Annotated in this window: 63 protein-coding genes and 1 tRNA gene (1 of these 64 only partly in view); 17 read left to right on the plus strand and 47 right to left on the minus strand. The window is 60.1% G+C overall.

Translation table 11 applies throughout. The features are described 5' to 3' along the window. From HXS65_RS04785 to HXS65_RS04805, 5 genes are all read right to left on the minus strand, one after another. The coding region (locus tag HXS65_RS04785; RefSeq protein ID WP_176493331.1) for a phosphoadenosine phosphosulfate reductase family protein at positions 1 to 287 on the minus strand (287 nt) is incomplete at its 3' end. Positions 288 to 565: 278 nt separating this feature from the next. After that, positions 566 to 1,300, minus strand: a complete 735-nt coding sequence (locus tag HXS65_RS04790; protein WP_176493332.1) for a metallophosphoesterase — start codon at positions 1,298 to 1,300, stop codon at positions 566 to 568. Between the two features lie 221 nt (positions 1,301 to 1,521). Beyond that, positions 1,522 to 1,968, minus strand: a complete 447-nt coding sequence (locus HXS65_RS04795; RefSeq protein ID WP_077374279.1) for a DUF1249 domain-containing protein — start codon at positions 1,966 to 1,968, stop codon at positions 1,522 to 1,524. Between the two features lie 268 nt (positions 1,969 to 2,236). Beyond that, on the minus strand, positions 2,237 to 2,875 hold the full coding sequence (locus HXS65_RS04800) for an NUDIX domain-containing protein (RefSeq protein WP_077374282.1): 639 nt from the start codon (positions 2,873 to 2,875) through the stop codon (positions 2,237 to 2,239). 152 nt (positions 2,876 to 3,027) lie between these two features. Beyond that, positions 3,028 to 3,717 carry a hypothetical protein gene (locus HXS65_RS04805; RefSeq protein ID WP_176493333.1) on the minus strand — a complete coding sequence of 230 codons (690 nt, stop codon included), beginning with the start codon at positions 3,715 to 3,717 and terminating at the stop codon, positions 3,028 to 3,030. A 243-nt stretch (positions 3,718 to 3,960) separates the two neighbouring features. On the opposite strand from HXS65_RS04805, the gene HXS65_RS04810 reads away from it, so the two are divergent. Further along, a complete protein-coding gene (locus HXS65_RS04810) occupies positions 3,961 to 4,500 on the plus strand; it encodes a GreA/GreB family elongation factor (RefSeq protein WP_077374288.1) in 540 nt (179 codons plus the stop codon). Between the two features lie 45 nt (positions 4,501 to 4,545). Here HXS65_RS04810 and HXS65_RS04815 read toward each other — a convergent pair whose 3' ends face one another. Then, positions 4,546 to 5,601 carry a methyltransferase gene (locus tag HXS65_RS04815; protein WP_176493334.1) on the minus strand — a complete coding sequence of 352 codons (1,056 nt, stop codon included), beginning with the start codon at positions 5,599 to 5,601 and terminating at the stop codon, positions 4,546 to 4,548. Between the two features lie 72 nt (positions 5,602 to 5,673). Further along, positions 5,674 to 6,531 (minus strand): methyltransferase domain-containing protein, encoded by an 858-nt coding sequence (locus HXS65_RS04820; RefSeq protein WP_176493335.1) that lies wholly within the window; start codon positions 6,529 to 6,531, stop codon positions 5,674 to 5,676. Positions 6,532 to 6,857: 326 nt separating this feature from the next. Here HXS65_RS04820 and HXS65_RS04825 point away from each other — a divergent pair, with 326 nt between their 5' ends. The 4 genes from HXS65_RS04825 to HXS65_RS04840 all read left to right on the plus strand — a co-directional run bounded on the left by HXS65_RS04825 (position 6,858) and on the right by HXS65_RS04840 (position 10,728). Then, positions 6,858 to 8,027, plus strand: coding sequence for a glycosyltransferase (locus HXS65_RS04825; RefSeq protein WP_164850279.1), 1,170 nt, complete (start codon positions 6,858 to 6,860; stop codon positions 8,025 to 8,027). A gap of 659 nt (positions 8,028 to 8,686) precedes the next feature. Continuing rightward, positions 8,687 to 9,082 (plus strand): TIR domain-containing protein, encoded by a 396-nt coding sequence (locus HXS65_RS04830; RefSeq protein WP_176493336.1) that lies wholly within the window; start codon positions 8,687 to 8,689, stop codon positions 9,080 to 9,082. Continuing rightward, positions 9,079 to 9,954 carry a DUF4231 domain-containing protein gene (locus HXS65_RS04835; RefSeq protein WP_176493337.1) on the plus strand — a complete coding sequence of 292 codons (876 nt, stop codon included), beginning with the start codon at positions 9,079 to 9,081 and terminating at the stop codon, positions 9,952 to 9,954. The genes HXS65_RS04830 and HXS65_RS04835 overlap by 4 nt, the downstream gene beginning before the upstream one ends. A 24-nt stretch (positions 9,955 to 9,978) precedes the next feature. Then, entirely contained in the window at positions 9,979 to 10,728 is a 750-nt protein-coding gene (locus tag HXS65_RS04840; RefSeq protein ID WP_176493338.1) for a hypothetical protein, read from the plus strand. A gap of 4 nt (positions 10,729 to 10,732) precedes the next feature. Here HXS65_RS04840 and HXS65_RS04845 read toward each other — a convergent pair whose 3' ends face one another. From HXS65_RS04845 to HXS65_RS04940, 20 genes are all read right to left on the minus strand, one after another. Next, positions 10,733 to 10,954 carry a hypothetical protein gene (locus HXS65_RS04845; RefSeq protein ID WP_176493339.1) on the minus strand — a complete coding sequence of 74 codons (222 nt, stop codon included), beginning with the start codon at positions 10,952 to 10,954 and terminating at the stop codon, positions 10,733 to 10,735. 42 nt (positions 10,955 to 10,996) lie between these two features. Further along, positions 10,997 to 12,994, minus strand: a complete 1,998-nt coding sequence (locus tag HXS65_RS04850) for a hypothetical protein (RefSeq protein WP_176493340.1) — start codon at positions 12,992 to 12,994, stop codon at positions 10,997 to 10,999. A 95-nt stretch (positions 12,995 to 13,089) separates the two neighbouring features. Next, positions 13,090 to 13,491 (minus strand): hypothetical protein, encoded by a 402-nt coding sequence (locus tag HXS65_RS04855; RefSeq protein WP_176493341.1) that lies wholly within the window; start codon positions 13,489 to 13,491, stop codon positions 13,090 to 13,092. Continuing rightward, complete coding sequence (locus HXS65_RS04860) at positions 13,488 to 13,952, minus strand: carboxypeptidase-like regulatory domain-containing protein (RefSeq protein WP_176493342.1); 465 nt, start codon at positions 13,950 to 13,952, stop codon at positions 13,488 to 13,490. The genes HXS65_RS04855 and HXS65_RS04860 overlap by 4 nt, the downstream gene beginning before the upstream one ends. A gap of 3 nt (positions 13,953 to 13,955) precedes the next feature. After that, complete coding sequence (locus tag HXS65_RS04865) at positions 13,956 to 15,161, minus strand: hypothetical protein (RefSeq protein ID WP_176493343.1); 1,206 nt, start codon at positions 15,159 to 15,161, stop codon at positions 13,956 to 13,958. 92 nt (positions 15,162 to 15,253) lie between these two features. Beyond that, entirely contained in the window at positions 15,254 to 18,631 is a 3,378-nt protein-coding gene (locus HXS65_RS04870) for a hypothetical protein (RefSeq protein ID WP_176493344.1), read from the minus strand. Between the two features lie 29 nt (positions 18,632 to 18,660). Next, a complete protein-coding gene (locus tag HXS65_RS04875; RefSeq protein WP_176493345.1) occupies positions 18,661 to 19,059 on the minus strand; it encodes a hypothetical protein in 399 nt (132 codons plus the stop codon). A gap of 33 nt (positions 19,060 to 19,092) precedes the next feature. Further along, a complete protein-coding gene (locus HXS65_RS04880; RefSeq protein WP_176493346.1) occupies positions 19,093 to 22,575 on the minus strand; it encodes a hypothetical protein in 3,483 nt (1,160 codons plus the stop codon). Between the two features lie 53 nt (positions 22,576 to 22,628). Next, on the minus strand, positions 22,629 to 23,327 hold the full coding sequence (locus HXS65_RS04885; protein WP_176493347.1) for a hypothetical protein: 699 nt from the start codon (positions 23,325 to 23,327) through the stop codon (positions 22,629 to 22,631). A 62-nt stretch (positions 23,328 to 23,389) separates the two neighbouring features. Continuing rightward, entirely contained in the window at positions 23,390 to 24,142 is a 753-nt protein-coding gene (locus tag HXS65_RS04890) for a hypothetical protein (RefSeq protein ID WP_176493348.1), read from the minus strand. A 52-nt stretch (positions 24,143 to 24,194) separates the two neighbouring features. Further along, a complete protein-coding gene (locus tag HXS65_RS04895; RefSeq protein ID WP_176493349.1) occupies positions 24,195 to 24,689 on the minus strand; it encodes a hypothetical protein in 495 nt (164 codons plus the stop codon). Between the two features lie 21 nt (positions 24,690 to 24,710). Then, entirely contained in the window at positions 24,711 to 25,319 is a 609-nt protein-coding gene (locus HXS65_RS04900) for a phage tail protein (protein WP_176493350.1), read from the minus strand. A gap of 2 nt (positions 25,320 to 25,321) precedes the next feature. After that, on the minus strand, positions 25,322 to 25,639 hold the full coding sequence (locus HXS65_RS04905; RefSeq protein ID WP_176493351.1) for a hypothetical protein: 318 nt from the start codon (positions 25,637 to 25,639) through the stop codon (positions 25,322 to 25,324). A gap of 4 nt (positions 25,640 to 25,643) precedes the next feature. Beyond that, positions 25,644 to 26,639, minus strand: a complete 996-nt coding sequence (locus tag HXS65_RS04910; protein WP_176493352.1) for a major capsid protein — start codon at positions 26,637 to 26,639, stop codon at positions 25,644 to 25,646. 99 nt (positions 26,640 to 26,738) lie between these two features. Then, positions 26,739 to 27,155, minus strand: a complete 417-nt coding sequence (locus tag HXS65_RS04915; protein ID WP_176493353.1) for a head decoration protein — start codon at positions 27,153 to 27,155, stop codon at positions 26,739 to 26,741. Positions 27,156 to 27,176: 21 nt separating this feature from the next. After that, on the minus strand, positions 27,177 to 28,235 hold the full coding sequence (locus HXS65_RS04920) for a head maturation protease, ClpP-related (protein ID WP_176493354.1): 1,059 nt from the start codon (positions 28,233 to 28,235) through the stop codon (positions 27,177 to 27,179). A 9-nt stretch (positions 28,236 to 28,244) separates the two neighbouring features. After that, on the minus strand, positions 28,245 to 29,741 hold the full coding sequence (locus tag HXS65_RS04925; RefSeq protein WP_176493355.1) for a phage portal protein: 1,497 nt from the start codon (positions 29,739 to 29,741) through the stop codon (positions 28,245 to 28,247). A gap of 1 nt (position 29,742) precedes the next feature. Beyond that, a complete protein-coding gene (locus HXS65_RS04930; protein WP_043336586.1) occupies positions 29,743 to 29,982 on the minus strand; it encodes a head-tail joining protein in 240 nt (79 codons plus the stop codon). Between the two features lie 32 nt (positions 29,983 to 30,014). Next, a complete protein-coding gene (locus HXS65_RS04935) occupies positions 30,015 to 32,078 on the minus strand; it encodes a phage terminase large subunit family protein (RefSeq protein ID WP_176493356.1) in 2,064 nt (687 codons plus the stop codon). Next, positions 32,071 to 32,571 carry a DUF1441 family protein gene (locus HXS65_RS04940; RefSeq protein WP_176493357.1) on the minus strand — a complete coding sequence of 167 codons (501 nt, stop codon included), beginning with the start codon at positions 32,569 to 32,571 and terminating at the stop codon, positions 32,071 to 32,073. Before HXS65_RS04940 ends, HXS65_RS04935 begins: the two co-directional genes overlap by 8 nt. Before the next feature lie 250 nt (positions 32,572 to 32,821). On the opposite strand from HXS65_RS04940, the gene HXS65_RS04945 reads away from it, so the two are divergent. Next, positions 32,822 to 33,043, plus strand: coding sequence for a DUF2188 domain-containing protein (locus HXS65_RS04945; protein ID WP_176493358.1), 222 nt, complete (start codon positions 32,822 to 32,824; stop codon positions 33,041 to 33,043). A 152-nt stretch (positions 33,044 to 33,195) separates the two neighbouring features. On the opposite strand, the gene HXS65_RS17680 is transcribed toward HXS65_RS04945, so the two are convergent. Beyond that, on the minus strand, positions 33,196 to 33,558 hold the full coding sequence (locus HXS65_RS17680) for an HNH endonuclease signature motif containing protein (RefSeq protein ID WP_176493359.1): 363 nt from the start codon (positions 33,556 to 33,558) through the stop codon (positions 33,196 to 33,198). Positions 33,559 to 33,673: 115 nt separating this feature from the next. On the opposite strand from HXS65_RS17680, the gene HXS65_RS04955 reads away from it, so the two are divergent. Then, entirely contained in the window at positions 33,674 to 34,351 is a 678-nt protein-coding gene (locus HXS65_RS04955; RefSeq protein ID WP_176493360.1) for a hypothetical protein, read from the plus strand. 172 nt (positions 34,352 to 34,523) lie between these two features. On the opposite strand, the gene HXS65_RS04960 is transcribed toward HXS65_RS04955, so the two are convergent. The 10 genes from HXS65_RS04960 to HXS65_RS05005 form a co-directional block, all read right to left on the minus strand. Next, entirely contained in the window at positions 34,524 to 34,949 is a 426-nt protein-coding gene (locus HXS65_RS04960; protein WP_176493361.1) for a hypothetical protein, read from the minus strand. After that, entirely contained in the window at positions 34,937 to 35,290 is a 354-nt protein-coding gene (locus HXS65_RS04965) for a phage holin, lambda family (protein WP_131431534.1), read from the minus strand. Before HXS65_RS04965 ends, HXS65_RS04960 begins: the two co-directional genes overlap by 13 nt. 44 nt (positions 35,291 to 35,334) lie before the next feature. After that, complete coding sequence (locus tag HXS65_RS04970; RefSeq protein WP_176493362.1) at positions 35,335 to 35,865, minus strand: glycoside hydrolase family protein; 531 nt, start codon at positions 35,863 to 35,865, stop codon at positions 35,335 to 35,337. A gap of 63 nt (positions 35,866 to 35,928) precedes the next feature. After that, the gene (locus HXS65_RS04975) at positions 35,929 to 36,201 is read right to left on the minus strand and encodes a hypothetical protein (RefSeq protein ID WP_176493363.1); all 273 of its coding nucleotides are present in this window, start codon (positions 36,199 to 36,201) and stop codon (positions 35,929 to 35,931) included. A 127-nt stretch (positions 36,202 to 36,328) separates the two neighbouring features. After that, positions 36,329 to 36,886 (minus strand): hypothetical protein, encoded by a 558-nt coding sequence (locus HXS65_RS04980; protein ID WP_176493364.1) that lies wholly within the window; start codon positions 36,884 to 36,886, stop codon positions 36,329 to 36,331. A gap of 35 nt (positions 36,887 to 36,921) precedes the next feature. Further along, complete coding sequence (locus tag HXS65_RS04985; protein ID WP_176493365.1) at positions 36,922 to 37,458, minus strand: VRR-NUC domain-containing protein; 537 nt, start codon at positions 37,456 to 37,458, stop codon at positions 36,922 to 36,924. Then, positions 37,455 to 37,757, minus strand: a complete 303-nt coding sequence (locus HXS65_RS04990; protein WP_255304427.1) for a hypothetical protein — start codon at positions 37,755 to 37,757, stop codon at positions 37,455 to 37,457. Before HXS65_RS04990 ends, HXS65_RS04985 begins: the two co-directional genes overlap by 4 nt. 178 nt (positions 37,758 to 37,935) lie before the next feature. After that, positions 37,936 to 38,292, minus strand: coding sequence for a hypothetical protein (locus HXS65_RS04995; RefSeq protein ID WP_176493366.1), 357 nt, complete (start codon positions 38,290 to 38,292; stop codon positions 37,936 to 37,938). Continuing rightward, positions 38,285 to 39,028 (minus strand): replication protein P, encoded by a 744-nt coding sequence (locus tag HXS65_RS05000; protein WP_176493367.1) that lies wholly within the window; start codon positions 39,026 to 39,028, stop codon positions 38,285 to 38,287. Before HXS65_RS05000 ends, HXS65_RS04995 begins: the two co-directional genes overlap by 8 nt. Beyond that, positions 38,970 to 39,977 (minus strand): DnaT-like ssDNA-binding domain-containing protein, encoded by a 1,008-nt coding sequence (locus tag HXS65_RS05005; RefSeq protein ID WP_176493368.1) that lies wholly within the window; start codon positions 39,975 to 39,977, stop codon positions 38,970 to 38,972. Before HXS65_RS05005 ends, HXS65_RS05000 begins: the two co-directional genes overlap by 59 nt. A 68-nt stretch (positions 39,978 to 40,045) precedes the next feature. Here HXS65_RS05005 and HXS65_RS05010 point away from each other — a divergent pair, with 68 nt between their 5' ends. Further along, a complete protein-coding gene (locus HXS65_RS05010; protein WP_176493369.1) occupies positions 40,046 to 40,231 on the plus strand; it encodes a hypothetical protein in 186 nt (61 codons plus the stop codon). Between the two features lie 20 nt (positions 40,232 to 40,251). On the opposite strand, the gene HXS65_RS05015 is transcribed toward HXS65_RS05010, so the two are convergent. From HXS65_RS05015 to HXS65_RS05025, 3 genes are all read right to left on the minus strand, one after another. Next, a complete protein-coding gene (locus HXS65_RS05015) occupies positions 40,252 to 40,572 on the minus strand; it encodes a hypothetical protein (protein WP_176493370.1) in 321 nt (106 codons plus the stop codon). 81 nt (positions 40,573 to 40,653) lie between these two features. Continuing rightward, positions 40,654 to 41,148: a phage regulatory CII family protein gene (locus HXS65_RS05020; RefSeq protein WP_176493371.1), complete on the minus strand. Its 495-nt coding sequence runs from the start codon at positions 41,146 to 41,148 to the stop codon at positions 40,654 to 40,656. 62 nt (positions 41,149 to 41,210) lie between these two features. Beyond that, a complete protein-coding gene (locus HXS65_RS05025; protein ID WP_176493372.1) occupies positions 41,211 to 41,441 on the minus strand; it encodes a DNA-binding protein in 231 nt (76 codons plus the stop codon). 81 nt (positions 41,442 to 41,522) lie between these two features. Here HXS65_RS05025 and HXS65_RS05030 point away from each other — a divergent pair, with 81 nt between their 5' ends. The 8 genes from HXS65_RS05030 to HXS65_RS05065 all read left to right on the plus strand — a co-directional run bounded on the left by HXS65_RS05030 (position 41,523) and on the right by HXS65_RS05065 (position 47,132). Next, on the plus strand, positions 41,523 to 42,254 hold the full coding sequence (locus HXS65_RS05030; protein WP_176493373.1) for a S24 family peptidase: 732 nt from the start codon (positions 41,523 to 41,525) through the stop codon (positions 42,252 to 42,254). Positions 42,255 to 42,459: 205 nt separating this feature from the next. Beyond that, the gene (locus HXS65_RS05035) at positions 42,460 to 43,443 is read left to right on the plus strand and encodes a hypothetical protein (RefSeq protein ID WP_176493374.1); all 984 of its coding nucleotides are present in this window, start codon (positions 42,460 to 42,462) and stop codon (positions 43,441 to 43,443) included. Then, positions 43,440 to 44,006: a hypothetical protein gene (locus HXS65_RS05040; protein ID WP_176493375.1), complete on the plus strand. Its 567-nt coding sequence runs from the start codon at positions 43,440 to 43,442 to the stop codon at positions 44,004 to 44,006. The genes HXS65_RS05035 and HXS65_RS05040 overlap by 4 nt, the downstream gene beginning before the upstream one ends. Positions 44,007 to 44,273: 267 nt before the next feature. Continuing rightward, positions 44,274 to 44,549: a hypothetical protein gene (locus HXS65_RS05045; protein WP_176493376.1), complete on the plus strand. Its 276-nt coding sequence runs from the start codon at positions 44,274 to 44,276 to the stop codon at positions 44,547 to 44,549. Positions 44,550 to 45,114: 565 nt separating this feature from the next. Continuing rightward, positions 45,115 to 45,660, plus strand: coding sequence for a single-stranded DNA-binding protein (ssb, locus tag HXS65_RS05050; RefSeq protein WP_176493377.1), 546 nt, complete (start codon positions 45,115 to 45,117; stop codon positions 45,658 to 45,660). A 109-nt stretch (positions 45,661 to 45,769) separates the two neighbouring features. Next, complete coding sequence (locus HXS65_RS05055; RefSeq protein WP_176493378.1) at positions 45,770 to 46,432, plus strand: hypothetical protein; 663 nt, start codon at positions 45,770 to 45,772, stop codon at positions 46,430 to 46,432. Continuing rightward, positions 46,429 to 46,551, plus strand: coding sequence for a hypothetical protein (locus tag HXS65_RS17550; protein WP_255304428.1), 123 nt, complete (start codon positions 46,429 to 46,431; stop codon positions 46,549 to 46,551). Before HXS65_RS05055 ends, HXS65_RS17550 begins: the two co-directional genes overlap by 4 nt. Positions 46,552 to 46,898: 347 nt before the next feature. Beyond that, positions 46,899 to 47,132: an AlpA family transcriptional regulator gene (locus HXS65_RS05065; protein ID WP_176493379.1), complete on the plus strand. Its 234-nt coding sequence runs from the start codon at positions 46,899 to 46,901 to the stop codon at positions 47,130 to 47,132. On the opposite strand, the gene HXS65_RS05070 is transcribed toward HXS65_RS05065, so the two are convergent. The 5 genes from HXS65_RS05070 to trpB form a co-directional block, all read right to left on the minus strand. Continuing rightward, positions 47,101 to 48,345 (minus strand): tyrosine-type recombinase/integrase, encoded by a 1,245-nt coding sequence (locus HXS65_RS05070; RefSeq protein WP_176493380.1) that lies wholly within the window; start codon positions 48,343 to 48,345, stop codon positions 47,101 to 47,103. The genes HXS65_RS05065 and HXS65_RS05070 overlap by 32 nt on opposite strands. A gap of 161 nt (positions 48,346 to 48,506) precedes the next feature. Further along, a tRNA-Arg gene (locus HXS65_RS05075) sits at positions 48,507 to 48,583 on the minus strand. 96 nt (positions 48,584 to 48,679) lie between these two features. After that, positions 48,680 to 51,055, minus strand: a complete 2,376-nt coding sequence (locus tag HXS65_RS05080) for an EAL domain-containing protein (protein WP_176493381.1) — start codon at positions 51,053 to 51,055, stop codon at positions 48,680 to 48,682. Positions 51,056 to 51,566: 511 nt separating this feature from the next. Further along, positions 51,567 to 52,406 (minus strand): tryptophan synthase subunit alpha, encoded by an 840-nt coding sequence (trpA, locus tag HXS65_RS05085; protein WP_084208158.1) that lies wholly within the window; start codon positions 52,404 to 52,406, stop codon positions 51,567 to 51,569. A gap of 125 nt (positions 52,407 to 52,531) precedes the next feature. Continuing rightward, positions 52,532 to 53,767, minus strand: coding sequence for a tryptophan synthase subunit beta (gene trpB, locus HXS65_RS05090; protein WP_176493382.1), 1,236 nt, complete (start codon positions 53,765 to 53,767; stop codon positions 52,532 to 52,534). A 181-nt stretch (positions 53,768 to 53,948) separates the two neighbouring features. Between trpB and HXS65_RS05095 the strand changes: the two genes are divergently transcribed. Continuing rightward, on the plus strand, positions 53,949 to 54,917 hold the full coding sequence (locus HXS65_RS05095; RefSeq protein WP_176493383.1) for a LysR family transcriptional regulator: 969 nt from the start codon (positions 53,949 to 53,951) through the stop codon (positions 54,915 to 54,917). Between the two features lie 117 nt (positions 54,918 to 55,034). On the opposite strand, the gene purU is transcribed toward HXS65_RS05095, so the two are convergent. Then, on the minus strand, positions 55,035 to 55,143 hold the final stretch of the coding sequence (purU, locus tag HXS65_RS05100; protein WP_077374535.1) for a formyltetrahydrofolate deformylase. The gene runs 746 nt beyond the window's last position; only the last 109 of its 855 coding nucleotides appear in the window; its start codon lies beyond the right edge, outside the window; it ends in the stop codon at positions 55,035 to 55,037.

Here is a 55,143-nt window from a genome sequence, read left to right on the forward strand (position 1 = left end):
CCTTCCTGATTGATGTGCTCGATCAGTTCCATGCCGACTTCCGCGGCCATCTCATCGCGGAACTTGATCATCTCCTGGAATTTCCAGGTGGTGTTGACGTGCATCAGGGGGAACGGCGGCACGCCCGGCGCGAAGGCCTTGCGCGCCAGATGCAGCATCACGGCGGAGTCCTTGCCGATGGAGTAGAGCATGACCGGATTGGAGAACTCGGCCGCCACTTCACGAATGATGTGGATGGACTCGGCCTCGAGCTGCTTGAGGTGGGTCTGACGTTCGGGGGTAAGCATCGCGTGCGGCAACCTCGTGAGCGCTGGGAGTCGCCCTGGAAGGCGGCCCGTGACAATCAGTGGGCGTGCCCGCGGGTCGTGTCGATCGAGATGACTCTCACTCTCTCACCCCCCACGGAGCATGCTGGATACCGATACGGTACCCGCGCCGCCTTGATAACGTCAAAGAATCAGAAAATATCTTTTAAGATCAAAAATGAATACCTGACTCCCGCAGCCCCGGGACACGTCAGCCCCACGCCGATGGCGAAACGCCGCGAGCGGGAGCGCGAAGGCGCTCACAGGCTGACACGCTCCACCCAGGTCTCGAGGCGCTCTCCGTCGAGATCCACGACCCTGAAGCCTGGCCGCGCCGCTTCATCGACGGCGAAATCATGGCTGAGCGGCGCGAACTGGTCTGACGTGGAGGGCACGCCATAGACGGCGACACTGCCCTGCCCGCTCGGGCGCCGGGTGGCGAAAGCCTGATGGATATGGCCGCACAGGATGGCCCGCACCTGCGAGTGATGACTCAGGGTGTCCCACAGGGCATCACGGTCGGCCAGGCCCAGCTGATCCATCCAGTCCGAGTCGATCGGCACTGGATGATGATGCATCGCCAGCAGCGTCGGCCTCGTATCCTCCTGGAGCGACAGCGACAGCGCCGCCAGCTGCTCGCGGCCAAGCTCGCCTCCCGCCTGTCCAGAGATGCGCGAGTCCAGACACAGCAGACGCCAGTCACCAAGATCAAGCTCTTGATGGAAAGGACGCAGCTCCTGCATGAAATCCGGGTGGTCATGATTGCCGGCGAACCAGAACCACGGACACCCCAGGGCATCGAACAGCTCCCCCGCCAGACGGTAGGAGGCAGGGCTCTCATCCTGGCTGACATCCCCGGTCACCAGCAGGATGTCGGGACGCAGGCTTGAGGCGTGCGCCATCACGGCCTCCAGCTGACGCAAGGGGAAGCCCAGTCGTGAGCGCGCGTCAGGGTCGGCACGCAGATGACAGTCACTTATCTGGATCAGTCGCATGGGTCTCTCGAACAGCGGAAAAAAGAACAGAACCGCGATGGCCGGGCCATCGCGGTTCTTTCAGGCAGTCAAGCGGACAGCCGGTCAGGCGTGGAATCCGCAACGCGAATTCTCTTTCTGATCATGACGCTGGTGCCGCCCTCACTCCCCCCATCCCGGCGGGCCTCACGACAGCCTCGTCACGGCAGCCTCGTCACGGCAGCCTCGTCATGGCAGCCTCGTCATGGCAACTCAGGCACATCGGCTTGCCCGAAAGCCTGAGCATGGCTCAACCACTCGCCGAGGAAACGATTGAGCTGAAGCTTTTCATCCGGCTGGTGCATGCGAGGGTTCGGATAGCGGTTGCGCCCCGAGAAATGCCGTTGACGCTGGAAGTCGGTGACTTCGGCCATGCGTACATCGTGATAGAGATGCACGCTCATCCGCGGGGAATCGATGATGTGATCCAGCACGCCAGTCTGGGCAACCGTGACCATGGTGGTATAGGGCGCGCACTCGACCACCTCGAGCAACAGGGTACCGAAGTGGCCCTGATTGCCCGCCAGGGGAAAGGCGAAGCTGTCACCTGCCTCGGCCTTGCCGAGGATGCGCGTGAGGCGCAGATAATTGGACCCGCACTCGGCATGGAGTGCTTTTAGGTCGGCCACATAGGCTTTCTTGACCTGCATGGGCAAACTCCTTGCGAATCTCAGAACATTGGCGTGCTGTCTAGCAGGGCACACCCTGTATCGTGCATGGCATGATGCGGGCAAAGCGCGACAGATCAAGCGCCGTGAGAGCGCCCGGCAGCGGGGTTTCGGCGCTCGGCACTGACGCAGGCATTGATCGACTGCCGGCCTGCCGGTGGCAGCAAGCCTCTAGAATAGCAGTTCTGGTGGGCAGGTTGAGGAACCCTGCGTGAGCCACGGGGGATTGCCAAGCAACGCCTTCGCTGTCTCAGGCGTGCATCACCCGCAGTGCAGCACGCTCCCGCAACAGCCACTGCATGGCCATGATCGCCATGGCATTGCCAAGCCTGCCCTGCTCCAGAAGCGACAGGGCCGCCTGGAAATCGAGCACATGCACGCGAATATCCTCGTTCTCTTCCGCCAGCCCATGCACCCCGCCCAGTCCGCTGCTGTCGCATAGCCCGATGAACAGGGTGACCTCTTCGGTGCAGGCGCCGGGGCTGGGGTAATAGCGGTAGAGCTCGATCAGCTCCTTCAACTCGCAACCGGCCTCCTCGACCGCCTCACGCCGCGCGACCTCCGCCGCACTTTCCTGCTTGTCCACCAGGCCGGCGATGGGCTCCAGACTCCAGGGGGTGCGCTCGTCCTCGAGCATGCCGGCCCGGATCTGCTCGACGAAGACCACACGATCCGTCACCGGGTCATAGGGCAGCACACCGACGGCATCATGGCGAACATGCACCTCGCGCTGGATCACATCACTCCAGCCACCGTTGAAACGCCGATGGCGAAGCTCGCGCTGCTCCAGGCGAAAGAAACCGTCCTGCAGCACCCTGGTCTCGACCCGTTCGACATCGTCATGCGCAAAGACCTGCTGCCCTGCCACGTGCTCTGGTGTATCGCTCATGCATCCTCCTTGGCTGAAGTCGCATTATCCCGACCTCGCCCTGCGCTGGCCAGCCCGCCCACTGGACGTGAAAGCGGCACTGTCCGAAGGAAGTGCCCCTCGTCCAGTGCCGCCGAACGGTCACCGTTGTCCTGAAGCCGCGTGCGCGACACTCACTCCAGTCGTGTGATCAATGCCTTGATCTCGCGCTTCAGCTCCTGATCGGCCAGCTCACGATTGGGCCGAGCCGGGCCCTTGAGCGCGAGCCGTGCATGCTTGAGTGCCTCGGCCTTCCTGCCCTCGGAGGCCAGATAGTCGGCATAGTAGAAATTGGTATCCATGCCCTGAGGATTGACGGCCAGCCCCTGACGCAGCACCTCCCCCGCCTTGTCATCATCGCCAAAGCCGACCGGCCAACCCGGCGCCTTGTCATACAGCGCCCCGAGCGTCACGTAGGCAGAGGCATTGTCGCCCCGGGGGTCAAGCTTGATGGCCTGCTCAAGGGTGGCCTTGGCTTCCTTGGCCAGATCCAGCGCCCCCAGTCCCCCTCGCGCCTTGGCCCACGACGCCAGGATGATACCCTCCCAGGTCAGCACATGGGCGTTGTCCGGGTATTGGTCCGCCAGCGCGCGCACTTCCTTGCCCAAGGCCTCCATGCCGGTTTCCTGAGCGTCCCCGGAGGATTGATAGTTGACCTGGGCCCAGCGTTTCATGAGTCCGAAGACGGCATCATCTCCCTCGGCGGCCTGGACGCCGGTCATGCCGGCCAGCGTGATGCCCAGCGCCATGCCTCCTGAGAGCATCAGCTGGTAGACACGATGCGTGGCGCGACGAGTACGGCGTAGCGATGACGGGGTTGGCATGGACAGCTCCCTGAAATTCATTATTGTTGGCGGGATGATACGGCAATGCCCCTTGAGACCTGCGCCTTGGCAGGCGTGCTGGCGAATTGCCGCAATGGCGATATCACAAGAACGTGAACGGCATGCCAAGACTGTAACGAACGTTTGAATCTGCCGCCAACCCCCCTTGGTCGCAGGCCTCAACGCAAGACAGCGCCCTTTGCGGGCGCTTGCCCTTCATTTTCGCAGGCTGTGGAGAAGGACATGCAAGGTCGTAACATGACGCGCTGGCGCGATCCCAAGACCGATCCTCGTCAGGAAAAGAAGAGCAACGTGATCACCCCGCAGGGCCACGCGAAGATGAAGGCGCTGGCCGACCACCTGAGGCGCGTCAGGCGACCGGAGCTGTCGCGCAAGACGGGCGAGGCCGCCGCCATGGGGGATCGCAGCGAGAATGCAGATTACACCTACAACAAGAAGGCACTGAATCAGACCATCGCCAAGATCGCCTATCTGGAAAAGCGTCTGGATGAACTGACCATCGTCGACCGCCTGCCCGCGGATCTGGAGCGCGTGTATTTCGCGGCCTTCGTGACGCTGGAGGATGAACAGGGAGAGGAGATGGAGATACGCATCGTCGGCCCTGATGAGACCGACAACGCGCGCCGCTGGATCAGCGTCGATGCCCCCCTCGCCCGGGCACTGCTAGGCAAGGGGCTGGATGATGACGTGAGCGTGGCAGCGCCGGGCGGCGAGACCACCTACATCATCACGGCCATCCGCTATCAGTCGCCGGAGGCGTAAGCGGCGGGCTGGGCATCAGGTCGCAGGGAATCAGGCCACAGAGGATCAGCGCGCCTTGCGTGCGCGATAGACCTTGAACTGGCGCGTTTCGGCCAGCACCTCGAATTCGCCGAAGGCCGCCTGCAACAGATCCGGATAGGGCAGGAAGGCATTGGCCACCAGCGTCAGGGTACCGCCCGGCACCAGGTGATCCGGCGCCTGGCTGATCAGACGCGCCGCCGGTCCGTAATCGATATCGCGCTCATGATGGAACGGCGGATTGGCCACGATGGCCTCGAACCGCTCGCCCTCGAACGCCGCGAAGACATCGCTCAGGCGTACGTCCGCCTCAAGCCCGTTGAGCGCCAGACTGCGCCTGGTCGCCTCCACCGCGAAGGCACTGACATCGCCTGCCATCACGCGCGCACCGTGACGCGCCAGCCAGCAGCTGATGATGCCGTCACCCGCCCCGATATCCAGCGCCCGCTTGTAGCCACGGGTCGGCAGGTTCTCCAGCAGCAGCGCGGTACCCGGGTCCAGCTTGGCATTGCCGTAAAGGCCCGGATGGCTGGTCAGGCGCAGCTCCAGCGCCTCGAATTCGCCCCAGCCTTCTGTCCATTCTCCAGCCACTGCCAGTGGCGATTCACTGCTGGCGGCCTGTTCGGCCGTCAACTCACGCGTGGCGGATGACCACAGCTGGCAACGACGCGCGGTATCGTCCTTGCGGGCCGTCATTCCCAGTGCCTTGAGGATGCGCTCAGCGCGCTTGATGCCACCGTTGACCTCGCCCACCACCTTGATCGGCGTACCTGCCGGCAATACATGGCACAGCGCCACCAGCCACCACTCGCCCAGCGCATGCGCCTTGGGCCAGAACAGCAAGGCACCCGCCGCCTCGCCAATCGTGGTATCCGCGCGGGCTTCGGCAAAGGCCACCGCATGGCTGACCTGGTGCCCGGCCTCCCGCGCGGCATTCACGATGCCGGTGTCATGCCCCCAGACACGCCGCTGGCGGTCCGATGACAGCCACCAGTCATCACGCGGTGCAGCGACCCACAGCCAATCACGGAAATCACTGTCCTGGCGTTCAAGCAACTGGCAGGCGGGGGTTTGAGCAGACATGAAGACTCCGAAAAGATAGGAAACGGCAGATGATGAACAGCAAGACGGCGCAGAAGCCTGCGCCGTGACACCTCAGGCAGGGCGCACCAGCTCATAGTGCAGATAGCGTCCGAGATGGACGAAGGGGGGCGTGCGCCAGTGCTGGCACTCGAGGGCCAGCAGTTTCTGCATGTCCCCCTCACTCAGCGGGTCGCGCGAGCGCAGATAATCATGGAAGACTCGCAGCCCTGTCAGCTCGCGCACCTCAAGCCCGGCCTCCTCGGCCCACTGGCGAATCTCGATATCACGCAGCGGCGAGATGGGCGTCAGACGCTTGCCCGTCCCCCATCCGGCCAACCGCCCGTCCAGCACCTTGTCGAAGTTGCCCTTGGTGACGTTGGAGAATGCCAGCGCGTCGCGATTGAAGACGCTCAATGACATCACGCCACCCGGTGCCAGCAGCTGTGCCAGCAGCAGAAACCCTTCACGCGGAGAGACCAGCCACTCAAGAACGGCATGGCAGACCACCACCGGCCATTGTCGGTGGGTGGCGGCGGCGAACCCCTGCAGGTCACGTCCATCCCAGGTCAGGCGCTCTGTCAGGGTGGCCTGCGTCAGCGGGGACGCATCCTCCTCTGGAGAGGACAGTCGCTGCATGGCACGTTCACGCATCTCATCGGAAGGCTCGACCAGCGTCAGCTGATGGCCACGCGACAACCACCAGTGCGCCATCTGACCAAGTCCGGCCCCGATCTCGAGCACCTGGGTGGCCGGCAGATGGGCGAAACGCTCCTCCATCAACTGGCGAGTCAGCGCCAGACGCACCCTGCCACGCTCGGTGGTATAGAAGCCGCGCTCGAACTTTTCCGCCAGCCCATCGAAATGACGATCCGCCGTGGCACGACGGACACGGGATTCCCCTCGAACAGGCGGGTTGGAAGCATCAGACATGGCAGACAGGATCTCGAACGTGAAGGAATCGGAGGTCACGACTGGACGACAGTCGGCAGTGCAGACGCCGAAAGGCGCCGCGCGGGACAAGGCGGCAGGTAGGCTACTCCATCAAAGCCAGAATGCAAGCAGACTGCGGCGCAGAGCCCTGACATCCGGCCGGGCAGGCGGCATTCCCCCGCTCATTGAATCCACGTAACATGGCACCCTCCGCTCATCCCGCTCCCCTTGCCTCAGACCGAGCGCCGGATCCCCGGCAGTCTTCCGTCACTGGCACCGCTGGGAGTTGATGGCTCATCCCACATCTTTTCGGACAGATGGCCACCATGAAACAACGCGTCCTGCTTGTGGTACGCAAGCTCAACATCGGCGGGATCCAGCGAAACACCGTCAATCTGGCCAATGTCCTGTGCCGCGAAGGTCACGAGGTGCATGTGCTCGTGCTCAAGGGTGAACTCGAACTCATCCCGGACCCGGGCGTACATGTCCACCAGATCGACTTCGACAAGGCATTCCGCAAGACCGGCATTGGCCTGGTGTATGACCTCTTCACCCGCGCAGTGCTCAACCCTCTGATCAAGGGCTCTGGATTCGTCTGGCGCGGCTATTACGGTGGCGCCTACCTGCGGCGATTCATCCGTACCCTGGAAACACGCCATGGCCCCGTCGACCGGGTGATCATGCGCGGCCAGGGCGCCTTCGAGACGGTCTGGTCACTCAAGGACCCGCGCCTGTGGCAGGTCACCGTGTCCTGGCCCGGTGACATCCGCCAGGGCTGGCGTCAGAAGTTCCTGCTCAAGCGCCTGTACGCCGACAAGCAGATCATCTGCAATACCGACAATGTCCGCGAACAACTCGAGCGACTGCTCTCGCAACACGCTGTCACGCCTCGACGCCTCGCCACCATCGGCAACGTCTGCGATCTCGATGCCATCGCGCAGATGGCGGATGAGCCCGTGGAGCTGCCATCACGTCCCTATGTCGTGCAGGTATGTCGCCTGTCGGACGTGAAGCGTCAGGATGTCCTGATCAAGGCCTATCTCGCCGCCGATATCGAGGAAGACCTGGTCATCGTCGGCGATGGGCCCAAGCGCGAGAGTGTGGAGAACCTGATTCGCGAGCTCGGGGTGGGCGACCGGGTCCATCTCATCGGCAGCCGGGTCAATCCCTACCCGTGGATGAAGCATGCCCGTCTGTTCATTCTCAGCTCGCGCAGTGAAGCCTTCGGAATCGTGCTGGTGGAAAGCATGTGCTGCGGCACGCCATGTGTCGCGCCGGATGTCCCCGGTGGGGTCCGCAATGTGCTGATCCATGATCAGGCGCGGCTGATCTCCGAGAACAGCATTGAAGGCCTGGCAGCCAAGATCCGCGAAGGGCTCGAGAACCCGCCGTCACTCGCCGAGGATCCGGAGTTGATCGAACGTTTCCGCGACACCCGTATCATGCAGGAATTTCTGGCCCTGCCAACGGATGCCGAGGCAGCACATCGCGACTGAACACAACGCGATGGAATGACGAGATGCCCCGCCCCGCCCGGCACGACTGCCATTCTCCTGGCAACAGGTCAGGGCATCATAAATGACGTGCCATGCATGAGGTGCCGTGCTTTTCAAGCCGGGGTCCGGCTCACCCTCAAAGCTACTGGCGCATGGGCGCGCAGGACGTGACCCGGCCCGGAAGCCAGAGGGCAGGCAAGCGAGAGACAGCAGAAAGACACCCTGTACAGAGAGTGACGAGAGATGCAGGAAAGAATGATGCGGGGATGAATGAAGGGCTGGCGCCCCCTGCAGGAGTCGTAGAAGCCCGCAACCATGCGGCTTAAAGAGAAGTTTTCCCACTCCCCATACATCGAGCCATACACGACGATCAGCATTGAAATATAATTTGCCTTCAAGACCTAGTTAGTCATTTGAATACGTCACGCGAAATCTTAAGGCCTGAACGCTCCTCTGCGCGTCGGAGGATTGTACATACGCCCCAGAATGATTTACACGAAGAATTAACGATCTTTCTTGAGGTCTTACAAAAATATTAATCTGAGATGCAACACTCCCAAAATTCCTCTAATATGTAAGTTAGGGTAAGTATAAAATTCTAAAGTTGTCACAAAGTTAAAAACAAAGTAATTTCAATCTACTATTATGCAGGCGTTATAATGACAAAGCGACTATTTATTAGCCATTCTTGGAGTTATAGCGAGCGCTATAACTCTATGGTAAGTCTTTTAAACTCAAAACCGTTTTTTCAATGGACAAATTATTCAATACCAGAGGAGAGAGCATTCACACTTAGATCTAAAGAGACAATGAAAGAGGAATTACGCCAACAGATTCGGCCGGTGAATTGCGTCATAATAATAAGCGGAATGTGGTTCAATCATAGCGAATGGATTCAGTTTGAACTTGATTATGCATCAATTCTAGGAAAACCTATTTTAGCTGTTCGGCCTCGCAGCGCAAGAATGATGCCTTATGCTATAACAAACAAAGCAGACAAGATTGTCAACTGGAACACAGATTCGATAGTTGCAGGGATTAGAGAAATATCATGAGACTTCCCACACTCCAACTCCCTAGTTTGTATTATAGCGCTGACTCTGCATCAGCTACAACACAGAATAAGTTCCTATGGACAACAAGATCGGAATATTTCTTATTATTTATTGCCGCATCATTAAGCTCCACAAAGAGCCTTACTTCTATCGGGCCGCTACCAATTACTATCGCTATAATACTATTGGCATTGATCTTTATTGTAAAGATATATAAAAAACTAGACCAAGAATGGTATTGCTGTAGAGCACTGGCCGAGTCAATTAAAACTTCAACATGGCGCTTTTGCATGAGAGCCCATCCATTTCAAGATGCTCATGACTTAAGCCAGCCAAAAAAAGAGTTTAGGCAATTGATGGGGAAGCTGTTAACAAGCCATCAGAATATTTCTGCTAATTTAACTAGCAAAGGCAACGAGTATTTTACTGGTTCAATGATGCATGTAAGAGACGCCTCTTTGAGTAGCAGAATATCTTATTATATAACAAATCGAATTGATGAGCAGCATAGCTGGTATTCCAGAAAATCTGAAGAGAACAGAAAAGCCTTTAGAAACTGGGGCATAATAACAATACTCGTATATGTTGCTGCTGCAGTGGCTTTAAACTCTGAATCTATAGGGATTCCTTGGGCCACTTATGCTTTTGATCCTTTACTCGTTGTAGTTACTTCTGCTATTGGCTGGATACAAATGAAAAGGCATAGTGAACTTAGAGCTAGCTATAACCTTACAGCTCAAGAAATCTCATTAATAAGAAGTTATCACACTGATATTACAAATGAAGAAGAGTTTTCTAATTTCATTAACGAAGCAGAGTTAGCATTCTCGCGGGAGCATACTCAGTGGATCGCTAGGCGAGATGTAAACTAATCAAAGATATAAACAGGGAAAGTTATGAATAGTGATTTTCAAAAAATCATGTTTATCAGAACAAAAATTGAAGAGAACTTCACCAGTGGTGATTGGCAAGAGATTGGTCTTTTCACGGGTCTAGATGACTATATAGACAATCATCCCAGATTGCTAAGAAGCCTGCACTTTGGTGATGAGGACTATCCTGAATGCGTTCTTGGCTTCCTTAAGCAGGCCCGCAAAGAATCCCCGCAAAACTTAGATACTATTAAAGAATATCTAGATAAAAAATATCCATCTGACAACAACATATTTGTTTCACAAAAACGGGGTGAAAGAACAATAACATTTTCTCCCAACGCTTTTAGTGTACCTGAAATCAGCTTGGAAAACGATTTGGTTTCAGTAATGATGCCTTTTGAGCACAGCTTTGATAATGCATATAAGGGCATACAACAAGCCTGTAAGACTTCTCGCCTACGCTGTATTAGAGCTGACGCAGTGTGGGAGAACAGCAACTTCATGCAAGATATATTCAACCTTATATTCAAGTCAAGCATAGTGGTGGTTGACTTTAGCTCGAAGAATCCAAATGTTATGTACGAAACAGGGATCGCTCACACGTTAGGAAAAAATGTAGTGCCAATTACTCAGAATATGAATGATCTTCCCTCCGATCTTAGACACCATAAAGCCTTACTGTACCTTAACAATGAGCAAGGAATTACCGAATTATCAACGAAGCTATCAAAGAGGCTATCTTTCATTCACAATGATCAATTCCCTTTTTAAAAATTTACACCTCTAAATATAATGTGGGCAGGTTAAAAGCCTGCCCCACAATCTGGTCCCCCTCCACGTAGACCATGCCACCCACCTGGGCATCGCCTTGGCAGGTGCGCACCCCACCCCCTACCAGATCCACGCAAACGCGCGAGCCGCTGACGCTGATCACCTCGCCTACCTGGCGCGGCGTGGTCGGCAGCAACGCCAGCAGGCGGCGATATGGATTGGCCATGCTATCCCCCTCCTTTGCTTGAACTGATACCACACGACGCCATCACAGATGGAATCTTTGCAGCTCGATAGACTGGCGCACGCTCAGGGCACGCCCCTGCAGGCTGGCGCTGACGCTCACGCCACGCGAGACACCACGCCAGCCATCGCACTCGATCATCATGCCAGGCAGCAGCAGGCCGCCCAGAGAAGCCGCCAGGGGCATCTGCAGGCTCTCGGTGCTCTGGCGTAGGGTAGCGGCCAGCTCAGCGATCCCACGCGACTGGGCCGGTGCCTGATCGGTGATCAGGGCATCCACCACGGTGGGTGCCAGCTGATCGCCTGCGGTGCCCTGCCGGATGATCTGGGCCTGGATGCCGCCGGTGTCGCCATGCAACCAAACGGCATTGCGGGCATCACCTGGCTGCTGATCGCTGCCCAGCTGGGTGATGATGTCGCGCGGCACCGCCAGATCGACCTCGGCCTCAGACCAGCGCCAGGGCGCTGCCTCGAAGCGGGGCGCGACGATGATGGTCTGATCCTGCTGGTGGGCCTGCACATAGCCGCCGGCCGCCTGGGCAATGCGCGAGATGGCGTCGATAGGCGCGAGGCTGTCATAACTCCACGCGCCGGCGGGCACCACCCAGTCAGTCATGCGCCAATCCAGTGACCAGCCCTCTGGCAGCTCAGCACGGGCGAGCTGCGAGGCAGTGGCCTGGCTGTCCTCGGTGTAGCTGCGCGCGGTGGCGTAGGGCGCCCCCAGGTACGCCGCGAGCGAGCGGCCGCTGATGGTCACGCTATGGCTCTGCCAGCTCTCAGAGCGTCGCCAGCCATCCACCAGGCACCGCCACTGCTCGCCATTGATCTCGGCCATCACCTCCACCGGCTGACCATCGGTGACGGTCACCAGCGCTTGAGCATCACGCCCTGCCAGGCCAGCAGAGAATGACCATGCCCAGCTGTCAGCGTCGATGCTGAGCGACATCTGGGTGGCCGGCAGCTCCAGGCCATCGGAGAGGCGCACCAGGCGCGCGGAGTTTTGCACGATATAGAGCCTTTTGACGGGAATGGTCGGGGTGGGTATCTCACACGTCAGACCGAACTGCAGCACCCACGGGGCGCTCGGCATGGCGTGGCAGAATTGCAGGGTGGTGGTGCCCTCCACCGGCTCGAGCACCGGCGGCTCAGGCGGATCTGGCGGCAAGTCGATGCCAGGCGGTGGCCGGCGGGCCTGCTCCCAGGGCACGCGCCAATCGTCGCCGGTGGTGCGCCCCTGCTGATAGGGCACATCCATCGTCACCGGCTCGAGGGTGCGGGCCTCCTCATAGCGCGAGCACCGGCGGGCGTCATTGCGCGGCGGGTGCTGATAGCCACTCGAGCGAGCAGCAGCGATGCCCTGCCCCTGCTCCCATACCGGCCGAGATGCGCGGCGGACACGCGGCAGCTGCAGCCACCGGCTGCCACTGAGGGTGCCCAGGATGCGCTCGGCCTGCTCCCACCGCGAGCCACTGATGGCATCGGTGCGGGGCCGTGCCGACCACTGGCCACCCTGACTGGCCGCAAGCGTTGCGCCCTGCTCGAAAGCTGACGCGGTGGTGCCATAGGGGCGAGCCGGCGGCTCCCAGCGGATGCTGCCCTGGGCCTCGAGCGGGACTACGTTCTCGAAACGGACACCGGCACTATCTGATGGCCCACGAAAGACATTGATCTCGCGGGTCAGTGCGACATCGACCACCGCCGGCGCACCCAGCGTGGCCACCAGCGAAAGGCTGACACCATGCTCGACGCGGATCTCTGCCGACACCGGCGGCGTGGTCACCTCCAGACTGAGCGACTGGATCAGCTCGAGCTGCGCCCGCACGGTGGCCACTGGCATCACCAGGCTGGCCGCGATCTCGATGGCACCGCCCTGGGCGAGTCGAGCATCGACTGATGGCGGCATCAGCTGAGCATCGAGCACCAGCTCGCGCGGCAGCTCCACCGCCTCAGTGGCACCACCAAAGCCAAGCACGACATTGCCACCCGCCGGCGGCGTATAGTCACCGGCGAACAGCAGCAGCAAACCAGGATCTCCCCCCAGGCGCAGCTCGAGCGCTCGCGCATTCCAGGGTGCAAGACCCTGGACAAACTGCAGCCTGATCTCTCTCACGGTGCCCCCTAGCCCTCAGCGAATACCATGCGGCTGATCCGCGTCAGTATCCCGCGATAAATCGTTGTCGAGCTGATGGTCACATCAGCGCCAGATCCCTCGATGCCGACATCCAGATCCATCACCCAGGCACCCGCGCCATCGACCAGGCGCGACCAGGTGGCCTCGCCATCGGCATCGGCCATCACCTCCTCGAAGCTCGCCCCCGTCAGGACGCCACCAGAGAGATCGGCGGCGAATGGCTGGGGCACCTCCAGCGTGACCAGTGCCACCTGATCGGTGACGGCAGCACCAGGTGATGGGCGGGTGCCGGAGTACACAACGAATGACGCCGGCGAATCGCCGGCATCTATCGCACCGGCGATGGCCGCCAGGCGCGCATCTTTTACGCTTGTCGAGAAGCTGATCACGGGGCGTCCTCCACCTCAGAATGCACATTGTCTGACACGACAGCGTTTTGCTGCAGGGTGTGATCGAAGGCCATCACGTAGAACGCGATGCGCGGATCGAGGTCCGTAAAGCGGTATTTGCCATCGGCATCGCTCCACGTCTCGCGCACGATGCGGCCAGTGGCGCGCTCATGCACCCGCACCCGCCGGCTGACGGGCTGGGCCTGGATGTCCAGCACGGTGCCGGCAATGACGCCCATGCGCGCCGGATCTGAGACGCCGCCAGTGGCCGTGCCATTAGCACCACTGCCGTCAAGCTGATCAAATCTTACTAAAGGGAGTCCAGTATCTGTCACGACGAGAATGCTAGATTGACCATTATTTTTTATTGCACTTGGATTAACTACTCGGACAGAGTTTTGATTGGCATTGTAAAGCCCATTCACACCAGATTTATTGACTACAATAATTTCATCAGCCATAAATCACTCCCAATCAGCGAGACTTATAGCAACAAGGCCGCTCATATAATTCTTTTCATCTGCAGCTGTCATAATCATGAGGACTGGATCGCCATCTAGGCCAGGTATATGATCAATAATCGACCCATGATAAACATCGCTAGCATTGAGAGATTGATACAAGCCAGGCAGATACCCTCGAGCAGCTTGCTCCTTAATATAGCTTGTCTGCGCGAACCCTCCTTTCCCCTCTCTTACAATGATTTTTCCCAGCGAGATATGCAGACCATTATCTGACGGGTTTGGGTAATCGAAGGTTGTGCCTGGTGACTGGCCAACACCGACTAAAGAGCATGCCTCCACACCAGGGAGCTGATGGTTCGCTCGAGAGATTGTAAAAAAGTTAGTATAACCAAACTTCCAGCTATATGGATATATGGAACGACTGGAGCTATTCCAATTATCTCTGCCATAAATACCATTGACAATACAATTATAACTATCTGCGGGTCTAAATGATGGAATATCACCAGCAAACATAAGCCCATACCCGCCATCATAACCATAGCGATTTACATAATAAATAAACTTGGAGTTTGCTACGATCTTCCAATCTGGGTCGAAGCGGAGAGACGTTAGGTAGTAGTCTGAGAATGGCCAAAACTGTACGTTCTCACTCCCAAATGTATCTAAATCGGTAAAGTCTTCCACCCAGGCAACTTGTGCGACTCGAGAGGCACTGGTGGTATCAGGATAATTGGTGTGGGTGTCATTGCGCACGATCAAAGTCAGGTCTGTCGCCGTCACATCAGTGCGTCGAAAAGCCGCCCGATGGGTATCGGCATCCTCGGCCACCACCTCCCAGCCTCCCACGGGTGGCGTCTTGATCTCGATCAGCTCGCCGGTCGCCTCAGCAGCAGCGGGCGCGGCATCAAGCGCGAAGCGCACCCAATCGCTACCGATGGCAGTCACGCGATGCTCGCCATTGTAGCCTGCCTGGTCTGCCCCGCTGATGGCGATCACCTGCCATTTGAGGTAGCCGTGACCACTGCCCACGCTCGCGGTGGCTTGTTGAGTGGCGCTGTCATACGTCAGCGAGGTGATGGGTTTGGTGTTGAAGCCGGTCACAAGGCAGGCTTTCAGCAGCTCGACAAGCGCTCCATATTCATCACCATTGGCAGGGCTGCCGCCCATGTCATTGCTGAACCACTTCACGGGAAAATCGGCCATCTTGAACGTCTCCAGAAACAAGGCCGCCCAGCGAGTGGCTGGGCGGTTGAGGAATAGGAATAGGGGTAGAGGGTTGCGCCTGCCGTCTACGGTCAGGCGTTGGCGTTGCCACGGATCTGCAGCCTAAAGCTATCTTGCTGCCCGCTGGCTGGCCCTTGCAGGATCACGCGCGCCAGCCACATCGGGAAGGATGCGCCGATGGTCGAGAAGCGAATCACGTTACCATTCACCCAGCCGGCCCCGAAGCCGCCCGCCTTGAGCGTCCAATAGGGTACGCCCTGATTCGGGTTGGTAGGCGACGTGTCCTCATTGATATTGCCCACGCCGATCTCGCCCACGGTGCGGCCGATGATGCGGAACGTGCTTGAGCCGGTGAAGATCAGCGCCCAATCCTCAGTGATGGCCCCGCGATTGGTGATGATCGGCGGGTAGGTGCTCAGGTTGTACTCGGCCAGGGTGCCATCTGCGCCATCGTTGTCGTCTTTGCTCCAGTCTCGATCCCAGCTCGATAGATCGAAGAAGTCAGCCACGCGCGCTTGCAGATCACCGGCCACCATCGCGGCGCTGACCAGCGTATCGCCGGCGGGGTAGTCGTGGCTCAGATTGCCCTTGAGCGTCAGCGCCCCCGATAGATCCACGTCACCCACCAGCAGCATGTCCTCGACACGGTGCAGGGCGTACCAGGGTTCGGGGTGGGTGGCCGTGTCAGGTGCAGCGAGCTGCACGGTGCCGGCGTCGAGGTCTGCACTGTACTGGGTGGCCGGCACCTCCTCGCCGGTGGCGTCCTCCACCACCAGACTGGCCAGCCGCGAGCGGCCGACATCCAGCGTGGTGCCGCCACCGATCCCCAGCGGGAACGGGGCGCGACCAGTGTGATGCACCACCACCACGCCGCCGGCGCGATAGATAGGCACGCGGCCATCGCTGGGCAGGCGCACGGGGTCGATGCCGATCAGCTCAGCCTCGAGCGGCAGCGTGGTCAGAATGACGGCATTGAAACGGGCGGTGCTCGGGATCACCTGGGTGGGCCGCCAGATCATGCCGGCGTCATCCACGGCGGTGGCGTCGTACCAGGATTCGGCGCGCTCGGCAGCGCTCAGGCTGTCATTCCTGACCAGCGCGCCGAAGGTGACGCGCACCACTCCCGTCTCGAAGCTCACGCTGCCTGACATCTCGTCACCCTCGATCTCGCCAGAGAGTGCCGCCTGGCCGGTAATCGAGCGGCCGTCGAGCGTCGTGGCCTGGATCAGCAGACCACCCACCTGCAGCGGCGAGCCTGGCGTGCGGAAAAACGCCTCATCGAGCGTCCAGGTGCCGAAGGTGCTCACCAGCGTTTTGACGGTGATGGTGGCGCTGGTGCCGCTCGGCCAGTCAGTGATGCGGGCATCGCCGGTGCCATAGTCGATGGTCCCCGCGAGAACGCCGGCCCCGTTGCTGGTCACGCTGCGATAGAGACTGCCCTGGCGGTCGATGAACGTATCGCCTCGGAAGATGAACGACAGCGTGCCAGGCACGACGCTATCTTGCAGCAGGGGCATCAGCTCGACATCGAGCGGGGCGAGATCCTGGGTGATGGTGTGGGTGGTCGGGGCGGCGCTGTCCAGCTGGCTGGTCAGCCAGACGCTCGAACCATTCTCGAAAACGTCGCGCTTTTCTTTGCTGCCCCACTCGCGGTGCGTGGCGTCGCCATCATCCCACTCGCTGACCTCGCGGATCTTCTCGACCTCGAAGGTCACCGCGCCGGTGGCATAGTCGATGCTGCCCTCCCATCCACCATTGAAGCCGCCACGGCCATCATCGGTGATGGTGTAGGTGACATCTGCCTCGCCGCCATTCTGCTCGACAGTCTCCCAGGTGCCGGTGCGCGGACTGCTGCGCGACTCGCTCTCGCTGCTCGACCAGGTGCGCACCACCGACCAGGTGATGGCGACGCTACCAGGACGCACCGGCGCATCGCTGATGCTGAGGCTGACCAGGCCGGCCCCGTTGGCAGACGGCAGAAATTGCTCGGTTTTCGGTGCCCCGTAGTCATATTCGATCTCGACCTGGGTGCTGGCATCTGGGAAGGCATCGCCATTGAACTCGACATACGCCTCGCCAGGCTGGGGCGCGCCACTGCCGTCGGCATAGCCATAGACCACGCGGCCGGTGGCTGCGCCGCTGAGGCTGCCCAGGCCATCATCGGTGGCCGTCTTCTCGCTGCCGCCAGAGATCCAGCGCACGGTAACGCTGCCAGGCATCACGCCGGCGTGATCGAGCACGAACGTCATCCAGGGTTTGTCGATGGTGGCCTGGCCGGCGCGGTCCTCATAGTGGGCCGGCGTGCCCCAGCTGAACAGCACCGAACTGCCGACATCCGGCAGGCCGCCCAGCGTCACGCTGACAGATCCGGTGGCGTAGTCCACGCGCCCCGCCCCGCTGCCGCTGAGATCGCCATTGGCGTCATCGTCGCGCAGCTCATACCACTTGCCCAGCGAGCGATACGCGATCACCACGCTACCAGGTGCCGGCAGCGGGTCCAGGCGGCTGACATAGGTGAAGCCACGATTATTCAGCTCGATAGCGATCTGGGTGGTGCTGGCGATCTGCGCCACCTCGAAGGTCGAGCCACCGCTGCTGACGCTGATGGTGGCCGTGCCGCCCACCTGCACATCGGTCACCGCCTGCTCGGTGGTGGTGGCCGGCACAAGCGGCGCATAGGTGCTGGCCACGGTGACGCTATTGGCCCCGAAGGTGGCCGGCTGGGTCAGGGTGCTGACGCCATAGTAACGGGCGGCATCGGTGCTCTGCCCCTCGCGGATCACGGTGTCAGGGTCGAGGGTGCCAGGCTTGGGCTGCACGCCATAGACGCGCTGGCGCAGCGCGGTGGATAGCCCCAGCGTCAGCACGCGGCGCTCGAACGTCTGCACGTTGCTGCCGTTCTCATACTCAAACGTGCGGATCTCGTGGTCGATCTCTGAGATGCGCACATATTGGACCTCGCCGGCGGCATCGCCCTGCTCGGTCATCAGCGCCAGCACATCGCCCAGATCGGGCAGCGTGGCCTCTGGCATCTGAAACGTGATGATGCTGCGCTGGCCGGCCAGCTGATCGCCCAGCAGCGTCATGCGCGAGGTCGCGCCGGCGGTCACATAGCTCTCGACATAATCGCGGGACTCGGCACGCTCATCAGATGGCGAGCCGGTATCGAACATCACCACGCTGACATTCGGATCAGCCGGCACCTGGTCAATGATCGCGTGCGCGCCGAAATATTGGGCGGTGTTGTCGGTCAGTACGCCGGCACCCACCTTGCGCAGCGAGGTGCGCCCCGCTGCGCGATCAAGATCAGAGATGTCATCAAAGATGTCATTGCTCGCGCCATCGGTCACGGGGCGGCCAGTCAGCCGGCCACCGCCATCGGCGTTGTCGGTCATGCGCTCGGACTGCAGGATGCGGATGTCGCCGCTATGGATTGTTTCGTCGGCCATTGGGCTGGCTCCAGCAAGGTGATGAGGTGTCAGACGGTGATCAGGCGCAGGGTGATGGTGTAGGGGTGATCGGCATCCTGGCTGCCAGCCGCAAGGCGCAGCACCTCAGACGCTGACACTGCCTCGCCGCCGGCGTGATCGAACACGCAATCGAAGGTCCGGCCATCACCCCACACCAGCACCATCGGGGTGTCAGCAGGGCGCGGCGTGGCGGCCAGCTCGGATAGCGCCAGCACAGTGGATCGCGTCACCCAGGCACCGCCACCGCTGGCCAGCGTGATGGATCTGCCGGCCGCCTGGGCGCTCTCCTCGACCACCAGCGCGCCGGTCAGTGTCGGGGTCTGCACTTGCCCCACCCCATGGCTGACCATCTCATCAGTCCACTGAATATCAGCAGGCAGGGCGATGCCCTCTAGTGTCACCGGCATGGGTGTCTCTCTCGGTTATGGGGTGATGCGGTATCAGCGGGCAGCGGTGCGCGAGGCGCGCGAGAGGGTATCGAGCAAGGCGTCAGCCTCACTCTCGTCTACCCCGTTGAGCGTCACCTGCTGATTGCCGATATTGAGATCCACCGCGACGCGGCGCTGGGCCTGCAGCGAGGTGGTCAGCTGGGTGGTGCGACCTTGGGCGGCCGCATTGTTCTCGCGCTGGGTGACCTCACCGGCCTGCACCTGACGCTGCAGATCCGCCTCAGCCTGCAGCGCCTCCTGGCGTTCCTGCTCGCTCTGGGCCTGGATGTCCGCGAGGCGTAGGTCGTGGGCCTGCTCGGCCAGCCTCAGCGCCTCCTGGGCCTGGCTGATGGTCTGGGCATCGCCCAGGGAGCGGGCCTTGTCCAACGTCTGCTGCAGCTCGAGCTGCTGCTCCTGGTAGCGCAGCGCCTCGACCTGGGTGCTATCACCCTGCAGGCTGGCCAGCTCAGAGCGCAGACTCGCCAGCGTGTCGCTCACGCTGTCAGAGAGCGAATCCACCTGGCTGCGCACTGACTGGATGGCACCCTCGAGGCTCGATAGCGAGGCGTCATCGAGCAGATCGAACTGCCGGCGCAGATCCTCGCTCGACATCCTCAGCAGCTGGGTGGCGCTGACAGCCTGGCCGGAGTCGGCCGCCAGGTTGCGCAGGCCAGCACCTGGGTCGCTGCTGGATACCTTGCCCAACGCCTCGACCAGCTCAGTGGCCGCAAGCTGCTGCTTGCGGAACTCCAGCTCGACTAGCCCGCTATTGGCCGCCACCTTGGCCAGATACTTATTGACGCCCATCGGGTCCGCGCGGGTTTTCCATGCCACAAAGGCATTGCCCACGGATTCCTCGAGATCCGTGATCTTGTCGCGCAGCAGATCCACGGTGCCGGTGACGCCGCTGCTGCCGGTCATGGCTGATTTAAAGGCGGTGCCGGCGCGAGCGCTCAGCGCCTGGGTGGCATTGGCCGCCTTGTTGTAGACGGCCGCCAGACCGCCCCCGATGGCACTGGCTCGCGCCTCCACATTGCTGATGGCTGACTGGGTGGCTGCCTCCTCCTCGGCCTGGGCCTCTCTGCGCGCATTCTGGATGATGCGCAGATTCTTGATCGCCTCGGCCTGGGTGGCAGCCTCCTGGACGCGCTGCTCCTCGAGCGCGCTGGTGGTGTCGTCAATGCTGGCCTTGTACTCGGTCCAGACGCTGCGCAGCGCGCCGGCCCCCGTCACGCCATCCGACACCAGGCCGGTCAACGTATCGCGGATCGCATCAAGCGCCTCTTTGCCCTCGAGCTGCGATAGCGCCTCACCGAACGCGGTGCGCAGCTGCTTGCCGGTCAGATCGCCTTGGCGCGCCAGCGTGTCAAAAGCCTTGATTACATCCGCCTCGGCCTTGCTGATGCCGGTGGTCAGATCCTGCAGCGACAGCCCCAGGGTGTCAGCGGCTGCCTTGCCGGTGGCCTTGAGATGCTTCTCGAGCAGATCCGCCCCAGCGACACCGGACTCGACCAGCTCCTCGAGCAGCGCGCGGAAGGCGGCCAGCCCTTTCTCTGAGCTGATCTCGTCTTGCGCCTTCTCGAAGGCGGCCGCGACTTGCTCGGCACTGACCTGGCCGTTATTGGCGAGCCGGTCGAATGCGTCGATTGCCTCAGCCTCGCCAGCCTCGATGCCGCTGCTCAGCTCCTCCAGCGAGGTGCCCAGATCCTCGGCCGCCTGGGCCGCTGCCTTGCCCTGGGCGCGGGTGGCATCAGCCTGCCGGCGTTGAGTCTCGGCCAATGACAGCATCTTGCCATCGACCACATCGGCACCATCAGCCAGCTTGTCGAGCTGATCAGCGGTGATGCCGGCCGCCTTGGCCTGCTCCTCCACCGCGTCGGTAGAGTTATCAAAGGCGTTGGCCGCTGCCTTGCCGGCCTCCATGGCCTGATCAAAGTAGCGCTTTGCATCAGCGTTGAGATCATAGAGCGTTTGCTCTGCCGCCTTGGCCTTGGCCTGGGCGTTGGCGACCTCCCGATCAGAGGCGATGCCCACCTTATTCAGCAGCTCGAGCGACTTGGCGTTGAGCTGCAGAATGCCAGTGCCCAGCGACGCAACGCCTGCCGTCACGCCGGCGGCGGCCGACTGCACCAGACGAAACGACGCCACCAGGCCATTGCCCATCATTTGGCCAACGTCGATCAGCGATTGCATCGAGTCCGCGATCTGATCGCGGTTATCAATGAAGCTGCGCACCCAGTCGGTGCCGATCTTGATCAGCCCATTGATCGCGGTGGCCAGCTCATCCACTAGCTTGGGGTTGTCTTTCAGGGCGTCATCGAAGGCGTCGGCGGCACCCTCCACCGCCGGCGCGAGCTTGGAAAACAGTTGAGTGGCAATGCCCTGCAGGCGGGTCTGCACCCCGTTGATCGCCTCCTCAGTCTTGATCAGATTGGCGATCTGCTCGGGCGACATGATCAGGCCCATCTCGCTGGCCTGATCACCCAGCTGGCGCAACAATGCCGCGTTGTTTTCCAGCAGCGGCTGCAGCCGCGAGGCGTTGCTCGCCAGTCCCTCGAGGAAATTGATCTGGCTCGCCTGGGGTAGATCCTTCATGGCGTCGGCCAGGCGCAGGAACATCTGATCAGGGGCAAGATTGATCAGATCCTTTGCAGCGATGCCCAGTCCCTCGAGCGCATCCATGGCGTCGCCGCCGCCATTCTCGTATGCGTCCCCGATCTTGTCGGCCACATCCTGGAAGATGTCACCGGCCTCGTCGGCATCCAGCCCCGCGCGCTCGAAGGCGTAGCGGTACTTTTGCAGCGCGACGATACCCACGCCGGTGCGCTTGCTGACGTTATCCAGCTCGCGCGCCAGATCCGCCTGCTCTGAGGTCATGCGCGCCGCGAAGCCCGCGACCAATGCACCACCCGCGACAGCGGCACCGGCGGCCGCCTTGCTCCAATCGTTGAGCGCCTGGCGGGCACGCTGCAGCCCCGTGCTGCCCTCCTCTGCCTGATCGCCTGCCTGGGCGGCTGAGCTGCCCATGCCGTTGAGCGCGTTCTGGGCCTCGCGGGCCTCGCGCGCCAGGCGCAGCTGCTCCTCGGAGAGATTGCCAGTATCAATGCCGGCATCGGTCAGGCTCTGGCCCAGCTGGGCCGCCTGGGCTGCCTGCTGCTGATAGGCATCACCGGCGCGAGCGGCAACGGCACGCGCTTCGTTGAGGCGGTTCTGCTGGGCGATGCTCGCCTGACCACTGGCCTCGATCTCCTGCTCGAGCGCGCGCACCTTGTCGGTGGCCTTGTCCCACTCCTTTTGCGCCTTGCCGGTGGCAGTGGTGGCCTGCTGGAAGGCACGCACCAGGGCGCGCTGATCCTCGAGCTGATCCAGCGTATCTCGCAGCGCGGCAGCCTCTGCCGAGAGGTTGCCGACACTATCGGCGGCCGCATCGGTGCTCGGAGAAATCAGGTTTTTGGCCTTGAGCACCAGCTCAGCGGCGAGATCCGATAGAGCCATAGTTTTCTCCAGACGTAAAAAAACCCGCCGATGGCGGGCTTTATTTATAAATATTAAAACGAATTTTTTAACTTGGGATCTATACTCATCATTATTATTTTTCCTGTATATAGTATAGAGATTATAATTAAAGAGAATGCAACTGAGATGACAGGAGGCTGATCACTCAGATTAAATAGCAAGCACACTACAGATAACAAAATAGTTAATATGGTTGTAAAGACACTATATTTTATAGTCCTATCAAAAGTGAATCTATTAGCATTGTATTTATTACCAAAATAGAATGAGTTAGTAGCCAAATCCTTCTCATTAATTTCTTTCTTTGTATATAAACTTTCTGCTGCATATACTGCTGCAATTAGGGCTATTCCCAAAGTTACATTTACAACATAAAAATTCCCTAAATCATTAATCTTAAGATAATAAAAAGCTTTCAGGATATCACTTTCATGATCCCATCCGATAAAAGCACAAACATCTATAAAAAGACACTTGTCTATTAAAATGTCAGTCAAAACAAAAATTATAATGAATGAAAAAAACCTAGATTTAGGATTATCATCAAAGAACACCACATATCTAGCTATAAGCTTTATAAGCTTTGAGAGATTATTAACAAGTAGAGAGCGTACAATGCGCCAGTTAGTACACCATCGGTCCTGGACTCCAAACAGCCATAGAAATTCCCAGAAAACCCCAGCCCACATCAAAAAAAATACTATAGCAGCCGTATATAAAAAATCGTTCATCCAGACATCCTTGTCCTCTGGCAGGTATATTCCTTTTAGGGGCGAGTATACTCGGCTTACTATTATCTAGCCATGGCCACCTTGAAGTAACGCGACACGCCGGCACCGACCTTGCTGGAATCGACCAGCAGGCTGCCATCGAGTGCCAGCTCGCCAAAGTCGTCACCGATCAGCGCCAGGCCAGTGGTCGGGCTGAACTTGACGCGGTGCGCGGTGACGGTCACAGCGCGGCCGCTCTCGGCTTCGTTCAAGCCATCGAACACCAATTCGTATTCGTCACCGCTACCGGTCATGGCCTCGATCACGTCCGCCTCGGCGCTGGTGTAGTCGATGGCCACCACGGTGCCCTCAGAGATAGCGCCACCCTCGAGCACGTAGACGCCGGCACCAGTGATCTCGTAATCGACATCCTCGATGGCTACATCACCCGCGCCATCGGGGTCGATGGTGACGCTGACGCTCTCAGAACGGTCTGGCGTTTTATTGAGCACCAGCAGCGCGCCAGGGTTTGCAGTGTGGCGCTCAGCTGTCACGGGTGCGCTCTTCACCTCGGAGCGGGTGCCGCGCAGTGCCATCGCCACATTGTCGGGGCGCAGCTCCAGCATGGTGATGCTCGAGCCAACGCTGCTGACGCGCTGGATCTCGTTTGCGTTGCCGCCACCCGCCTGGGTGTAGTCGGGTTGGGTCAGTGTGTCCGTCTCGACAGAGAACTCGAGGGCGGAACAGTTGCCGACTTGCTTGAGGCCGCCACCGCTTGAGCGGTTGCGCAGATACACCATGCCTTTGCCGAGATAGCTATAGGTTTTCGTGGCCATGTTGTGGCTCTCCAAATATGCGGGGTGGTGGGTGTCGTGCAGTGATGCGCGGTCAGGTGTAGTGCTCGACGCACTCCATGGTCACTGGCATGGATGCCAGGGCGTAGCGGGAATCCTCAGCCAGCGCGTACTCGGCCGCGCCCAGGGTCACGCCGTTGTGCTTGAGCACGCGCGTCAGATCATCGCTCTGGTCCATCAGCAGGCACCGGCGCAGATCGGCCAGCCCTGCCTCGATTGCCGTCTCGCCGGCGGTCGCATCGTCCTCACTGCGCGGCAGTGCATCGACCACCAGCACCAGGCGCGCGTCAGTGCTGAGCTTGGCGCGATTTTGCCGCGTGTCGGTGGGGCGCTCGGTATCGGACTGCAGCGCCAAAATCGGCACATGCTGGCGAGCACCCAGCGCCAGAATCCAGAATCCCCGCCAGACGCTCAGGCCGAGATCGGTGTGATAGCCATTGGCGCGCGTGATGCTGGCCAGTCTGGCCTGCAGTGCGCGCATGGCTTGCGTGGTGATCGGCAGCTCAGGCGCTGCCAGTGAGTCGGGCATGGTGACCTCTCAGAGAATGGGTCAGCTCAGGCGATCAAACTGCCTGATGAACTCATCAGCGGCATGCTGCATGGCCTGGGGCGCGACAGTCGCGCGCACGTCAGACCACACCTGGTACACGCTGGGGCCGTGCATCACGCGGTAATCGCTCGGACCATCGCCGGTGCGCTCTGCCGGTGCCCACTGGCCACTCCCAGCAAGTCGCACCCAGAATGCGCCCTCGATCCGCTTGGTGCCGCCGCCAGTCTTCACCCTGACGCCCTTCACGCCTGCCGCCTTGCGACCTGCTGCGATGCCCCGCGCTGGGTCACCCTTGAGGCCGCGCCGGCTGCTGGCCTTAACGGTGCGCATCTTGGCCCCGTAGCGAGTCAGCAGCACCGCGCGAGGATTGGCCGCAATCCGCGTCGAGAGATCCGTCGAGGTGGCGAAGGTGCGCACCTTGAGATTGTCATTCACATAGCCGGCAGAAAGTGCCACCTGCTGGTGTATCGCGGCGCTGCCCAGAGTACGGGCGCGCCGCGCGGCAGAATTGAGCGCGAGCTGCGCCGCCTTGGCCGCCGCCTTGGGTGCCAGGCGGTAGGCGTCAGCGACGCCCTCGAGGTCGCGCAGATCCAGGCTTGTCGCTGCCATTGTCAGTACCTCGAGGCTGTCCAGCGCTGCTCGAATCCGTCATCGCCAATCGGCTCGAGCAGCGTCCAGCGGTCATCGGGTTTGCCGGTGTCGATCAGCGTGCCCCGATCCACCCGCCCCACCTCCTCAGTGAGCACACCGATCTCACACCGCGATTCCAGCACGATGCCAAAATCGTCAGTAATGGTGGCGTCACGGTCGATGATGATGCGGGTGGGGATGGGCGCGCCGCCACGCGGGGTAACGGTGGCGGGCACGCTGAGGCCGCCGACACCGAACAGCAGCCGGTTAGCTGCTGCCTCGATCTCGTCGATGCTCATTGGCTTATGCCGTCTCGACCAAACGGATGCACGCGCCTGGGCGAGTGTTGAGAATGATCGGGTTGGATTGGGCCTCGAGGCTGACACCTTTGCCGTGCGGCAGGCGATCTTGGCTGGAATAGAACGGCAGGCCAATCGTGTTGACAGCCTCGACGTAATCGGCCGGCGCATAGTGCGCGAGGAACATGTCCGGCACGCCCATCGGGATCACGACAGCCTCGCCGGTAGCGACAAAGGGCTGGCCGGCGACATTGCCCACGGCGCGCTCCCAGGTGATGCCACCGAACTCGAAGGCATCGCGGCCATCGCCGCGCAGCTTCTCGCTCTGCTGGTTGAGATACGCCTCGCGCACGTTCGGGTGGCTGATCAGCTTGCGCCAGTAGCTGCGCCCACAGAACGCATGCGCGCCGGTAAACGGCAGCATCTTGAGCGCGTCCTCGATGCCCTCGAGCACGTCCAGCGCCTTGCCCTGCACGCTGGTGCTGTCAGTGTTGAGCGCCATCTTTACGGTCTTTTGCTCGATGCCAAAGGCGCTATAGAGATCCGTCAGCACTGTCTTGCCGTCCGCGTCCAGAATCTTGCCTTTCAGCGCGCCCATGCGCTGCCACTCGAGGGTGGCGTCGATACGGCGCACCATCCGGCCCAGCTTCGTATCGACCACCTGCTGCACGCCCTCGAGCTGGTCCTCGCTGCCGAAGGCGCGCACATTCTGCACCTCATCCGCGAGAACGGTTTCAGTGGTCGCCAGGTGAACAGCATTGAAGGTGACGCCATTCCGCTTGTTGCGCTTGAGCGGGTCAGCCGGCGCGCCACGCTCGCCAGCCGGCACCAGCGCCAGGGCGTCGCCATCCTTCTCGACGGTGGCGGTGGTGGTGGCAATGCCGGTTTCTTCAAAGATGCCCAGCTGGCCCAGGCGAGACGGCACGTAATCGGCTTCATTGATCGAGGCCGTCAGGCTGCCGATAGAGAAGATGTCAGAGGAGAAAATATCAGCGGGCATGTCGCCCTCCTTGAGATGTCGGGAACGGTCGGGGTCGTGCGCTAGAAACGACAACGCCGCCCAGTGGGCGGCGCATCAGACGGTGAAAGTGCGGGTCAGTTATTCGGCGGCGGGATCTTCAACGGCGAGCACGCCCACCGGCAGCTCGACGCCGCGCAGGATGATGCCGGCTTGAGTGAGCGCGGTATTCATCGCGCCCAGCTGGCCATCGTTCATGCCGTCAGCCCAGGTGATCGCGGTGCCATTCACCTCGCAATCGCGCACATGCGCGACGGCCGGCACCGGCCCATCAGTGGCATCTGCCGGTCCATAGAGGATGCCAGCAGCGATCTCGGTGCCATCGCTGGCAGTCGGGTCATGCGCCACGTAGGTGCCATCGGTGGCCATGGCCAGCACGGTGCCGGCCGCCAGTACGCCAGACGCGACCACAATGGCCTCGCGCGAGCGAGAGCCGGCAGCCTCTGAGAGTACGTGCTCGCCGGTACGGGCCGGCTCGGTGTGTTGAATCGGGGTCATGATGCTCTCCAGGTGGTGCGGTTAGGATGCGCTGCGAGCGCGGCGGCGGGCATAGATGCCCTGGGTGTCGATGCCGGCACGCTGGCCACCCTCGGGCGAGTGGCTGGAATGCACGCCGGCGCTCGAGGCAGCGGCCACGTCGAAAACGTATTCGCGGGCGGTGTCGGTCTGCATGTCGCTGGCGACCAGCTTGGCGAGCAGCTGGTGCTGGCCGGTGGTGGTGCAGGTGTCGATGATGGCGACCACGCGCTCGCGCTCAGCCGCGACAGCCTCGCGCTGCAGGGCAGCGGTATCAGCCGCCGGCGCGGTTACCGGCTTGTCACGCCAGGCGAGGATCTGATCGCCCAGCTCAGCGGCGCGGGCCTCGGCCTGGGCCGGCTCGATGTCGAAGGCCAGCGCCAGGGCGTCGGCGGCGCTCATGGCGCTGGGTGCCGGCTGCGCCGGTGCGCGTTGCTGCTCGAGGTGATGCTGGGCAGAGCGGCCGGCAGCGGCCAGGGCGCGGGAGTAATCGCCAATCGAGGCGGCCGCCTTGAGGTCAGTATCCACGGCGTCGATCAGTCCCAGCGCCATGGCGTCCTCGCCGGTCATCCAGGTTTCTGCGCGCATCGCCTCCTGAATCTCGACGCGGCGGGGCTCGCCGGCACGCGCGACGAATAGCTCGAGGATGCCATTGCGGATGGTGTCGAGATCATCCGCGAGCTTGCGCATCTCGGTGGCGTTGCCCATGGCGACGGTCCACGGGTCGTGGATCATCAGCAGCGAGCCGGTGGCCATCTCGCGCCGGTCACCGCCCATGGCGATGGTCGCGGCGATAGAGGCAGCGATGCCCTCCACCCGCGTGGTTACCTGGGCCTTATGGCCGCGCAGATAGTTGGCGATGGCGATGCCATCGGCCACGTCGCCGCCTGGCGAGTTGATATGCACGGTCAGTGCCTCGACATCGCCCAGCGACGCGATGGCGTTGATAAACGCGCTGGCCGTGGTGCCGTCACCGCTCCACCAGTCGATGCCGATCTGGTCATTGATCCACACGTCAGCGTGACGGCCATCGGCGGCCGCCTGTACTTCAAACCATTTCATGATGATTCCTCATTGGTCGGGGTCGGCGTCAGGGTCTGGGTCGTTCGCTTGCGCGGTGCCGTTCTTGGCCACGCGGCGCGGGTCAGAATCGAGCACCAGCCCCTGGTCATCTGCGCTCACGTTGCCGCGCGCGATCTCCTTGTCGAGCTGATCGAGCGACCAGCCGCGCTCTGCTGCCGCCTCGCCGCGAGGCTTGAAGCCGGCGCGCACTTCCATCAGATCGGCGGTGACCTCCTTCACGGGGTCCACCCACTGCCATTTAGGCGCGATCCAGTCGATGGCCAGCAGATCCGCGCGGCGGCGTGCGTAGTCGGGAATGACCAGCGCCCCGCTGCTGACGGCGGTATCGAGCCACTTGGCCGCGATAGGCCGGCACCACTTGTGGATCACCAGGTCGGCCTGCAGCATCTCAGCCCGCCGGCGGAACTCCAGCAGCCCCGCACGGATCGAGGAATAATTGACGCCCTGCAGATCGCCGGTCAGCTGCTCATGCGTCAGGCCGGCACCGCGCGCCACCGCGTGCATCTCGGTGCGCAGCCAGTTGGTGTAGCTGCTGCCAATATCGGGCGGGTCGGAGAATGTCACCTCCTCGCCATCCTCCAGGTAGTGGATGCCGCCAGGCTCGAAGGCATCAATGCCCTCGCCGCCCTCGCCATCCTCGACATGGGTGCCATGGGTGCCAAAGAATGGCCCTTCATCCTCGGGGTCGGCATCGGCCTTGCGCTTGACGAATGCCCCGAACAGCTGCGCCAGTTTCTGGCGCGCGAGGGTGGCATCCTGCATGGCGTCGATTTCATAGAGCCTGACGATCACGCTGGTCAGCTCGGGCACCCCGCGCAGCTGGCCAGGGCGGGTGCGCCGGAACAGGTGCAGCACCTGGTCGGCCGGCACCGGCACCCGCGTATTGATCTGCGCGGTCAGTTTCTCGGCAGGGTGGTAGCGCCAGAGATGGTAGGCGCGGCGCTGGCCGATGCCGTCCATCTCGATGCCCATTTTGATCACGCGGCCGCTGAGGGTGGTGGAGTGGCTGGCGTCCAGGTGGTCGGCCTCGATCACCTGGATCTGCAGCGGCACGCTCAGGCCATCACTGATGCGGCGATAGCGGAAACGCCCCAGCACCTCGCCGGCCTCGAATTGACTGCCAATCGCCAGCGCCTGCAGGCCATAGAAGCTGTCCAGGCCATCGGCGTCGGCCTCGCCTGCCCAGCGGTCCCACAGCGCCTGGATCTCAGGATCTGACCACTGGGGTCTGATGCCGGTGCCCACCAGGTTGGCCACGTAGCTCTCGCGCGCGCCGCTGGCATAGGCGTTATTACGCACTGCATGGCGACTGCGAGACTTGAGCAGCGGCAGCGAGTGAGCAATGGCGGCATTGGGGCCGGTGGTGGTCACGCCCCGCCCTGCCATGCGTCGGCCCTGGCTTGCCCCTTCATAGGCGCTCGCCTTGATCCCCAGCCGCGAGGCGGCACGGCGCATGCCCCGCGAGAGGGTGCTGATCACGCCCATATCACAGCCCCTTTGATGTCGTGGTGTAGCGGGTGCGGGATCTCAGCCGGCGGCCGATATGCGAGGCGCTGGCCACTTGTGCCGCGATGGTGCGCTCCAACTCGCGCAGCTTGTCGATGTCGGCATCTGCATAGCTCAGCGTTTTGCCGTTGGCCGTGCGAAACGATGTCACCCGCTGGCCGGTGGCCAGATCGAGCACCGCCTGGCGAACGCGGGCGAGATCATCAGCGGTATATGCCATGGGGTAGGCTCCAAAGGTTGGCCGGCCACGCCCTATAGGCGCGACTTGACCACCCGCCGGCGCTTGCGCGCGGCCGGTGGCTTGGGTTGAGTGACGGCGGGGGTGGCGTCTGGCGACTGCGAGATCAGCGCGTTGTCATCCCAGGCGGCTGCCCAGGGCGGCGGCGCGTTCCAGTCGATGCGCTCGCCTTTCATCAGGATGAACAGCGCCAGGTTGTACACGCACAGATCAAACGCCTCATTGGGTCGCTTGCCTGGCTTGCGCCATTTGCCGCTCGCGGGGTCGCGGATCTCATACGTCAATTCGTCATACCACCAGCGCCCCAGCCAGCTGGGTGTGTGCAGGTAGCCCGCGCCGGCGTTGTCGCGGTCCATCATCGCGGCAACGGCGTCTTTCAGCAGATCGGTGCCCAGCAAGTAGAGCGGCACGTCGCCGCGCGCAGTGGATTGGCGCGACTTGCGGCCGGTGTTGTCCGGCCACGTCTTGCGCACCCTCGAGCTGCCGCGCGTGCTCGAGCCTTTGACCAGGAAGGCGCGCGACTGCAGGCCATCGCGGCGCAGTCGGCGGTGCCAGTCATATGCCTGGCTTGTTACGCTCTCCTCGCCCTCGCCCTCGCCGCCAGTATCCACCGCGATGGATGCCACCGGCATGCGGCGGCCGCTGCCGTCCTCGAGCTTGTAGCTGCGCAGCAGCACGTCACGGGTCAGCAGATCCCAGTCCTCTGGCTGGGTGGCCGGCGAGATGGGACGCGGCTCCTGGTCATTGTCGGGGCCGCGATCCTCCTTGATGTTGAAACGGTCGATCACCCAGCACTCGCGGTGCGCGCCCCAGCCCTGGATCTGCACGACAAAGCGGCGATCCTTGCCGCCCTGTACATCCACGGCAGCGGTCAGGAAGCGCACGCCCTGGGGTACGGTGCGGCGCTGGTAATCCTCGGAGCGATCAGCCAGCCGCTCGCTCGAGCGTTGCGTGGCTGCGCGCCGGCGCAGATAGGGCCGGCCCCAATCGGTGTTTATCACCGCCTTGAGCGTTTCCTGGCTGTCGGTCTGCTGGTAAGTCTCCTCGGCACGCCTGAGCTTTTCATTCAGCGACGCCCAGGACTGGAAGGCGGCCGCCGGCCCCTCCATCCAGAATGAAGCGATGCGCGAGCGGCGCGGGGTGCCGATCATCTCGCCGGCCTCATTGAGCTGGGCACCCTCGGGCACCCAGCGGCCGGCCAGGTTTAACTGACGCTTGGCAGCGGGGTCGATCTCGGTGCCGCAATGCGGGCAGAACACGCACCCCGCCTGCCGCGAGAAATTGTCCATCACCGGCGGGAACCACTGCCGGCAGTGCGCCTCGGGGCACTGCCAGTACCAGAGCCGCCGGTCGCCGGCGTTGAACAGATCCAGAATGCCGGTGGTGGGCGGTGCCATATGTGGGGCATCGTCGGGTCGCCGCCAGTCGGGATCGGTGATCTCGCGCCCTGGCGAGGATTCGGCCAGCGTCATGCCAGTTGAGCCAAATGTCTGGGTACGCTTGCTGGCGAGCAGGAAGGCGCTACCCTCGCCATCCACGTCATCGGGCAGGCGGTCGAAGTCGGTGATCAGCACAAACTGATAATCGCTCGAGGCAAGGACGTTCTTTGACGGCCATTTGATGCCCAGGTAGTTGCCGGCGCGAAAGGTCTTGTCATGCACGTTATTGTCATGGCCGCGCGGACTCATGCGGCCGACCAGGCGGGGCGAGTTGACCAGCATGCGGTCAATGCGTTTCTTGCTGAACTCGCGGGCCTTCTCCTCACTGATCTGCACGATCAGGCCATCACCTGGATCGCACTCGATCTTGTAGGCGACATATCCATCCACCAGGGCATTCGTCTTGCCGGTACGCGCGGGGCCGACAAAGATCACGGCGTCATAGAGCCGCGATCCCATGCAATCCAGCGGCTCGCGCATATACGGGGTGGTGTCTGCGCTCCAGTCGCGCACGGTGCCATCACCGCTGACCACCTTCATGACCTCGGCCGCTGACTCGCTGGGCTGGATGCGGCGCGGCGGCCGGATCAGCTCGGCCACGTCGCGCCGGATAGAGGCGGCACTGGCGGTGCTAGTCATCGTCAGCCTCTCCATCATCCGCGATTATTGCCTGATACATCTGCTCGCGTAGCGCGTCGGTCACCTGCTCCACTAGCTGGATATTCTCGGGAGCCAGGCCGGCGTCGCGCTCCAGCATGTCGGCCAGCGAATCCAGGCCACTGGCCACCGCCTTGGCCAGTCGGCTCATCTCGCGGTGCGCCTCCTCCACCGGCACCAGCAGGCGCAGCTGCTGCTCGAGCTTCACGCGCTCGGTTTCGGACTGGTACCAGGCTTTGCGATCCTGGGGCGGCAGATCATCGGGGTCATTGCCGGCCGCCCCGATCATGTCGGAATAGAGCGCGGGGCCGACATCCGCCAGGGCGTAGACACTGGCCCCACCACGCTGGCCGGCCGGCACTACGCCAGCGGCGCGCAGCCGCTTGCGCACGGTGTCGCGGTGTAATCCGAAGGCGTCAGCAATGCGCGTGATATTCCAGTGGTACGCCTCTTTTAACGCGCTGATGTCTGCCATGCGCTGGCCACCTCTGCTGATCACGTCACTGCCGAAGCATCGGCACCATCGGCACCTCGAAAGTCAATAGCTATGCGGGATTGCACGCGGTGCTGCTGCCGACGCTAGAAACCCGAAAAAATGCCGAAGTCCGCGAGTCTGCGCCCCCGTGGTTGTCAATCCAAAAGTGGTAAGGACCCACGAATTTTTGGCATTCGATGTATTCGTGAGCCAAATTAGATAAGGCATCACTACACAAGGAGAATTGAAGATGCCTACGAATGTTTGGGTAACTGTCCACCCCAATGGATGGGCAGTGAAGCGCGAGGGCTCTGAGAGAGCTACGCAAACCTTCGGTACACAGGCTGAAGCCATTGCGCACGGACGAGCTCTAGCTAAGAAAGATAAGGTCGAGTTCATTTTGCAGGGGCGTGATGGACAGATACGCGAGCGTGACAGTTACGGTAATGACCCGTATCCGCCGAAAGGCTGAGTAATTCCTACAATCGAGTCAAAGAGTCTTTCTCATACTCGGTACAAAGTTCATTTTTCAATTTCGCGGGTGTGAGAAAGAAACGTAACGGAACGGTGGCCGCCCCCAAAGGTGGTAGAGATTGCACCCCCTCCCCCCTCTCAGGGCCTGCCTCAATCTCCTGATCTGGCCGCCAGTGCCTCGCTTGCCGTCTTGGCTTGGTGGCAGACCTTGCAGATCGCCTCAAGGTTGTCAGCGGCGTCTGTGCCACCCTGAGCCTTACCCACAATGTGATCGACTTCAGTGGCTGGCGTGATGCGATTCAAGCGCTCGCATTGCTGGCAGAGGTAACGATCACGCTTGAGAATCGCGTTTCGCAGCCGCCGCCATGGCCGCCCGCCCCGGCCTTTTCCACCTCGTTTGCTCTTGTTCCAGTTGATGGCGCGGTCAGCGTGCACCTCGCAGTACCCATGAGAGGCTATTGCCTTGCCACCACACATAGGTGCCTTACAGGGACGCGGTGGTTTATTTACCATAGAAATCCAAATATAATAATTACCTGAAGCAACAATATAACGCGTCTTAATGAAATACTAATAAATAGCGCAATATCCATCTATCGCCAACCATACTATACAAAAAGGATAGCAAATGAATTTTGAATATATAGGCGCTGGATTATCAGTTGTATCGATAATTACTGCTTCCTTACCATTCGTAAGAGACTTGACTACCACTTTACAGAAAGATGCCCAAGTTTTTTTGAAAGAGTTCTCAGATTACTCAGATAACATCGCCCCTAATGAGACAAAAACTAAGTGCTTACAAAGAAGTTTCAAGTTTCTTACAAAAGCTAGTATAGATATAAAGAATATCAAAATGATAGTACTTAGCAAAGAATACACAGACATAGTAAAGTACTGTAGGAAAGAGTATCGTCATCTTGAGAATTTATGCTCTAATCCAATTAATAAGAAGACCCTCCTAGACATAAAAAACATAAAGTCTACCAAAACCAAGCAACTATTAGGATCTATACTTTCACTCTGTACTGCAATACTCATATCAGTATTAATGATTACAACTGAAAAGTATAGCCATTACATTTACCTTGACACCAAAACAAAAGAGGCATTATTTGTTGCATCCTTATTCGTCACACAGATGACAATATTAAGGCTAGCCTACAAAAAAGCTACTAGAATGCAGCTAGAGTGCTGTTACATGCTCTGTGTCCTTGAGTGGATTATGAATGAAAATGACAGAAATAAGGAAATTAAAAAGGCAGATAACATTGCAGTAATAAATACATTGATTTCGACAAAATAGTAATTATTTATGGGTCAATTCTTTTATTAACTTTCGGTCTACGTTAACTCGCCTCCGCAAAGACTCATAGTCGGCCAGCAGGCTGAGCAGATCACGGTTGGATGTCACTGGCCGATCAGGGGCAGGCAGTGGATTGAGCAGGTAGCTCGGGACTTCGGGTGTGCACTGCCACTCAGTGGGCATCACCACTGGCTTGCTCTCGAAGGCGCTGCAGCCACTCAGCAGCAGCGTCAGGCACAGGCCGGTCAGCCCAATCCCCAGTCGGCGCATCGTCTCTCTCCATCCGGCGTGCAGCTGCCCGGGCAGCCATGATTGAACGGTCATCCAGAGCGCGGCTGGCTTCGCGTGCCTCCAATGCGACGGACAATCGCTTCATCTGATTGCCGTAGTGTAGCGCCATCATCTCGAGCCCGCGGTTGACCGCCTTCTCGGTGGATAGCTCAGCCTTGAGGTCGTTGGCATGCTGCTCGGCCTTGGTCGCCTCATAGGTCTTCATCGCACCCCAGCCCAGCACCACTGCCATCAGGATGACCTCGATCTTCACGCCTGATATCAGCTTGCGGCCCCATGTCCACGCGGTCGTGATCAGTGCAGCCATCGTCCCAGCACCTTATCGAAGATGGCGTCAGACTTGGCACGCAGCCACTCGACACCGAGGAAAGCGATCGCGGCCCCGATGGCCACGGCCATATCCTGATCCAAGCCACCCCAGTCCAGCAGCGGCTTGAGCGCCAATGTCAGACCACCCACCAGGGTCGCCTCGAGCAATGACTTGTAGAAGCGGCCACCAGCATGCAGGCCGCGTAGCAGCGCAATCACGAACGACAGACCCGCTGCATAGAGGTTGGCTTGATATGGCTGCAGCCACTCCAGCAGCATCTGCCATGTCGATGGATCGCGGTGTGGCATATCGGCGGGCTCGTGGTCGTCATCATGCATATGGCCTCCTGAGTCGGTAGGCCCTGCGTAGTTCGTCGTTATTGTTATGCGATGTGGCCGCCAGCACGCACGTACACGCCCAGCAGCTCATCGGTATCAAGCTCACGCTGCCCGTAACCTGCCCCCGGCAGGCTCGCCCAGATGCGCCGACAGGCGTGGATGGCCTCAGCGATGCGCCCGTCATACACCAGCCCCAATGCCTGGCACTGGCGGATCAACTGCTTGGCAGCCTCATCCTGCGAGGCCGGCGAAAAGTCCGGCAGGTGGAAGCGCTTGGCCAGGTCATCCCACGTCCCTACCAGGAACTGATACCGGCCAGCCGCCGTGCTGTGGATGTTGTACGACTTCAGCCATACCGACTGGCGGGGATGATCATCGAAGCCATCGAAGGTCTTGCCACCCACCAGCACGTCATAGCCCTCGATTGAGCTGAAACGCGGCGTGCCCTCGGCATAGGCAATGGTGTCCAGGAAGGCCGCCAGATTGCTGGCGTCATCAGCTGCCGGATCAACAGGCGCATCGAAGCCCACCAACTCGACCTCATCAAGCCAGTGCGCTGGGGCATGTGCAGGCATGGGAATCACCGGTAAGCAGATACGAAAAAGCCCCGCCGGATGGCAGGGCTTTCGAGACAGCCGTCAACTACCGCGTAATCGTCGGAAGTAACGACCTTGAGAAAGTGCCTCTTTAGCGAGCTCCAACTCCAGTCCTGAAAAATCGAACTCATCCATTACATCAGCCAACTCCATACCAATATCGTCGCATACCACACAAAGCGCTTCTCCGAGCGAGCGCATATCACCACGCTTCGCCTCGTTCACCAAGGTGGGATGAATCAATTCATGCGGCACTATTGCACCCTCTGGTGTGAATAACGCCGTCAGGATATAGCTTGGCAGTGTTGGACTCACAAACGATGCCCAACGAAAAAGCCCCGCCAGGTGGCAGGGCCTTGAGATGAGTGGTGATCCAGAGACGCAAGAATCACACAATAGCTGGATCGTACCCTCAAACCCTCGCTTTTGCAACATATGGTAGTCAGGCAGCCATTTCGGCTTGAGAAAGCACCATATGCAGTAGCGACTCACGACCACGAGATGCCGCACATTGCATCGACTTGGCCGACTTGAACGGCGCCACCTTCACCGCCCCGGGCACCCACCCCAGCCGCGCCAGAATCGCCACCTGCGCCGCCACGGCCTGTGATTGGGTCATCATGCGCGGCGACTGGCAATGCTGCACCGGCGGAATGGCATAGGCCGCCAGCAGTACCGCCATGCGATGGCGATCGCTCAAACGTGACAGCAACGCCGCCGCCATCGTCCGCCACTGGCTTTCCTGCTGATAGCGCTCTGCCGCCTTGCCGACGTGATCCACCAGGCCCGTGCATTCGCCACGCCCTTCCCCCATGCCGCCCACCGATGACACCTGATGCCATCCGGCATTCTGATGGCGCAGCCCGGTGCGATACTCGATCTCTTCCTCGAGCAGCTCATCCAGAGCATGCGCCAACGCCTGCTGACGCCTCACGCCCTCCGGCAGCTTCTCGATCAGGCGGAAAGTTTCCGCCAGCCCCATATCCTCGATCCGCTGCATGTCCTGCCCTCCTGCTTCAGGTTGCTACGTGAGCACTATGCCGTTGCCTTGCGCCACTCACTGCCATGCGGCATCACCTCCGGCTCACCGGCCACCACTGTCTCGGGCCAACTCGCATAGGCCACCAGCACCGCCTTGGCCTCATCCACGCCTTTGGCCAGCACCGCCAGATAGCCATTGCCCTCCATCTTCTCAAGCCATTCGCGCTGAGACTTCGCCAGGGCGGCATCATGTGGCGGGGCTGCTTTGAACTCGATGTAGAGCCCGTGATACCCACCGCGGGCCGTGGCCACCACCAGGTCACTCACCCCAGCCCGCACGCCCTGCATCTTGAGGTCTGCCGCCGTCTTCTTGTTGCGCTGGCCGCCATTGGGGACGTGATAGGTGACATCCTCGAGCAGCACCCCCACCTGCTTTCCGCGTCGCTGCTCGCCTTTGAGCCAACGGATCAGCACCTTTTGCTCGTTGCCCTCGCGGTCGATGCGTGGCGCCGACTTGCGGGCTTGGCCGGCGGTACGGCTCGGCGACTTGCGGGCCGTCACCTCGGCGGAAGGATGTGTTGCCCAGCTCATGACGATGCCCTCACCTGATTGGATTGCCAGCGGCGATAATTGGTGATGATCCGACGCAGCATGTGCCCCGCCCTCGGCTCGTGGTCGATCTCAGCCCGACTCTTCACCCCACAGGCCGTGCGAATGAAGTCCACCGCGTCTTCCTCCTTGTGCGTACCATCCGGCATCACATTGGTATCGATGCCATGCCGGGCGCGGCGAGCCTGATCCAGATAGCGATGGAATCCCTCGGCCTGGCACAACATCGCGGCCTTGCGGGCCAGTGGGCCGCCAGCGGGCTTGGGTGCGGTCTCTGTCACGCTTGCCCCCTCAGTCGCTCACCATTGGCATTGAATCGGGGAGCGCCCAGGGCAATGCAGCGCTTGCACGTCCCCAGGCAACCCGCCAGCTGATGGACGGTCACGCGCCTACCGCAGGCAAAGCAGCGGCGCAGGGCGGAACGGTTCGGCCGCCTGAAGCTACCAGCGGGGCGATAGCTCACTGCAGAGCCTCCAGCATGTCTGACTGAGACTTGCCCCGAGCAAGATGCAGCAAGCGATACTCATGGGCCGCACTCCCCCCACGGCGGCGACTCTCCACTCTTACCCCATGATGGCGACGCAGATCTCGCAGGCGGGCGCTGATAGCTGCCTCACTATCCAACCGATCGAAGCGCTTGCGGATCTCGGCGGCCAGCTCATGCAGCATCAGCCATGAGCGCGATTCGCTAAGCGCCAGATAAGTTCGCCCCAGCTGACTTGCGGGGTTATCCAGCGCCGCACGTCGTGGCCGTGGGGTTCTGCCAATGTTGGCACCGGTAGTGGTTGTGAGTGCTTGATGTTCATGGTTATCCATTCGCTAACCCTCCCCGCATCATCTTCAGTGCCTGGGCAGGTGTAATGCCTGCCAGTTCACCCGCTGCCTTACGGGCCTTCTCCTCCCCCGCCATGGCGGCACGTTCTGCCGGTGACAGCTGGCCGTCATGTCCAATCGCCGCTTGCGGCTTGAGGTCATCACCCCGGGCGTATTGCTCCACCACCTGCTGGTAGTACACGCGGAAGGCACGTTCATGCTTGTCCATTCGCTGGTAGGTGGCCGAGGCCATGCCATTAAGGTCCATGTGCTCGCCCGCGGCGGCGATGGCCTCATGCGGGTACGGCTTGCCGGTGAAGGCGTGGTCCTGCAATGCCTGCCAGGCGGTATCGAAATCCGGCAGGCCCAGCCCCTCGGGTGTCATCTGGCATAGCTCGGCGAACTGCATGGCGCTGTCAGGCGGGAAGGCGTTACCACGCTGTTGGAGTGACTTGGCCGTGCGGGCCTTCTCGGCCTGCAAGCCACAGCGCAAGTGCTGGGCGCTCAGGTGGCTCAGGGCCGCCAGCCACTCGCCTTCCACGTCACAGCTCACCCACTGGCCATTCTCTTCAGTGCCCCAGCCCATCTCACGGCAGCGGCGGTGCCAATGGGCGCCATGCAACTGGGCCAAACGATCGAACAGCGCATCCACCGCCTTCTGACTCACCCGTGGCAGGTCATCACAACCACTCGCCATCGATGACGTCACCGGACGGCGGCTGGCCTTCGGCTTGTTCACGGCGGCGGCGCTCAATGAGTGCACGCCCTTCAGCGGCTGAGAGTTTCGAGTTACGGATTGGACCAGTTGAGCGACGGCTTCCATGGGTGCCTCCAGCGTTGCGTGCATTGTTGTTCGATGAAGTGTTGGCGTTCTGGCTCATGCGGGCCTGACGGGCCGCTTCTCGCTTGCGGTTCTCACTCACCCAGCTCGCGAACTTGGCGCACCAGGCATGATGCGAATGCCTCCGTCCGGGCTGATCCGCGAAGTGCGCGGTGAAGTCCGCCAGCTCGCCCTGATGCCATGTCAGCGATGGATCACCACGACGCACCGTCTCCGCCTGCCAGTGAGTGGCATTCGGCTGCCAGTCCAACGTCATCGGCACCTGACGCGCGCCAGCAATCACTTGCGGCTGGCCGTTGTCAGCCTGCTGGGCAGCTCGTTCGAAGATGCTCGGCTCGCCCGCGCTAGAGAGAGAGGGGTTAGGATCATTGGTACCCTGATTCGTCGGAGATTTTTCCGACCCTGGCACGGATATTTTTCCGTCCCCGCTCGGAGATTTTTCCAAGGTCGGATTTTTTTCCGACCCTTGAGAATCAGGCGCCGAGGGACGGATCGGAGATTTTTCCGACCCTGTCGAGCGTCCCCAGGTCACACCCTTCTCGGTTAGGCGCATGTACGTCCGGTTGTCGCAACTGGTCATCACGATCAGGTCGAGCTTGGCCAGCTGCTTCATGAGACGGTAGGCGGTGTCGTGCTTATCAGTCAGCAGCGGAAGCTCTTCGCAGATCTTCCCCTTGCCGATGTTGAAGTAGGTGTGGCCATCGATATGACGCGCATCTGCCCAGGTCGGCACCTGATGCAGAAACGCAAACAGCACCGCCTGCTGAGCATTGAGCCCCCACTCGACGGCCTTGACTTGGTTGATAGCAACGAGGTACTGCATCAGCGATATCTCCGCATCGTGCATTGACGACTCGTTTGTAATCGGGTGTAAGCTAAGGCGGTCACAACACGCGAGAAACTAAGGAGCGGGACATGGATAACGCGAAGCACGAAGCGGCGCAGCAGGATGAAATTGAGCGCGAACGTCGAGCGGTTAAGCTTTTCAATGACTTCATCGATGAGAACGCCGACGACCTCAAGCTGATCGCGCATTGGGGCGACGGGCATTGCGGTTACATGCTTCACATTCTTCAGGAGAAGCTCAGCCGGAAGCCGTAGGGATATTCGTGCCGTGATACTCATGCCGATACCTCATCGCCCTTGGCGGCCAAACCCAGTGACAGGCGCTCTAAACGTCCTGCCTCGCTCATGTGGTGGTCGATCGATAGAGTGCGGCGGGCATCTGCCTGCGCCGTCTCACCCTGTCCCTTGCCGCATTCCAGCAGGACCACCACGGCCAGGTGGTGCTGCATGCTCATGCGCAGGTCAATCACGCCACCCACTCGCTCACGCTTCTCGATCATCACCGCCAGCCGATAGGTCTCGGCCTTGAGGGATTCACAGCTCCAACCGCGATAGCTGGTCAACATCTGCTTGGCTTCACTCGTCTTGATCGTCATGCCATACTCCCTTGGCATAGTGAGATGCTTCCCCCGGATTGGTTTGGACGCCTTCGGGGGATTTTCGTATCTGGTGCCCGGTTATCGGCTCACCACCTTCAGCGGCTTGCGCATCGCTTGCAGCTGTCCCATCAGGGTGCTCATCTGCTGCTCAATGGCCTTGTGCTGCGCCTCAAGCTGCGCCGCCTCTTCCTCGTCTACCTCCCCATCTGCAATCGCTGCCTGAATCAGCGCCGCCATCGCGCCTTGGCCCTGCTGTGCATTCAGTACCGATGCGAACACGTCTCCACGGCTCACCTCGCCCTGCTCGTAACGCGGTATCGCCACCATCCCCAGGTGATCGAGAAACGGGGCGATCAGACGCAGCTGGTGCTCGCGGTCCACGTTCCAGAAGATCCCCACCACATCGATCAGACGCATCGGCATGGGGTCGTCCTCGGCCACCCGGCGGTAAAGCGACTTCACCGACATACCGATATCGCTTGCCAGCACCTTGGGGCAGCACTCGAAAACCACGTCATGTAGCGCATCCAGATAGGTATCCATGTCACGTTCGGGGGCTGTATGGCTGTCCATGGTGAATCTCTCCGTGTTCGTTCCGTTTAAGCCGATATAGGCGGCGAGCTATGATGTAAATGTCAGGCGATATGCTTGTTGGGCATGAAGCGATTCCGGATTTCCGAAGCCTCAAACACAGAAGGTGAAAGTCCCGCGATGGCCTCTGCATGACTGGTTTCGCCGGTGTATTCCGTTCTTGGCAGGCATCCCCTCTCGATCCACTTGTAGACGGCACGGATTGAAACGCCACAAGCCTTGGAAACCGCCCCCACACCTCCTGCCTGCTCGACCAGTTCGCGCAAGGAGTTCATTTGTTTACCTTTAGACATGTACCAAAAGTACATAATAGACATGTACTGAAAGTCAAAGCAAGTCCAATCATCATTGGACCCATGGTTCATACACTATCTGAACGGGATGAGTTCGCCTCCCGCCTAAAGAAAGCACTTGCCGAGCAGGGCATCCCTGATCGTGGTCAGGGCGTACATCTAAAAAATCTCACAGGCGTCACCCCTAAGGCCGCCAGCAAATGGCTCAATGCTGAGTCAATGCCGGGACAGTCCAAGTTAGTGCTGATCGCCAAAGGACTAAACGTGCGTGCGGAATGGCTGAGGTTCGGGACCGGGCCGATGAGAGAAAACAACAAGAATGAGCTGGTCTTTCATGAAGCCGAGTTTGTGGATGGAGACGCCCCGCTCCGGGAGGATGAAGTTGAAATCCCCTACTTTCGGGAAGTTGAGATGGCCGCGGGAGATGGCCGCACCCAGGTGATCGAAAATCACGGAGCGTATATGCGCTTCAGCCTGCTACGCCTGGCCCGTGCCGGGGTAGATCCCAAGCAAGCTGCCTGCGCCACTGTCACAGGCGATTCAATGGAGCCAGCCATTTTCGACGGCTCCCCAATCGGTATCGACAAGAGTTGCCGTCATATCATCGACGGCAAGATCTACGCACTGGATCACGGGGGCATGCTGCGCGTGAAGCGACTCTATCGCCTGCCCTTGAACCGTATGCGCGTGGTCAGCGATAACCACATCGAGTATCCGGAAGAGGTCTACACTCTAGGGGACCCCGACGCCCCAAAAATTATCGGCCGTGTCTTCTGGTGGGAAGTGTTTGCCTGACGAAATCCTCTCGCGCACACCTAACCAGAGAGAGGTTCAAGAGGTAGATTCATGGTGCGACATTGGTGTCAGGGTCCCCCTGACATTTTGACATGGGGCACACTGAACAAAGCTGAAAGCTGCAATATAGTATTGATAGATAATAAAAACCCAACCAATTTGCATATAAATTTTAACCGTAAATTATTTACACTCAGGGACGACTATGATTAGCAAGGACAGAGCCGCATCTTTCTACAGCATGAAATTTAAGGCCGCAGTCACATCTCATACAAAAGCAGGGGAAACTCACCCTAAAGTTCCAGCCCCTTTTATTAAAAAGGCAATAACCATAATAGAAAAAGCAGCCCACAAAGACTACAAGCTAACAAAAAACTCCGAAGTATTTATAATAAAAGATATATGTATAAAGCCAAAATACATTCTAATGCTAGTCAGCTTCACTAGCGATAGCTACTCTGACCCTGCCTATCTGGACACTAGCAATAATAATAGAAATGAGATAAAGAAAAAGATAAGCGAGAAAATGGAATTTTCTTGCCACATTATGATCGCTAAGAAAATGGATAACGACAGCTGCAACATGCTTGTTGAGAAAGTCCCTGGATTCACTAAAGCTAAAATAAAGCTCTTTATCAACAGCATCCTTAGGAATTACAAACAGAATAAAGCCAATAGAAGTGAATTTGAATTCAACCATCCTGATGGATCATTAACAAAAAACAACAAACCGAGAAAATGTAGAATATCCTTAAGTGTAGATATTAATGGCTGCCCATCTGATCGGTTAATCAACGATTTAGAAAATGGAACTATTAAGGGATTAAAGCTGACCCATAGCACCAAGGAAACCCCTTGGGATAGCGATGGATATTTCGAGGAAAAAAACTCTTCAGTAAGTTTCAGAGTGAGCGCCCCGTCAGGTAGTCGTGTTCAAGCTATTAGAAATTTTGTGTCACAGACTCTGCCCAAGCGTGGCGACTTCAATTCTGCTAGGATACAATTTACTCCACCAGGTCAAACCACAGGTACTGAAAGTGCGTCACTAGACATCGATGCACAAGACCCTTTCAGTTGTGAATACTTCAACAAAACGATTAGTCTAAATTATTCTGCTCAACATACCTCCTATAGCGGCTTCATCAGTGAAATTATTGAAAGTATGGAAAAACACTTGAGGGTTGTATGATGATACTAAAAGTACTCACAAGACCTTTAGCTTACTTAAAAATATCACATCCACAAAAATGGATTGTTGATTGGCTACTTCCTATTCTTATAGCGATACTAATTACCGCCATAGTCATCACCGGAGATCAAAATTCAAAAGAGACGCTATTAATATCATTCTTAGAGGATTCACTGGCTCCAGTAGTAAGTATTCTACCAGGGTTCTATATTGCAGCACTTTCTGCCGTTGTAGTTTTTAATAGAAATGATATTGACTTGCATATGCCAGAACCTACTCCAAAAATTAAAACATCAGCAGGTTCTGTACTGCTTTTAACCAGAAGAAGATTTTTAGCTTTTACATTATCCTTTCTTACGGCCCAGTCTTTAATCACGCTGGTAGCTATAAGCCTATATCCGTCGGCAATATCGATTATCGAGACATTGCAAATCCCCAACTTAGTAAAATCACTCTCTCATATTTACTTCTTGCTAATTGTGTGTATGTTCTCTCAAATTATAGTCGTAACTTTTTTGTGCCTGTATTATCTAGGCGAAAGGTTATTACAGCCAGATCCCTAGCTAGCCTTTGAAGTGTTCGGCTTCGATCACACCGAACGAAACAACAAAAATACGCAGGCCACCGGAACTGAAAGGCTCTGCGGCGAGAATGCCAGCGGCTAACTTTTTCGCTCTCAGCCAGATCAACCCGCCCACGATGGCGGGTTTTTTTTACCCAGACACTAAAGATGTACTATTGGTACTTGACTAAAGCTGAACTAATGGTACATATTTATTCTGCATCGACACGGCACACCGCCATCGTCACCGAGTGGATTGGAGCAGCCCATGACAGACACAGCCCGCAAGCATCGCTCAGCCATCACCCTCGCTGTCATCGTCGGTGGCTTGGTCACGCTCGCCAGCCTCACTCAGCAAAACGATGGCACCCGCCAACTATCCGCCAGCGAAGCCGAATACTGCGAAATGACTGCCATGTGGCAAGAAGATGCCAAGGCCGGTTTCATCGAATCTCAGCGCCGCGGCTGGCCGGACTTCCACGGCAATGCCGCCAGCCTTTGCTCCCCTCAGATTACGCATGGTCAGCAGCTCGCCAGTCGCTGATCAGACCTCGCCCCACGGCCAGCAGGTGGTGCCAGTGGGATTGCGAGCATAACCACCCGCAGGTAAGGCGCCGGTTCCTCCCTTGCGCTAGCGGCCTTACCCCCGACACCTGGGCAAGTGGTGTGACAGCTGGAGAGACAGCGCTTATCAGAGGGCACCGGTGCAACCGATATCGCCTGATGAGCCCCGAACCTCCGGGCAATGCGGCTGCTCTTTAACAATTAGGCATGCCCAGCCCGCCCGTAGCGCTAGACACGCGAGAGGCCGCTGGGAGTACGCCGCCCAGGGCTGTCGAAATACTGGGAATGGTATGGGGCTTTGCCAATCGCAGAGCCCACCCGAGAGTGCAGTGGCAAGCCATCGCAAAGCGCGACCACTTCCCGATGCTCTTTCCCTGCAGTACCTGTGCTTCCCCGTCACGTCCCTGACGGGGCCTTTTGGCACTCCCCATTTTATCGTGTCTCTCGGCACACCTTGCCCACCTTAATCGGTGGGTCTTTTTGTGCTCACACGCCAGTCTCTTCTGGGGGCTGACCTGTGCGCTCAACCACTCAAGGAGGCCAGCATGGCCCGCGGCATCAACAAGGCGATCCTGATCGGCCATCTCGGCCAAGACCCAGAGGTGCGCTTCACCCCCAGCGGCTCAGCCGTGGCCAACCTCAGCATCGCCACCACTGACAAGTGGCGAGACAGGCAGACCGGCAACGTCCAGGAACGCACCGAATGGCATCGGGTGGTGCTGTTCAACAAGACCGCCGAGATCGCTCAGCAGTACCTCAAGAAAGGCGCTCAGGTGTACATCGAAGGACGCTTGCAGACGCGCAAGTGGACGGACCAGCAAGGCATCGAACGCTACAGCACCGAGATCGTCGCCAATGACATGCAGATGCTCGGCGGTTCCGGTGGCGGCCAGCCATCCCAGACACAGCGTCCGCCAGCTCAGCAGGGCTATCAGCAGCTACCCCAGCAGCAAGGCGGCTACCAGCACCCGGCGCCCGCCAGCACGCATCACGGTGTAGGTCAGCCATCTGCAGGCCAACAACAGACGAACAACTTCGGGGCTCCGCCAGCCGGCAGCTTCGATGACTTTGATGACGAGATCCCGTTCTAGGGAATGACCATGATTCACCCGCTACTCATCGCCGCCACATGCCTGGCGGCTTTCTTTTGCCTGCTCGCCGGTGGCTGGCTCGACACACTGCTCACCAAGGATGACTGACATGACCCGCGATCAACTGATGGAAAGCCTGCTGCGCCTCCCCCACCCGTGGCCACGACCCGAGACGGAATGCAGCCTCCCGACCGATAACGGCCACGGCGATCTCGAGGGTTGGATCAAGGGCCCGACCAACAACGAATGGCATTACGCATGGATAGGTGTCCATGAGCGCCGCATTGTCATTACGCGGGAACAATGGGAAGAGGCGCTGCTGGCACACGTCCAACACCTCGAGCGGCCAGTCAGCGATGCGGTCGCAATCACCTCAGCAGATGAAGTCGATCCAAGCGACTGGAATGGCGAGGGCCTGCCGCCGGTGGGTGCTGTGGTAAAGCTGGTGCTAACTACTCATGACCGGGTGAGCGAGGAAGACGTCAGACGCGACGGGAAGGCAGTCGAGGTGATTGTCCACCTCAATCGCGGGCTTGCCGTGTGTATTTGCCGCGAACTATGGGAAACGAAAGATGGCGGCTGGTGGGTGTCAGCGTTCAACGATCTTCAATTCCGCCCCATCCGCAGCGAGCGTGAGACGGCCATTGAGGACATGAAGCAGATAACCAAGGCCGCGGCTGACTCTCATAAGTGCGAGCTGCACGGGGCACTGTCAGAAGAGTACCTGTTGGGCGCGCTCTACGACGCTGGCCATCGCAAGGTGAAGCCATGAGCTTCCCCGACACCTATCAGCTACCGGACAACCACCGCCTCGCTGTGCATCTGCTCAGCAACGTGGTCTGCCCTACCCCGGTCAGCCACATCATCAAGGCGCTGCAGCAAGCAGCATGAATGTGAGGAGTCTATGCGTCAGGTATTGCAAGCATCGTGGGAGCCGCCAGCGCATGGGCCATGCCCGCAATGTGGTGGAAGTGGCACATTCCAGGGCGTCTTCCATCGTTCGCCCTGTGCTCACTGCCACGGCACCGGGTACGCGGCTGACGATGGTGAAGCACTGCCATTAGAAGACCTGATCATAATGATCAGCCGGCGTCGCGATCACTGGCGCCGCAAGTACGCATTGATGATGCAGATGCCCGGTGTGCAAGACGCGGTGGCCAATCATGCCGCCGCGCAAGAAGAGCAGGCCCTGGGCTACAGCTCGGGCCGTTATCAAGGTGACTAGACAGGAGATGACCATGACAGACATAGCCACTAACCAGCCGCTGCGCTTCCTCCGCACCCGAGAAGTCTGCGAGAAGATAGGCCGCAGCCGCTCATCACTCGAGAAGCTGCTGGTAAAAGACCCCAACTTCCCGCGCCCCATCAAAGATGGCATTGGTCGGGCATCGACCAACTACTGGTACGAGCATGAGGTTGAAGCATGGATGAGCCAATGGGCTATGCAGTTACGTCCCGCTGACGACGCTTGAACTTGTCCCGCTTGGCCTTGGTCATGCCGACTTCCAGTGCCTCAAGGTAGTCGGCATACCACTGCATCATCTTCCGCCTCTGCTCAAGGTACGAGGCCTGGTTGTACACGCCCTCCAACCCGATCGGCTTGTGCGCAAGCTGCATCTCCGTCCACTGTAACGGCCAGCCATGCTCACTCAGCAGCGTCTTGGCCGTGTGGCGGGCTCCATGCCCCGTCATCCTCTCCTTATACCCTGCATTCGAGAAGCAGCGATTGATCGCAGCATCCGACAGGACAGGTAGCTTTGCTCCCTCCCCAGTGAATACATACCTCGATCGTCCAGAAAGAGGACGCATCTCTTCAAGCGCTTGCAGTGCTTGACGGCAAAGTGGCACGACATGATCGCGGCGCATCTTCATCTTCTCCGCGGGGATGTGCCACGACTTGCCCTTGATCTCGCTCCATTCCATCCATCGCACCATGCCTGGCCGCGATGCCGTCCACACGACCATCCAAGCAGCCAAGCGAGTAGACCGGCGGCTAGTCGTCATACGCAGCGCACGGAGAAAGTCTGGTAGATCTTCTTCCAGTAGATGAGGACGAGGCTTGGAGACTGGTGCCGGCGCCGCAACGTCCAGCAGGTTCGAAGCTGGGTTGTTCTCGCAATAGCCGTGAGCAATGGCGAAGTCGAAGATCCGGCGCAGAAAAGCCCGGGACTTCTCGGCAATATTGAAAGCCTTGCGGGCCTCAATGCCTTTCTGAACGCGCACGCAGTCAGCCCGTGACACATCAGCAACTGCCATATCTCCCAGTGCAGGCAACGCATCATTATCGAGCCAATGCCTCATCTTGGTCAGCGTCTTGGCCGATCTCCCCTGCATCTGCTTGTGCTCGTACCACTGCTCCGCGACAACCCCAAAGGTCCGGACACCACCGCCCCCTCTAAGGTGCTCCCGGGGATCAATGCCGTCGGCTACCAGCTCGGCAATCTGGATAGCTTGAGCTCGCGCTTTCTTGGCCTTGGTGTCCGGGTAACCCCCTACTCCCATGAACGACCACTTTTGCGTGATCGGGTGTTTGTAGCGAACCTCCCAGCGCTTGCGGCCAGTTGGCGATACGACGAAGTAGAGACGGTCCAGGCCATAGGACTCGCGATACTCACGCGCTTCTGGCTCGAGGGTAGACAACACGGTGTCTGCAAGCGGTCGCCGCTTGATAGCATCACGCTTCATGTATGGTGCCCATGTATGGTGGAACCTCACCATACACCACACCATACACGGGCCTCTAGAGTGGATACATGTATAAATATACAGTATTACGGACGCAATAAAGGTAAAACAAGGAGTTACGAGAATATAAGAGGAAGGTAAAGCAGGGTAAAAGAGGGACTTGGCGCCCCCTGCAGGAGTCGAACCTGCGACCTGCCCCTTAGGAGGGGGCCGCTCTATCCAGCTGAGCTAAGGGGGCGTAGCGCTGCGCAGTATAAGCCATTGAAGTGGCAAGATAAACCCGTTCGGCCCGCGCGTGCCGCCCTCCTCACGCCAGGCAAGAGCATCATCGGCCTCATGCGCCGAGCACTCCGGCTTCGATCTCATCGAGCACGTCCTTCATGGGACGGGGGCGCCCCAACAGATAGCCCTGGACACGCTGACAGCCCAGCTGACGCAGCACCTCGAACTGCTCGGAGGTCTCCACTCCCTCGGCCACCACTTCCAGCGACAGGGCGCGCGCCATCACCAGCATCGCACGCACGATCTCGTTGGCATGGCAGACTTCCTGTCCGGGAGTCTCGCCAGCTGCAGGCGCTGCCAGCCCGTCGTCATCGATGAGACGCAGATCCTTGATGAAGCTGCGGTCGATCTTCAGTTCACTGAGCGGCATGCGGCGCAGGCGTGCAAGATTGGAATAGCCGATCCCGAAATCGTCGATGGAGAACGTCAGCCCCAGCGCCGCCAGCTGGTCGACCTTCTCCAGCATGTCGGCCTCATCTTCCGCCGCCAGGCTCTCGGTGATCTCCATGCGCAACATGTCCGGCGCGAAGGCATGGCGCTTGAGCAGGGCTGCGACCTGCGGCACGAATTCCGCGCTGCGAAACTGTACCTGACTGACATTCACCGCGATCGGCAGCTGATGTCCGCGTGTCGCCATGTCTTCCAACACCGCACAGGCTTGCCCCAGCACCCAATGGCCCAGCTCGACGATCAGCCCTGATTCTTCCGCGATCGGGATGAAGGTCGCGGGCGAGACATTCCCCAGCAGCGGGTCATTCCAGCGCAGCAACGCCTCAAGACCACAGAGCCTGGGCAGCTGATGCTCAAGCGAGGCATCCGACTGCAGGGAGAATTGCGGTTGAAGATGGACTTCAAGATGCTGACGGGAAAGCGCACTGCGCAGGGATTGCTCCATCTGGGTGGCGGCGATGATGCGATTGCGCATGTCCGGTGAGAAGAAGCACATGCGTGCACGTCCGGCCCCCTTGCTCTCATAGAGCGCGATATCTGCCTCGTGCAGCAGATGACCCCAATCGTCTCCCTCGTCTTCTGCCGCCCCGGAAAGCGTCTGATACCCCTCGTCCGCCTCATCCGGACGCGGATACAGCGTGATGCCCAGTGAGCCGGACAGCTGATGCGCACGCCCCTCCAGCTCAACCGGTACCCGCAGACGTGCCAGCAATCCCTCGCCGACGTGCATCGCTCGGGCCCTGGCGTCCTCCATGCCACCGAAGCGAGGTGCCAGCAGCACGATGAACTCATCCCCGCCCTGGCGCGCGAGCACATCGCCCGGCTCCAGCAACTGCTCCAGTCGGGCGGCGATCTGGATCAGGGCACGATCTCCCGCGTCATGCCCCAGCACATCGTTCAGGCGCTTGAAATGATCCAGATCCAGGAACATCAACGCCCCGACGCGCGCTTCTTCCAGAGCGAGGTCCGCGAAGGCTCTGAGCTTGCGACGCAACAGCCGACGATTGGGCAGGCCCGTCAATGCATCATGCAGCGCCTGATAGGTGAGCTGCTCATCACGCCGATGGCGTTCGATCGCCAATCGAGCCACGTTGACGGCGACCTTCAGCAAGCCGAGATGGCTATCGTTGAAGACATCGCCGGACGTGGCATAGAAGGCGAAACTTCCTAGCGGATTGCCTGCATCATCGAGGATGGGCATGGAGAGACAGGCATCCAGTCCCAGCGCGTGGGGATGATGACGGAAGCCCTCCCAGGCGGGGTCCTCGCCGATGGCGGGGGTCAGCACCTGCTCACGCCGCCACATCGCCGTACCACAGGTGCCCACCCCCTCCCCGATACGCAGGCCGGAGGTGAACTGCATGAAGCTGGGAGGCAGGCTCGGCGCCTTCCCTCCGATGATTCGTGTACCTGCCTCATCCAGAAGCAGCAGCGAGGAACGCACGCGAGTCGCGACGGCCTCGATGGCCTGACACAGGTCCAGCAGGGTCTTGTCCAGCGGCTGGCCAGCCGTGACGGACTCAAGCAATCTGAGCTGGGAATGGCTGAGCTCCAGCGCCAGATGCGCCTGGGTCACATCGGTATGCACGCCGAGATAACCGGTCAGGGTGCCGTCGGCGGCCATGAGCGGTATGCAGCGCAGACGAAGGCGCAGCGGTCGTCCATTCGCATCATGATGGAGCAGCTCCTCGTCACTGGGCTCACCCAGCTCGAACTGCTGATGCATTCTGGCGATCACCGTCCTGTCGGAATCCTCACTCGTCAGAAATTCACTGAGCACCTGACCGGCCAGGTCTTCTGCCCGGTATCCCGTCAGCTCCTCGAAGGCCGGATTGACCCACTGCACACGCCCTTGAAGGTCGTATCCACACACTCCATTGGAAGTATGCTGCAACAGCTGATGCAAGCAATTGCTGCCTTCCAGGCCGTCAACCGAAGCAGCGGAGGTGGCCGCGGCGGAGGACGCTGATGGATTCATGGACATGTCGTTTCAATCTCCCTGCCGATGCTGCCTGAAGGTTCATGGCTTCTGGCACAGTCAGCATGTCTGTCGCACTCGATCTTTCCTTCCTGAAGTGCCGGGCGCCTTGGCACCGACTCTCCTCTCATCCTGCTGGTCAAGTGTCACTTGTCCTTGAGTATAAGTAACCCTCAATCTGCGTTGAATGAAGGCGAAATCTCACGAATCCTCTGCCTCGAGCGCGAGGCAGGCACTGCCATGTCGAGCCTTCGCGACAGGATGGTCTTCTCTGGCGTGGTGGGATCCGAGAGCGCGCGAGACCCTCCCGCGCAATGCTCGAAGGACAGCACAACGTGATGACACAGCCGGACAGATGCGACCGAACGAAAACAGACGAACGAAAACAGACGAACGAAAACAGACGAACGAAAACAGACGAACGAAAACAGCCACGCCCCGACCAGAGGTCGAGGCGTGGCTGTGTCACTACCCGAGGGGAGAGGCGAGCTGGCTACCCCTGAGCGAACCCTCAGTGGCGCGCCGTCTTCAGCGCATCCGCCAGTTCACGGGTCAAGGCATGTACCGCTTGGGTGCCCTGCTCCGGTGTCTCGGCATTGGCCTGCAGATCGATCAGGGCCGAGCCGACCACGACTCCGTCGGCGAAACGACCGATACGCGCCGCCTGCTCTGCGGTACGGATACCGAAACCGACCGCGACGGGAATCTCGGTGTGCTCCCGGATACGGCCTACTTCGGCCTCGACCTTCTCTGCCGTCGGTGCAGCGCCACCGGTCACGCCATTGCTGGAGACGTAGTAGAGGAAGCCTGAGGTATTGGCCAACACGCCCGGCAGGCGCGCGCTGTCAGTCGTCGGTGTCGCGAGGCGAATGAAGCTGATACCGGCGGCATTGGCCGGCTCACACAGCTCATCGTCGTGCTCCGGCGGCAGGTCGACCACGATCAGGCCATCGACACCGGCCTGGCTTGCCTGCTCGAGGAAGGTGGCCACACCGCGACGATAGATCGGGTTGTAGTAACCCATCAGCACGATGGGCGTGTCCTGATCCTGCTTGCGGAATTCCGTGACCATCGCCAGGGTACGGTCCATCGTCTGGCCGGCCTTCAGGGCACGCTGGGTGGCATGCTGGATCGCCAGACCATCGGCCATCGGGTCGGTGAACGGCATGCCCAGCTCGATGACATCGGCACCGGCCTCGGCCATGCCGAGGAAGGTCGCGAGGCTGGCATCATAGCCGGGGTCACCCGCGGTGATGTAGGTCACCAGCGCTGCGCGATTCTCGCTGCGTACGGCAGCGAAACGGCGGTCAAGACGGCTGCTGGAAGTGGTGTCAGTAGCGGAAGTGCTCATCAATAGACTCCGAATTTGCTGACCTGCAGGCAGCGATTCACCTGCAGGCGAAGAAGACATGGGGCGGATGGACCCGGTCAGCGTCTGACCTCTCCATCGCCGGGCATTGCGCGACAGGCGCGGCGTTACTCGCCGTCAGGATTCAGGCCCAGCTCGTCCGCCAGATGATGGGTAACGGTGGCCATGTCCTTGTCACCGCGGCCGCTCAGATTGACCACCATCAGATGGTCCTTCGGCAGGCCCGGTGCACGCTTGATGACTTCCGCCAGCGCGTGGGAAGACTCCAGCGCCGGAATGATGCCTTCCAGGCGACACAGCATCTTGAAGGCGTCCAGTGCTTCCTGGTCGGTCGCGGCGACATACTCGGCACGCTTGATGTCGTGCAACCAGGCGTGTTCCGGGCCGATACCCGGATAGTCGAGCCCTGCGGAGATGGAGTGCGCATCACCGATCTGCCCCTCGTCATCCTGCAGCAGGAAGGTGCGGTTACCGTGCAGCACGCCCGGCAGGCCCCCCTTGAGACTGGCGGCGTGGCGCGGCGTGTCCAGACCTTCACCGGCAGCCTCGACCCCGATGATCTCGACGCTTTGCTCGTCCAGGAACGGATGGAACAACCCCATGGCGTTGGACCCCCCGCCGATGCAGGCGACCAGCGAGTCCGGCAGACGGCCTTCCTTCTCCTGCAGCTGGACGCGGGTTTCCTGACCGATGATGGACTGGAAGTCACGCACCAGCTGCGGATACGGATGTGGGCCCGCGACAGTACCGATGATGTAGAAGGTATCGTCGACGTTGGTGACCCAGTCACGCAGCGCCTCGTTCATGGCATCCTTCAACGTGCCATCACCGGCAGTGACCGGGATCACCTTGGCGCCCAGCAACTGCATGCGCTGAACGTTGGGCTGCTGACGGTGAATGTCGGTGGAGCCCATGTAGATCACGCAGTCCAGACCGAAACGCGCCGCCACGGTGGCCGTCGCCACGCCGTGCATGCCGGCACCGGTCTCGGCGATGATGCGCTGCTTGCCCATGCGGCGTGCCAGCAGCACCTGGCCCAGCGCATTGTTGATCTTGTGAGCGCCGGTGTGCATCAGATCTTCCCGCTTGAGATAGACCTTGGCACCTCCGAGATGCTCGGTCAGACGCTCGGCGTAATACAGCGGGCTCTGACGCCCGACATAATCCGCGGAGAGACCGGCCAGTTCCTCGGCGAAGGCCGGGGCCTGCTTGGCGGCTTCATACTCGCGCTGCAGGTGCAGAATCAGCGGCATCAGCGTCTCGGCGACGAATCGGCCGCCGAAGTCACCAAAGAAGCCCTTGGCATCCGGGCCTTGACGCAGGGTAGCAGTCGACTGGCTCATGCAAATCTCCTCGAAGTCATGTCAGTGACGGGGCACGCTGGTGCGGCGTCTGCATTCTTGGCCTGCGTGGTGCACCCGACAGTATGCTGACCATCCTAGCGCTCGGCACGCGGGATGAAAAACGATATATTCGCCAAGATGTGTGAGTTTATCTCACAGGACACTCAGCAGGAGACATCCGATGGCCCGCCTGACTCCGCCCGATTCATCCTCTCCCGCCTCTCTGGAGGCATTGCCCTCGCTGAATGCCTTGCGCGCCTTCGATGTGGCGGCTCGCTTCGAGAGCGCGTCGCGTGCCGCCGAGGCGCTGCACGTGACCCACGGCGCCGTCAGTCGTCAGATTCGCCAGCTTGAGGAAACGCTGGGGACACAGCTGTTCGACCGTGCTGGCCGCGGGCTGAAGCTGACGCCGGCGGGTCATGAGCTGGCGGCTGCCACACGCCATCACTTGAGCGGCCTGGCACGGGTCTGTGCGGACCTTTCCCGCAGTGATGCCCGCGCGCCCTTCGTGCTCAGCTGCCCGGGCTCCTTCCTCGCCCGCTGGTTCATTCCGCGGCTGGGTGCCCTCAAGGCAGCCCTTCCGGAGCTAGAACTGCATCTGACTGCCAGTGACGACAACGAAAGCCTGCGCTCTGGCGTGGATGGCGTGCTGCGCTTTCAGACTCCCCCCTTCACCCAGGCTGAGCATCAGGAAACGCGAATTCTCGGCACGGAGCGCATCGGCCCGGTGCTGCGTCCGGACACTGACTGGCTGGGCGAGACCACCGCGACTCCCGCACCACAGACTCTGCTGACCTTGCCGCTGCTGCACACCCGCTCGCGCCCGCAGGCATGGCCGGACTGGTGCTCACGCCAGGGCCTGTCCAGCGATCAACTGCACTACGCGCAAGGCTTCGAGCACCTCAACTATCTGCTGGAAGCGACGCTGGTGGGATTGGGCGTGGGCATCACGCCGGATTATCTGGTCGAGGAGGACCTGCGCAGCAGACGCCTGATCGCGCCGTGGGGCTTTGTCGAGACACGCGCCTGCCTGACGCTGACGCTGCCCGAGAGCGGTCGCACACGGGCACGACACCCTCATGCAAAAGCCCTCGCCGACTGGCTGGCACGGGAGCTGAATACTCCGCCCGTCACCTCTCGCAACCCATGACAGGCACCTGCGCCACGCCGCCCTGCGGGCAGGCGCAGGAAACAAGAAGACCGGCACCCTTTCAGGTACCGGTCTCAGTTCAGCCGCTTGGCTCAGGCAGTCAGCCCAGAGCGCGGATCAGGCAAAGACGATGGTCTTGTTGCCATGGATCAGCACGCGGTCTTCCAGGTGCCAGCGCAGGCCACGCGACAGTACCTTCTGCTCCACGTCACGCCCGATGCGCACC

Origin of the sequence: Cobetia sp. 5-25-4-2, assembly GCF_013374075.1 — a bacterium.
GTDB classification, from domain to species: Bacteria; Pseudomonadota; Gammaproteobacteria; order Pseudomonadales; family Halomonadaceae; genus Cobetia; species Cobetia marina.

Excerpts from the sequence above, each read along its gene's own strand:
- HXS65_RS04810 (WP_077374288.1), top strand. The coding sequence starts at position 3,961 with ATGCAAGGTCGTAACATGACGCGCTGGCGCGATCCCAAGACCGATCCT.
- HXS65_RS04865 (WP_176493343.1), bottom strand. The coding sequence starts at position 15,161 with ATGGCCGATTTTCCCGTGAAGTGGTTCAGCAATGACATGGGCGGCAGC.
- HXS65_RS04930 (WP_043336586.1), bottom strand. The coding sequence starts at position 29,982 with ATGGCATATACCGCTGATGATCTCGCCCGCGTTCGCCAGGCGGTGCTC.
- HXS65_RS17680 (WP_176493359.1), bottom strand. The coding sequence starts at position 33,558 with ATGGTAAATAAACCACCGCGTCCCTGTAAGGCACCTATGTGTGGTGGC.
- HXS65_RS05040 (WP_176493375.1), top strand. The coding sequence starts at position 43,440 with ATGATGATACTAAAAGTACTCACAAGACCTTTAGCTTACTTAAAAATA.
- trpB (WP_176493382.1), bottom strand. The coding sequence starts at position 53,767 with ATGAGCCAGTCGACTGCTACCCTGCGTCAAGGCCCGGATGCCAAGGGC.
- HXS65_RS04790 (WP_176493332.1), bottom strand. The coding sequence starts at position 1,300 with ATGCGACTGATCCAGATAAGTGACTGTCATCTGCGTGCCGACCCTGAC.
- HXS65_RS04980 (WP_176493364.1), bottom strand. The coding sequence starts at position 36,886 with ATGCAGCGGATCGAGGATATGGGGCTGGCGGAAACTTTCCGCCTGATC.
- HXS65_RS04970 (WP_176493362.1), bottom strand. The coding sequence starts at position 35,865 with ATGCCTGCACATGCCCCAGCGCACTGGCTTGATGAGGTCGAGTTGGTG.
- HXS65_RS04840 (WP_176493338.1), top strand. The coding sequence starts at position 9,979 with ATGAATAGTGATTTTCAAAAAATCATGTTTATCAGAACAAAAATTGAA.
- HXS65_RS05055 (WP_176493378.1), top strand. The coding sequence starts at position 45,770 with ATGACCCGCGATCAACTGATGGAAAGCCTGCTGCGCCTCCCCCACCCG.
- HXS65_RS05070 (WP_176493380.1), bottom strand. The coding sequence starts at position 48,345 with ATGAAGCGTGATGCTATCAAGCGGCGACCGCTTGCAGACACCGTGTTG.
- HXS65_RS04960 (WP_176493361.1), bottom strand. The coding sequence starts at position 34,949 with ATGGCTGCACTGATCACGACCGCGTGGACATGGGGCCGCAAGCTGATA.
- HXS65_RS05025 (WP_176493372.1), bottom strand. The coding sequence starts at position 41,441 with ATGAACTCCTTGCGCGAACTGGTCGAGCAGGCAGGAGGTGTGGGGGCG.
- HXS65_RS04890 (WP_176493348.1), bottom strand. The coding sequence starts at position 24,142 with ATGGCCACGAAAACCTATAGCTATCTCGGCAAAGGCATGGTGTATCTG.
- HXS65_RS05005 (WP_176493368.1), bottom strand. The coding sequence starts at position 39,977 with ATGCACGATGCGGAGATATCGCTGATGCAGTACCTCGTTGCTATCAAC.
- HXS65_RS04860 (WP_176493342.1), bottom strand. The coding sequence starts at position 13,952 with ATGGCTGATGAAATTATTGTAGTCAATAAATCTGGTGTGAATGGGCTT.
- HXS65_RS05010 (WP_176493369.1), top strand. The coding sequence starts at position 40,046 with ATGGATAACGCGAAGCACGAAGCGGCGCAGCAGGATGAAATTGAGCGC.
- HXS65_RS04880 (WP_176493346.1), bottom strand. The coding sequence starts at position 22,575 with ATGGCTCTATCGGATCTCGCCGCTGAGCTGGTGCTCAAGGCCAAAAAC.
- HXS65_RS05035 (WP_176493374.1), top strand. The coding sequence starts at position 42,460 with ATGATTAGCAAGGACAGAGCCGCATCTTTCTACAGCATGAAATTTAAG.
- HXS65_RS04900 (WP_176493350.1), bottom strand. The coding sequence starts at position 25,319 with ATGGCAGCGACAAGCCTGGATCTGCGCGACCTCGAGGGCGTCGCTGAC.
- HXS65_RS04870 (WP_176493344.1), bottom strand. The coding sequence starts at position 18,631 with ATGGCCGACGAAACAATCCATAGCGGCGACATCCGCATCCTGCAGTCC.
- HXS65_RS04805 (WP_176493333.1), bottom strand. The coding sequence starts at position 3,717 with ATGCCAACCCCGTCATCGCTACGCCGTACTCGTCGCGCCACGCATCGT.
- HXS65_RS05015 (WP_176493370.1), bottom strand. The coding sequence starts at position 40,572 with ATGACGATCAAGACGAGTGAAGCCAAGCAGATGTTGACCAGCTATCGC.
- HXS65_RS04835 (WP_176493337.1), top strand. The coding sequence starts at position 9,079 with ATGAGACTTCCCACACTCCAACTCCCTAGTTTGTATTATAGCGCTGAC.
- HXS65_RS04820 (WP_176493335.1), bottom strand. The coding sequence starts at position 6,531 with ATGTCTGATGCTTCCAACCCGCCTGTTCGAGGGGAATCCCGTGTCCGT.
- HXS65_RS04795 (WP_077374279.1), bottom strand. The coding sequence starts at position 1,968 with ATGCAGGTCAAGAAAGCCTATGTGGCCGACCTAAAAGCACTCCATGCC.
- HXS65_RS05080 (WP_176493381.1), bottom strand. The coding sequence starts at position 51,055 with ATGAATCCATCAGCGTCCTCCGCCGCGGCCACCTCCGCTGCTTCGGTT.
- HXS65_RS04895 (WP_176493349.1), bottom strand. The coding sequence starts at position 24,689 with ATGCCCGACTCACTGGCAGCGCCTGAGCTGCCGATCACCACGCAAGCC.
- HXS65_RS05065 (WP_176493379.1), top strand. The coding sequence starts at position 46,899 with ATGACAGACATAGCCACTAACCAGCCGCTGCGCTTCCTCCGCACCCGA.
- trpA (WP_084208158.1), bottom strand. The coding sequence starts at position 52,406 with ATGAGCACTTCCGCTACTGACACCACTTCCAGCAGCCGTCTTGACCGC.
- HXS65_RS05095 (WP_176493383.1), top strand. The coding sequence starts at position 53,949 with ATGGCCCGCCTGACTCCGCCCGATTCATCCTCTCCCGCCTCTCTGGAG.
- HXS65_RS04910 (WP_176493352.1), bottom strand. The coding sequence starts at position 26,639 with ATGCCCGCTGATATTTTCTCCTCTGACATCTTCTCTATCGGCAGCCTG.
- HXS65_RS04945 (WP_176493358.1), top strand. The coding sequence starts at position 32,822 with ATGCCTACGAATGTTTGGGTAACTGTCCACCCCAATGGATGGGCAGTG.
- HXS65_RS04830 (WP_176493336.1), top strand. The coding sequence starts at position 8,687 with ATGACAAAGCGACTATTTATTAGCCATTCTTGGAGTTATAGCGAGCGC.
- HXS65_RS04935 (WP_176493356.1), bottom strand. The coding sequence starts at position 32,078 with ATGACTAGCACCGCCAGTGCCGCCTCTATCCGGCGCGACGTGGCCGAG.
- HXS65_RS04940 (WP_176493357.1), bottom strand. The coding sequence starts at position 32,571 with ATGGCAGACATCAGCGCGTTAAAAGAGGCGTACCACTGGAATATCACG.
- HXS65_RS04955 (WP_176493360.1), top strand. The coding sequence starts at position 33,674 with ATGAATTTTGAATATATAGGCGCTGGATTATCAGTTGTATCGATAATT.
- HXS65_RS04995 (WP_176493366.1), bottom strand. The coding sequence starts at position 38,292 with ATGGATAACCATGAACATCAAGCACTCACAACCACTACCGGTGCCAAC.
- HXS65_RS04815 (WP_176493334.1), bottom strand. The coding sequence starts at position 5,601 with ATGTCTGCTCAAACCCCCGCCTGCCAGTTGCTTGAACGCCAGGACAGT.
- HXS65_RS17550 (WP_255304428.1), top strand. The coding sequence starts at position 46,429 with ATGAGCTTCCCCGACACCTATCAGCTACCGGACAACCACCGCCTCGCT.
- HXS65_RS04925 (WP_176493355.1), bottom strand. The coding sequence starts at position 29,741 with ATGGGCGTGATCAGCACCCTCTCGCGGGGCATGCGCCGTGCCGCCTCG.
- HXS65_RS05020 (WP_176493371.1), bottom strand. The coding sequence starts at position 41,148 with ATGGACAGCCATACAGCCCCCGAACGTGACATGGATACCTATCTGGAT.
- HXS65_RS05045 (WP_176493376.1), top strand. The coding sequence starts at position 44,274 with ATGACAGACACAGCCCGCAAGCATCGCTCAGCCATCACCCTCGCTGTC.
- HXS65_RS04825 (WP_164850279.1), top strand. The coding sequence starts at position 6,858 with ATGAAACAACGCGTCCTGCTTGTGGTACGCAAGCTCAACATCGGCGGG.
- HXS65_RS04800 (WP_077374282.1), bottom strand. The coding sequence starts at position 2,875 with ATGAGCGATACACCAGAGCACGTGGCAGGGCAGCAGGTCTTTGCGCAT.
- HXS65_RS04985 (WP_176493365.1), bottom strand. The coding sequence starts at position 37,458 with ATGAGCTGGGCAACACATCCTTCCGCCGAGGTGACGGCCCGCAAGTCG.
- HXS65_RS04920 (WP_176493354.1), bottom strand. The coding sequence starts at position 28,235 with ATGAAATGGTTTGAAGTACAGGCGGCCGCCGATGGCCGTCACGCTGAC.
- HXS65_RS04845 (WP_176493339.1), bottom strand. The coding sequence starts at position 10,954 with ATGGCCAATCCATATCGCCGCCTGCTGGCGTTGCTGCCGACCACGCCG.
- HXS65_RS04905 (WP_176493351.1), bottom strand. The coding sequence starts at position 25,639 with ATGAGCATCGACGAGATCGAGGCAGCAGCTAACCGGCTGCTGTTCGGT.
- HXS65_RS04915 (WP_176493353.1), bottom strand. The coding sequence starts at position 27,155 with ATGACCCCGATTCAACACACCGAGCCGGCCCGTACCGGCGAGCACGTA.
- HXS65_RS04965 (WP_131431534.1), bottom strand. The coding sequence starts at position 35,290 with ATGCATGATGACGACCACGAGCCCGCCGATATGCCACACCGCGATCCA.
- HXS65_RS04875 (WP_176493345.1), bottom strand. The coding sequence starts at position 19,059 with ATGCCGGTGACACTAGAGGGCATCGCCCTGCCTGCTGATATTCAGTGG.
- HXS65_RS04885 (WP_176493347.1), bottom strand. The coding sequence starts at position 23,327 with ATGAACGATTTTTTATATACGGCTGCTATAGTATTTTTTTTGATGTGG.
- HXS65_RS05030 (WP_176493373.1), top strand. The coding sequence starts at position 41,523 with ATGGTTCATACACTATCTGAACGGGATGAGTTCGCCTCCCGCCTAAAG.
- ssb (WP_176493377.1), top strand. The coding sequence starts at position 45,115 with ATGGCCCGCGGCATCAACAAGGCGATCCTGATCGGCCATCTCGGCCAA.